Here is a 57671-nt window from a genome sequence, read left to right on the forward strand (position 1 = left end):
AACAAGCGGCAAGGTAGCTTTGGGTATTGACAGAATCTGTTCATTCACCAAAATATGCTGACCATTGGATACACTGCTTGAAATGGATTTTTCATGCCTGGTTGATGCCTGGTGATTTGTCATGTAAATCTGCCTATCAATACACCTGTGAAGTGGCAGGTTGATACGGTTCTCCATCACTTACCATTCCTAACTGAATTAATTGTCTAGCAAAGATGCTCATCTGCAACGACGGTTAATAGAGCCATCCCCTATCTCACATTTGCTTGAAATCATGGCGACCTAAAATTCCACCCAATAAATTCTTATTCTCCTAACAGGTAAGGATAAAATACAACTCAATTTGCGGCAATGATTAGCAATTAGTACCGCAGTTTGTTATGATTAAGTACGTCAAATCGGGGATAACCTTGAGCTTGGCGAAACCACAAAAAGGAGGAGCTAATGGACTAAATATTATCAGCAATTTTGTAAAGTAGGGGTCAATTTTAAACCGAATTCACCCAATTACCTGCAATAAAACCATGCCAAAAATAGCCAGCCTCTCCTGATGCTAAGCTAAGCACTTCTCCATACATCATAGATATACTGAATGAAAAACGCGATCAAAAAGTCGGATTTTGTGCTAGCTCCTTATATGAAGAGCAACAACTTGAAAGCTAGTTGCCAAATACTCAATACAGTGATTCCTTATACATTCTTATGGTTTTTAGCCTTTAAAGCTGCTGCCATTTCTGTATTTTTGCTCCCGCCGATAATGGTGTTGATGACACTTTTTTCAGGACGTTGTTTCTCTTTGATGCACGATTGCGGACACTATTCTCTTTTTAGTTCCAAAAAAGTCAATCGCATGATGGGTTTTCTGCTAGGTATTATCAATGCGATTCCTCAGTACCCCTGGTCGAGGGGACACGCTTATCACCACAAACATAATGGTAATTGGGATATGTACCGAGGCCCTTCGGCATTGATATCCACCGAAAAATTTGCGGCGCTAAGCCCCTTTAGTCAAAAGATGTATCAGTTACTCAGACACCCCTTGATGCTGTTTCCCGGTGGTTTTTTCTATCTAATTATTAAGCCAAGACTCGCGCTCCTATTGGGAATTACTGGTTTTATCCGACATATTTTTGCTTGTCTCAATCAAGATTTTGGCATGGGTTTATCTGCCATCATTGGTTCTTATAAATCCAAACATTGGTATACGACGGCTGAATTTTGGGATTTACTGTTCAACAATATTTGTGTTGTTGGTAGCTGGATTTATCTGAGCAACTTACTGGGGTTTGGCTTTTTCTGGAGTGTTTACTCAATTGTCATGACCTGTTCAGCAGCGATATTTATCTGTATTTTCTTTGTTCAGCATAATTTTGACGGTTCCTACGCTCATAAAGCCGAGGGTTGGGACTATCTTCTTGGCGCAATTGAAGGTAGTAGTTACCTAAAATTACCCAATCTTCTCAATTGGTTTTCGGCTGATATTGCTTACCACAATATTCATCATCTCTCGGAGCGAATACCTAACTATAATCTTCAGGCCTGTCACAATGCTAATATTCACCTGCTGGCCAACTCAAAATCACTGACACTTCGCGATATTCCTGACTGCTTCAAATTCATTCTTTGGGATGCTGCTTCAGATAGTCTGCAATCGATTAAATTATTGCAACAACAAGAAATCCCCTTCAGTAAGGTAGCTAATTAAAATCGGTTGCAGTAAATGTGGTTGCTTTTTTAGCACCAAAATCCTATGATTAGGAATGCAGTTAGTGGGATAAATTTCAACCCTAACTTTCCTAGTTAAGTAGGTGGTTACAAATAAACATTAGATGGATCGGGCTGGTTTAACCGAGAGCTATACTAGCAGCCCGTTTATTCTGACAAACCCCGCCCTTTTCGTCACCAGTTTATTTGCACGTACCTATTTATCTAGGGTCTAACTCTCGATAACTCAAAGTATCGGTCACTGGTCAATGCAGCAATTCCTCTAATTTTTGCTGGTTCCACAAATACTGATAAAGCCCTGTTTGCCCTACCAATTCAACGTGAGAGCCACTCTGAACTATTTCTCCTCTCTCCATCACAAAAATGCGATGGGCACTAGCGGCTGCTGACATTTGATGCGAGATAAAAATTACCGTTTTGCGATCGGTTCCCGTTGCTAAGTTTCGCAAAATGTCGGTAGCAGTTTGATTGTCAACGCTGGAAAGAGCGTCATCCAAAATTAACACCGGGGCGTCAACTAACAAAGCACGAGCAAGTGCCGTCCGCTGCCGCTGTCCGCCGGATAAAGTAATGCCACGCTCGCCGACCACTGTTTTGTACTGCTGCGGAAAGTTGAGGATTTCGGCGTGAATTTGCGCTTGTTTTGCCGCGGCTTCAATCTGCGGCTGTTCCGCTAAAGGGTTTCCGTAGCGGATGTTATTCTTGATGGTAGTACCGAACAGAAAACTTTCTTGCGGAACGTAGGCGATCGCCCCGCGCAATTCGGTCAATTTTACCTCGGTAATATCCTGCCCGTCTAAAAATAACTGACCCGGAGCGATGTCCAGCAGTCTGGGCAGCGCATTAGCTAAAGTTGATTTTCCCGAGCCTATCGCCCCAACAATTGCGACAGTTTCTCCCGGTTTTATGGTAAAATCAACATCTTTAAGCGCGGGTGTCTTAGCACCGAGATAAGTATAATTTAGATGGCGGGCGACAATTTCGCCTTTGACTGGCATTTTCAGTTCACCTGCATCGGCAGCATCCTTAATTTGCGGTTCCACAGTCAGAATTGATTCGATGCGATCGACACTCACTTCTCCCCGCTGGTAAGCAGTAATGGTGAAACCCAACAGGGCCGTCGGAAACACCAAACGCTCGACATAAATCAGCAACGCCACAAAATCGCCAATGCTAATTTGACCATTAGCAATTGCCCCGCCACCAGCAGAAAGCAGCACCAACAAACTGATACTTGCCAAACCGCCCAGCAGCGGAAAAATAAAGTTTCTAGTTTTTGCTAATTCCAAATTGGCTGATAGCAACTGCGCGTTGCAATTGCGAAAAGCTCGGCGTTCGTTCTCTTCTTGAGCGTAAATTTTAATTACGGAAATCCCGCTCATATCCTCCTGAATCAAATCGCTCATCGCCGACAATTCCTCTTGCACGGCTAACTGTTGGATGCGAAGTTTGTCGCTAAATAACTGCACCAAAACCAGCATTAAAGGATAAACGGCGATCGCAAACAACGTCAGCCTTACATTTATCCCCAACATCACCGGCAAAGTCAAAGCATAAGCAAATGCCGTATTCGCCAAACTGAGTACCGCAAACCCCACCAAGCGCCGAATATTGTCCAAATCGGAAGTAGCGCGGTTAATTAAATCTCCTACCGTATTGGCGGCAAAATAAGACGGTTCTAATGTTAATAAATGGTTAAAAATTTGCTGTTTGAGGTCAAATTCTACTTGACGCCCCACGCCAAACAGCAGAATCCGCGACACCATCCGAATGACCCACATAATTGAGGCGAGGATCAGAATTAGTGCCACGAAGTTGAAAACTTCGTCAAATTTAGTCGCAACTTGGAGAGTGTCAACTGAATTCCGAATCAGCAGGGGAATGTAAACGCCCACAGCATTGACAATTAACAGCGAAAAAATGCCCCAGAATGTTGGCTTCCAGTGCGGGCGCATATAAGAGCCGAGTTTTTGCAGTCGAGAATAACGAGCCATTTGTTAGTGCGTAATTTGAGATTGATTGAGGAAAGGAAGAAGGAAGAGGGAAGAAGGAAGAACGAAGAAGGAAGAAGGAAGAAGGAAGAAGGAAGAAGGAAGAGGGAAGAAGGAAGAAGGAAGAAGGAAGAAGGAAGAAGGAAGAAGGAAGAAGGAAGGCGCAATCTTCAGCTCACGTTTTCAGCAATTAAGAACGTCCTAATAGTCTTGGCGGTTGCTATAGAAGGTAGAAGTTTGAAAAAAGAAGAGAAGCTCTATCGAAAGGTAGATGACCGGAAACACAAGTTAAGAAAATTTTAATAAAAATTCTGCTTTGGGATAACGTGCCATCAAAATTAGGTTTTGGTATTAACTAAAACCTGATTATATCGATATGTAACAAACCACATTATATCTGTGGGAACACGAGATCTGTGGGGACACGGCAATGCCCTGTCCTTAGCCACCCGGAACGAGCTCGCCCAAATCTCCCATCCGCCCCCGCAATCCCCCCCAGCGTTGAGTCGCGCTACAATCAAAAATCGATCAACTTAGCACTCAGCCTCAGAGAGTGCTAAATTTGCTAATGTAAGCGATTGGAGACAAACATGACCAAAATAGTTGCATTTAGCGACAAATCTCGGCGGGCACTAGAACGCGGCGTCAATCAACTCGCCGATGCTGTCCGCATCACCTTGGGTCCGAAAGGCCGGAACGTCCTATTGGAAAAGAAATACGGCGCTCCCCAAATCGTTAACGACGGTATCACCGTTGCTAGGGAGATCGAACTCGAAGACCCCCTGGAAAATGCCGGCGCTCGCTTAATTCAAGAAGTCGCCTCCAAAACTAAAGATATCGCAGGCGACGGCACAACAACCGCAACGGTTCTAGCTCAATCCCTCATCCGCGAAGGTTTGAAGAATGTAGCCGCGGGCGCGAACCCAGTCGCGCTGCGCCGGGGTATTGAAAAAACGATCGCCCACTTGGTGCTGGAAATCGAGAAATTGGCGAAACCCGTCGAAGGGGCTGCAATTGCTCAAGTCGCCACTGTCTCCGCCGGTAACGACGAAGAAGTCGGCGCCATGATTGCCCAAGCCATGGAAAAAGTCACCAAAGACGGCGTAATTACTGTTGAAGAGTCGAAATCTCTGACAACAGAATTGGAAGTTGTCGAAGGGATGCAGTACGATCGCGGATATCTTTCTCCGTATTTCGTCACTAACGGCGATCGCATGGAAGTTGAGTACGAAAACGCTCGCATCCTGATTACCGACAAAAAAATTAGCTCGATTCAAGAACTAATTCCAGTTCTCGAAAAAATCGCCCGCACCGGTCAACCGCTGCTAATTATCGCCGAAGATATTGAAGGCGAAGCTTTGGCAACTCTGGTAGTCAACAAAGCCCGCGGCGTATTGAACATCGCAGCAACGAAATCTCCTGGTTTTGGGGAGCGGCGCAAAGCTATGCTTCAAGATATCGCCGTGCTCACTGGCGGTCAACTAATCTCCGAAGAAGTCGGACTCAGCATCGATACCGCAACCCTAGAAATGCTCGGTACCGCCCGCAAAATTACGATCGACAAAGAAAACACGATCATTGTTGCTGGCGAAGAACACAAAGCTGACGTGCTAAAACGGATCGAGCAAATCCGCAAGCAGCTAGAAGCGACGGATTCCGACTACGACAAGGAAAAGCTAACCGAACGCATCGCCAAACTCGCCGGCGGCATCGCTGTAATTAAAGTCGGCGCAGCTACCGAAACCGAGCTTAAAGACCGTAAACTGCGTATTGAAGACGCTTTGAACGCTACGAAAGCTGCTGTGGAAGAAGGTATCGTTGCCGGAGGTGGCACGACGCTAATTCACCTGATTACAAAAATAGATGCGATCGCACATACTTTAGACGCCGAAGAACAAGTAGGCGCTGACTTGGTGAAGAAAGCTTTGGAAGCACCATTGCGTCAAATCGCTGATAATGCCGGTGTTGAAGGTTCTATCGTCATCGAGCGAGTGCGCGCGAGCGAGTTCAACATTGGCTACAACGCACTCACCGACGTGTACGAAGATATGATTGCCGCCGGGATTATTGACCCGGCTAAGGTGGTGCGATCGGCTTTGCAAAATGCCGGTTCCATTGCTGGTATGGTGCTAACCACTGAAGCTGTGATTGTCGAAAAACCCGAGAAGAAAAAAGCCGGCGGCGACATGGGCGACATGGGCGGCATGGGCGGCATGGGCGGCATGGGCGGCATGGGTGGCATGGGCGGCATGGGCGGCATGGGCGGCATGGGCGGCATGGGCATGATGTAGTCTTCAGCCATTAGTTTGTAGTCTGTAGAGTGCGCCATAAGCACTATGGGTGCAAACAAGCGCGTCTTATGTACTACCCGTCTACTGTTTGACGATTAAGGCAGCTTCTCCCCCCGGCGTCCCCTGAGAGGCCGGGGGGACTTGAAGCTATCCAAGTCCCCTTCTTAAGAGAGATGCAATGGCGATCGGCCTTAAGCTAGAAGCGATAGTTCTCAGGGATTTTAAGCTTAAGTTGACACCTATGCAGTGCGCGCCCTCTCGGTCAACTAAAATCCTTCCCAGAAACCGCGTCTCCCCCTCTGCCCTTATCCTTTAAGACGACGGAGTTACATTGTTGCTGTGCAAGTCTTGAGGAGATTGAAACAGAGTTTCGAGATAAACTCTCGCAGCTTGGCGATAACTGCGCGAAGCTTCAGGCGTACCGCTATCGGCATTCTGCAACAAAAACAGCGACAGGGCCGCGCAAAATACTCGGTCTAGATCCCATTCGGGATGGGTTTCCAGGTAAGTTTTGAGAGAATCGTGCAGCGTTTCGGGAATTTCAGCAAAAATACTGACTGTTGGGTTCATCATTTTTTTTAGTCTCGCTAATAAATTGAAAACAGAACCCCCCCTTCGGCCGGATACAGGTGCAGGCACAGCCGAAATCAGAGCGCTTTTTTTTAGGTCGGTCGCATCATTGTGCGCTATGAGGGGGTGGGTTTGTCAATGTTGCGAAATATTACAAAGTCCTTTAGATAAAAAAAAGGTTTACCAAAGAATCAGCTTTTTAGGGCATTTTTTGTTACATATCTTTATGTGTTGGGCGGTTTATGAGGGATTGGGCAGCAAGTTAAGGAAATCCCCAATTCCGCAGCAAGATGCTACAGTGCCGTTAATTTCTGTGGAAAACTTTGTCGAATCTGTGGAAAACCTCAGACTTGCCTGGGGAAACGCTGTGGAATGTTTAGGGAAAAGTCAGGGAAAAAATAAGAATTGCAAAGGGCATGGGGCATGGGGCATGGGGCATGGGGCATGGGGCATGGGTAGCAAATAACAAATGATTAATGACTACTGACTGCTGACTGCTGACTACTGACTAATGACTTCCTAAGTGCCACTCTGCCGCTTTTTGGCGGATGGTTGGCAATTCAGCCGGCGGCCTTTTGTCGAGATTGGCTAAGATAAAGCTCATGCGACCGATCGACTGAAGTGTGTCGCGGTGGCGCGGTAGGAAATCCCAGTAGGGAAAATTTATCATCTGTGCGGTTGATAGCAGCTTGGTTCTGCCAAAGTTGATCGCCTAATATCCAAACGCCAACAGTCATTTTATTTGTTTCACCATTTCACCATAAAAGTTATCTTTTACTTTTCATGAGGGCTGGTCGTTTATTCAGAAAAATTAATTGGCTGAAAAATTACAACTCAAAACTCATAATTTCTCCGCTTGTGGCGAGAACGTACTAGAGCATAACATTGATTTCCAAAGATAGGGACACCGACCAGCAAATTTAAATTTTATGTCGGTGTATCCTTCAGATGTTAATAACTTGGTCAGCGTCTCTACGGAAAAAATTTTAATGTGACCGTTATCCCAAAGAACGGTAAAATGTTTATCTAGTTTGCCAGAAACCGCTAAAACCAGATTTTTAAAATAGCCGTGATAGGGTGTGGAAATAATTAGTCTTCCTCCCGGAGCGAGGCATCTTTTGGCAGTTTTTGCTAGTTCTTTAGGATAAAGCAAGTGTTCGATTACTTCAATAGCTAAGACAACATCAAATGAGTTCAGAATATCGGTATCTGGGAGGTCGTAAATATCTGCTTGGATAAACTGACACTCGGGGAAACTTTGACGGGAGATGGCAATTCCGGGTCCAGAAGTGTCAACGCCGACAACTTCGCAGCCGTGCTCTGCGATAACGTGACTGAGGCTGCCATTGCCGCAGCCGAGATCCAAAACTCGGAGTTTTGTCTTGCTGGTCTGCTGAAGTGTCGCCAGCATTTCTAAAAGGGGAGATATCAAATAAGCGTGATGATATCTCGGACGGTTGTTTGTGTAATAATACGTATAATTGCTAAAGTTTTTTTTCATCGATTAAGCTATGGAGATTATTGCCGAGACCGCGAATTTACAAAGCGTGGGTGCACTGTTTGGGCTAGGGTTCCCCACATTAGGGTTGTCAGAGTCGATCGGCAGCTCGATCGTCTCATTCTTTTTGTTTGACAGGTGAATTATTGTCACCGAATCAATCGGATGGCAAAAGAAATCTTTGACAGGGTGCAAAATCTTGCATCGCCCATCTTTGACCCATCTCTCGAAGGCATTCGGAAAGAAAAAGTCCGATCAAGCAGAATTCTCTCTGTGCACTAGCCGGAGACAGAACTTTTTGCCCGTTAATTTGGGTTCAAGAGTGCATCCATGCGATTCTAGCTTCAAGCAACTGCGGTATGTCCACCCGAGGCTTTTTTGCAGCCTGAAAACTTGGCCCCTGGGCGATGAGGTGCCAGTCGCTCCGAGAATTCAGAAGGGAAGTGTGACCGAAATCACAGGCAGTTGCGAAACAAATTGCTGAGCATATTTGGGTCCACACACTTAGAATCGAGATTACTACAGTGGCTTCTATAATTGTGTTTAAATGTTGTTCGGAAGCTGTGTTGTCCCGGCAGCAGAGTACCCTAGACAGATTCACACTTTCGGTCTGGTTTATTTCACTTTAATGGTCGCTGTTGGGTGTTGCACCTTAATTTAGATATGTCCTATGGTTAAGTTAGGTCAATCCTCCTTTCGCCGTATTTTACTGTCGCGGATTTTGTTGCTCAGCGTACCGGTTCTACTGGTGGGGGAGTATGTTACCTATCGCAAGGCACGCTCGACGCTTCTGGAAACTGCTCGTCTAAACTTGACAGAAAGTGCAGCCAGAAAAGCAGAAACTATTGAACAGTGGGCGAAATCGCTGAAGTCGAATCTGATCGGCGCTTCGGAAAGCTCGATGTTGCAGTCTGTAAATCCGAAGGATTATCAAAAGTTTATCGCGCAATTAGGGCAGCGGTTGCCAGCAGCGCAGGTTGATTGCTTGCAACTGACTAATTTAAAGACAAATCAAGTGATAGCAAGCACTTGCGGGCAGCAGCCGATTCAGTCGCTGCCGGCAAAATTTTGGCCGCCCGTACAGCAGCAGCAAACGCTGCTGGACGACAAGAGCGTTTACATTCGTCTGTCCTTACCTCCGCAGCGACAGGGGACAGCAAACGACCAGAAGGTGGCTTGGGGTGGTGAGGATTTTCCAGAGGCGGGTAAAGAAGGCCGCGATACCCAAGCGAGTTTGGTGTTGAGCGCTCCTGTTTACATTCGTCGGGGCAATACCCTGCAGTTGAGTTATGCTTTGAGTTTGCAGTCGGCCTTGCCTGTGCAAACCAGCGCTCCCAAGGGTTCTCTAGCCGGCTATACGGTGGCGATCGACCAAGATGGGAAGATTTTGGCGCACCCGAATATCAACCGCGTGGGCCGCAATATCGACCAAGAGGCAGATGCCGCTCGACTAAAAAGTATTGTCAGAAGGGCGATCGCAGGCGGAAAAGATTTTCTCCATCTATTTTCCTTTGAAAGAAATGGTGTAGAGTTGCTAGCAGGATACGCTGCTATCCCGAGTCCTTCAACTAAACAGGAGAACAGCAAATGGATTATTTTAGCTGTCTCTCGTTTAGATTACGCTCTGTCAGGTTTAGAAGAAATTCAGCAAGTTTTATTTAATTTAATTGTAGGTTTGGTTGCTGCTAGTATCATCGCGACTTTATATCTGTCTCGCGACTTGGCGCGTCCTGTGGAAAAACTGAGAGACTACGCGATGAAAGTAGATACGGAAGCGTCGCAGACAGTACCCCAAGATTTCCAAATTAGGGAATTTAATCAACTATCAGAAGCACTCAACAGCATGGTGCAGCGCCTCAGATCCTGGGCCAGAGAATTGGAAGTCGCAACCAAAGAAGCGCAAGTTGCCAATCAATTAAAAAATGAATTTTTGGGGAATATTTCTCACGAATTGAGAACGCCGCTTAACGGGATTATTGGTTTTATTCAAATTGTGCGGGACGGCTACTGCGATGACCGAGATGAAGAAATGGAATTTTTACAACGGGCCCACGACTCGTCCATGCAATTGCTCAATATTATTAATGATATTTTGGACATTGCTAAAATAGAATCTGGCACCTTTTCCATGATGTTAGAAGTAGTTGATATTACCCAGGTACTTGAAGACGCGATTGATTTGCAAACGACTCAAATTGAGGAAAAAGGCTTGAAGTTAAGTTTGCCAGCTCCTCACGATCCGATTATTGTTCACGCCGATCCCGAGAAGCTAAAACAGGTGTTTTTAAACGTGTTAAGCAATGCCGTTAAGTTTACAGAGTCGGGCAGCATTAATATATTTGTGCGGCTAGAATCGAGGACTAATTCTGGTAGTTTTAACGGCAGTGCTGACAGTACGACTAGCCCCAGCGGTCAAAGTGATTGGGTGGTGGTGACAATTAAAGATACGGGAATTGGTATCGATCCCGAGCACCAGCAGAAATTGTTTCAACCTTTTGTGATGGCTGATGGTTCTACAACTCGCAAGTTTGGCGGTAACGGTTTGGGCTTGGCTATCTCGCGAAGGATAATGGAATCTATGATCGGAAGCATTACCCTGCACAGTGCGGGCGTGAATCAAGGTACTACAGTGATGATTTCTTTGCCTGTCAATCAGCAGTCAAGTTTTTATTTTCAGAGCCCGGACTTAGTAACGGAAAAGGGAAATTTCAAAAGTTGAGGAGTGATTTTCTCCACCTAAACTCTAAAATGGTATTAGGGGTTGTCCGCCGAGTTCGAGGGATTTGCTCAAAGTGCTGAGAATGCGGATTAATTCGACGGAAGCCGCGCCCGAAGAGGTAAGAGAGGGGGTATTTGTTTGCACGCAGTTGAGGAAGCGATCGCACACTCGCCTCAACGGTTCTACTTGTTCTAAACTCAACACTTCGCGGTGTCTGATGCTTGTTGGCTGCGGCGCGATCCTCTTCGAGGGCTTCGCTAACGCACTTTCAAAAGAGTTATTCTCTTCGCCCCGGTAATCTGAAGGGCCGCGCTGCAAAATCAGGGGAGTTTCTGGCGACATTTCATCAAAAATCAAGGTTCCCAAACTGCCAACAACTGTTAAGCGCCGCTGTTTGTCGGGATTTAGCCAGCACAGGTGAATAAATGCTTGAAATCCGTCGGGATAGGTGAGCGTTACCCAAACTAAATCTGCTAGTTTTTCTGCAGAATTAGTAGCCAGCAGTGAAGGAGCCAATTGATTTTCAATTGCTGCTGCTTCTTTATTTATTCCTTCTTCCTTCTTCCCTTTTCCTGGTTCCTTCGGAAATACAGTGCCCATCGCCCTTACTTCAATTGGCATTTGTTCCAGCCAAGTATTGAAAATAGCGATATCGTGAATAGCCAAGTCCCAAAGGGCATCAACGTCATGGCGTACCGGTTTAAAATGGGTGCGCTGGGCGTAACCGTAGCGCAATTTTCCGAGTTGATGCTGTTGAATAATTCTTTGGCCTCGATCGACTGCTGGATGAAACAGATAAGTGTGGTCAACGAAGAGTTGTCGCTGCTGTTTTTCGGCTAATTGACAGAGTTGTATTGCTTCAGTGAGGTTGAGGGCGAGGGGTTTTTCTGCTAAGACGTGGTAACCTTCTTTCAGCGCTGCTGCGGCGAGGGTGTAGTGTGTGGAAGCTGGAGTAGCGATCGCCACAGCTTGCAGTCCCGGCAAGGCTTGCACTTGAGACCAATCGGTAGCTAGAATCACCGAGGCATCGAGATTAAACTGTTTTTGAACGGCCGCTAATGAATCTCGATTCGGGTCTACCACCGCTAAAACTTGGCTGTTGGGATGTTCGAGAAAGTTGCGAATTAGGTTAACTCCCCAGCGACCTGCACCCAATACAGCTATTCCGATTTTCATTGATAATAATTTCAAAAATCGCACAGTAATTATAGCATATTTTCTTATTATTATCTATGTTTTAATTGAAAAAAATTATTGTTGACTGTTGACTGTTGGCAGTAGTTATTGGTTATTGGTTATTGGTAGCAGCTAACAAATAACAAATAACTGATAACACCACTCAACAGTCAACAGTCAACAGTCAACAGTCAGCAGTCCACTAACTACTGACTATCAACTAATTTATTGAAAGCTACCTGAGCCGCTGCTTGTTCGGCCGCTTTGATCGATCGACCTTTTCCCTCTGCTACCAACTTTCCCTGAATGAGAACTTCTGCGGTAAAACGATCTTCCCCGCCCTGCACTGTCCCGGTTTCTTGGACGCTATATTTGGGCAAAGTTTTGTATTTGCCTTGAGTCAACTCTTGGAGAGCAGCTTTGTAGTTTTGGCGGGCAGGATCGCTGCGGATTTCCGCCGCTAGGCGTTGAAAGTGAGAATCTAGCCAAGGGCGAATTAATTCTAACGTCTGGGTACTCAAATAAAGCGCAGCCAGTACCGCTTCCAAAGCATCTGCCAGCCGGGGTTCAGCGCCTGTTTTGTCCGAGGCGGCACTGCTGGAAACAATTAAATAGCGATCGAACCCGTAACTTTCAGCGATTTTAGCAAGAATGCGATCGCTCACCAAGATCGATCGAATAGCAGCAAATTCCCCCACTGTACAGTCAGGATAAATCTCAAACAACAATTCCGACGCCGCCAGCCGCACAACTGCATCCCCGACAAACTCTAGTTGCTCGTAATTTGCCTTAGCTGACGCGCTCGCATGAGTCAAAGCTAAATCGAGGAGATGCCATTTTATCGAAGCATCCTTCGTCAGTCCCAATTTTTGAATTAATGTTTCAAGTTGCTTTTGGCGACCCGGATAAATCATACCATTTGAGATTTGAGATTTGAGATTTGAGATTTGAGAATGACGGATGACTATCCGGGTTGCGAGCTTGTCAAAAGTTGCATTATTTTTTTAAACTTGTATCAGATTCATATTAATAAATTTTTTTTACTTGAAAAAATAAATATTTCTCCGGGTGCTTATGGTGCACCTTACCCAAAATCATTCTTCGGGTGGGCAGTGCCCAGATTTCCCAACATAAAACAGGTCGAAAGGATTTGTGGACATTATTCCCAAGCGGGAATTTTAATTAAATGGGGGGGAAAAAGTCGGACATAAGCCGGGTTCTGTTCTCTCAACTGCAAGCAGTTTTCGAGGGCAGTTATCTATCTGGGACGCCTGTTACCAGACGCCTCAAGCGGTACCAAAAAACGGAACTGGTAAAAAACCAACCATAGTCCCTCCGACCTTGCTCCCAACTGGGGTTTACCGAGCCAGCACCTCTCGATGCTGCTGGTGCGCTCTTACCGCACCTTTGCACCCTTACCCCCTAACACTTTGCGATTTTCGATGCTTGATTTTTGATTCAATCTCCAATCTCCAATCTCAAATCTCAAATCGGGGGGCGGTATCTTTCTGTGGCACTATCCTCACGATCGCTCGCACTGGGCGTTACCCAGCAAGTTTGGTTTTTCGGGAGCCCGGACTTTCCTCAGACAAGCTTTCGCTAATCCGCAACCGCCTGCGCCTACTTTTTCCCCAGATTTATTGTACGCGATCGTTCGTCAATCAATTTAAGATTTGAGATTGAAGATTTTAACTTGTCGCCCACTTAATTTGGACATTTGTGTTTATTCAAACTCTTGTACGGTGGGCCCGAAAGCCCGCCCAACAATTAAATTTCCATGCAACTCCCCTTAAATTCACTCACGGATGAATCAGGGGGCTGAAAAGTTGGGAATTATCAGGCAAGGATTTATGGCACGGATTCAACTAGGGGCCGGAAACCTTTTTACCTCACATAATTTTTAATTATTCAATCTTTAATCCCAAATCTCAAATCTTTAATTCGGTTACTTTAATGAATCATCTTTCACAGTAGAAAAATTATCAAACCAGCCGCGTCGCCAGAAGAAGTAAACTAAACCAGAGGCGATCCCTAGCATAATTGCCCAACAAAGCGGATAGCCAAAATACCAGTTCAGTTCCGGCATATTCCAGGGCGATTTCTCTGTATTGAAATTCATCCCGTATACTCCCGCAACAAAAGTTAGAGGAATAAAAATACTCGAAATCACCGTCAGCAACTTCATGATTTCATTCATTTTATTACCAACAGAAGACAAGTAAACATCCATCAAACCCGAAGACAACTCTCGATAGGTTTCCACCATATCCATCACCTGCACCGTATGATCGTAACAGTCGCGCAGGTAAATTCGCACCTCGGGACTAATCAAATCACTGCTATCTCGAATTAAAACATTAATTGCATCCCGCTGCGGCCAAATGGCGCGGCGCAGAGTCAGCAATTCTCGCCGGATTTTATAGATTTTTTCCAGGGTTTTGCGGGTGGGGTTCACCACCACTTCATCCTCTAATTCTTCAATGCGCTCTCCGTAAACTTCTAATACAGGGAAGAATCCATCTATAATCGAATCTAACAGAGTATAAGCCAGATAATCAGCTCCGTGTTTGCGAATTACTCCTTGTCCTTTACGAATGCGCTCGCGCACTGGTTCAAAACAATCATAGTCCGGTTCTTCCTGAACAGTTAACAGGTAATGCTTGCCCAAAATCAAACTTACTTGCTCTTTATGAAAAGTATCTAATTCTGGATGGAGCATCACCATCCAAGCAATGATTAAAATGTGTTCTTCATAGTCTACTACTTTCGGTCGCTGGGGAACATTAACTACATCTTCCTGAGCCATTAGGTGTAAATTAAACACTTCGCCCATTTGCCGCCAAGTTTCTTTGTTTCCCAATCCCAACATATCAACCCAAGAAACAGATGCTGTATCTAAATACGCAGCAGCTTTTTGAGGATTTGCCAATTTGGCGCGACTTGCGGCTGTTTCGCAATAGTCAATTAATACAATCTCCGGAGGTGGCGCATCTGGTTCTAAGTCCAGAGTTCCCGGCGGAGCCCCCGGATCGTCATAAAAATAGTCAACATAGGAATCATCATCATCTTCTTCTTTAATTGGTTTTGCAACGGCACTAGAAGTATGTATGCTTTTGTATACCATGCTAATATTCCTGACTGTTAGAACCTTTAATTAGATTATCATTTTTCGGGTGTAACTACCAATTACCAATGACTAATTACCTCTGCCGAATGGGAATCTCGATCGCAAATTCAGTTCCCTCTCCCGGCGCGGAAATGCACCGCAGCGTTCCCCCGTGTCTTTCCACCACAATCTGATAAGATATAGACAGTCCCAAACCTGTACCTTTACCTACGGGTTTAGTAGTAAAAAACGGGTCAAATACCCGAGATTTAACAGACTCTGCCATTCCCGATCCGTTATCTGAAATTACGATCGCAACCCGATTGTTCTTCAACACCTCCGTGCGAATCCGAATCCAAGGCAATGCGTCGCAACTTAAAGGTAAAGTCGGAAAATCTTGCCCTTCCTCTTCCGAATAACTCGCCAAGTCTAACTTCCTATGCCTGACATCCGCTAAAGCATCAATAGCATTATTTAAAATATTCATAAAAACTTGATTTAACTGTCCAACGTAGCACTGTATCGGCGGCAATTTTCCATATTCTTTAACTATTTCAATCTGGCGATTCCTGCCATTTTCTTTAATTTTGTGTTGTAAAATTAACAGAGCGCTGTCTATGCCTTCGTGGATATCAACACGCTTGATATCTGATTCTTCCAGCCGGGAAAAGTTGCGTAAAGACAGAACAATTTGGCGAATGCGATCGGCTCCATTTTGAATTGAATTCAGGAGGTGCGGGAAATCCTCTTTCATAAATTCCACTTCTATTTCTTCAGCAAACTCTGCGATAACAGCAACAGGTTTCGGGTAATGTGTTTGGTACAAACTGCACAGTGCCAGCAAGTTTTTGGCATACTCACTAGCGTAAGTGATATTACCGTAAATAAAACTGACAGGATTATTGATTTCGTGAGCAATTCCCGCGACTAGCTGTCCCAAACCCGACATTTTTTCCGCTTGAATTAGTTGAGCTTGAGTCCTGCCTAATTGTTTCAATGTTTGCTCTAGCTGGCGATTTTTATGTTTTAATTGAGCTTCGGCTTGTTTGCGCTTGGTAATATTACGGGCGATAGCGATCGCTTGATTCGAGTTAAAAGGCAGCAATCTCGCTTCATAAGTTTCTTCTCCTGCCGGCATAGGTAGCGAATACTCGATATTAATTGGAGTTCGTTTTTCGGAAACTTCAAGCATTGCCATCTCGAATTCGCTGGCGGCGTTTGTCGGCAAGATATCGGTCATTCGTTTGCCCACAAAATACTCGGGACTCAGGTACAAATCCGAGGAATTTCCTGACAAGCAATCCAAAATAATGCCGTCAGCGTTGAGACGGAAATACAAATCTGGCAAGGCCAGGAAAACAGATTCCAACTCGGAAGTTTTTTGGCGCAATGCTTCTTGGGCGCAGTAGCGATCGCTAATATCAAAAATCACCCCGTCCAAATAGCAAACGTTTCCATCTGCGTCGAACACAGGAGAACCTTTATCCCACACCCATTTAACCGTGCCGTCTGCTGCTAGCAAGCGGTATTCCAAGTTATAAGACTCTTTGTTTTCTATGCCTTGCCGAATAGTTGCTTCTACTTTTGCCAAATCTTGGGGGTAAATAATGCTAGCAAAAGTCCGGCCTATCCTCTCCATAAGCCAAATAAAATCTGCCGCAGGGTAGCCGGTTAATAAGTAAACGGCATCGCTAATAAAATTAGTCGAAAAATCGCACTTCCAGCGATAAACCACTCCGGGAATATTAGCTACCAAAGACCTAAATCTTGATTCACTTCTACGCAAAGCTGCTTCCGATTCATGTCGTCCGGTAATATCGTGAGCGAAAGCTAGCACTGCAAATACATTACCTTCAGCGTCGCGCAGGGGAAGTTTTTGGGTATCAAAAATATGTACTGAACCGTCAGCAATGGTTGCCGCATCGCAGGGATTGTGGATGATGTCCCCGGCCAGTACAGCAGAGTCGTCTGTGCGGAAGCCTCGGATATTTTGGGCGGAATTCCCAAACACTATATCTTCGGAAAATCCTAATTCTAAATCGCATTTGCCAATTATTTCTTCGACTGTTTTGCCGATCGCTTGAGCGAAACTCCTGTTTGCCAAAATATAGCGAAAATTTTTGTCTTTGGCAAAAATCCAGTCGCTGGTTTTGTCTATTACTGTGCGTAGAAGTTGTTCGGAACGTTCGGTTTTTTCCAAAGATGCCTGCAGTTGTAATTCCAGGCACTTGCGAGCAGTAATGTTTTCCAAAGCAACACCGACGCAGTTGTTGGGTAATGGAAAAGCTTTAATAGAAAAAGCGCGAGTTATTCGGCCGCCTTCATCGCAGTCAATATCTTCAAGTTCTACGGCTTTCTGGGTGCGAATTACCGAAGCAAATGCTTGGGGAATGTTTTTCGAGCGCAGGTGGGGAAAAATCTCGTCGATTGTCATTCCCAGAACATCAGCCATTTCTAATCCGGTAAACAGGGTAGCCGCGGGATTCGATGCGATCGCCCTGAGAGTGCTGTCATCGTCTATATTTTCTAAATGATAGACGTACAAACCAATTTGCATATTCTCGACAATTTGGTCGTAGAGGCGGACGCTTTCGTCTACCTGCCTGCGTTCGGTAATATCTTCAGTAATCCCCAAAACGTACTGAGGACGGCCTGCGGCGTCGAGAATTGGCACTTTGCGGGTGTGCAGTATTCTCATACCTTTGTGGCGAGTTTGGATCGGCTCTTCGGCTATGTCTTTAACAGTAGGTTGGTTGTGATCGGCGGTCAATATTTCCCTGTCTTGAGCCGTGAAAACATCAGCTTGCTCTTTGGGGTAAATATCGTAGTCATTTTTGCCGATCGCCTCTTGAGAGGTAACACCTGCGATCGTTTCTCCCGCTTTATTCCACAGCACAAATTTCAGCGAAGAAGCATCTTTAGCAAAAACTCCCACCGGCAGATTTTCTACTACGGAATCGAAGAAACCTCTAGCTGATTTTAATTCAGCTTCTGCACGCTTGCGTTCGATGCCTAAAGCGATGACATCAGCAACCGATGCTAAAGTTTCCTGAAAAGGTGCTGTCAGGGGCTGGCGGCTGATAATTACCATGACTCCCACCAGCCGTTCTTCGACTATCAAAGGGTAGCCGGCGAAGGTGAGAATTTGCTTCGGTATTGGGCAATTTGTCGGCTTTTGGCTGGTGTTGATAATCGCTACTTCGGAACTGTGTACCTCTTTTGATTTCGCGGATTCTTCCTCTGGGAACCCAAAATTATTCAGTTCAAATCCGCAGTCAAATTCCGGTTTTTGCTGTTTGGCGATCGAGTTAACCTTACTTTCAATAAAGCTAGCCCGATCCTCTGTGCGACTGTATATTCCCGAGGCTGCTTGCAATTGCCAAAGATTATGTTGAGAGTTGAAAGTCCAAATTTCAGCAGAAGCGACATCAAGATTCCGCACCATTGCCTCGCAGCAGGGAAGCAGGATATCTTGAGGGTGTTTGGTGAGGGCAATACCCACATCGGCTACCATTGCTGTGAGGCGAGAAGCTTGGGCTTTTTCTGCTTCCAATCGTTTGCGATCCGTGATATCTTCCACCAAAGAAAGCACAGTAAAAGTGTCGCCGCTGCCAATAATCGAGTTGAACCAGCGACACCAAATTACCTGTCCGCTTTTAGTATAGTTGCGGTTAATTGAAGTATTGCCGTTGCCAGTGGCTAGTTCAAGCTCGATCGCGCTTATAGCCTCTCTATCTTCCTGGCAAACCAAAGCCAAATCGCCGAAGTGCTTGCCCATCATATCATCGGATGTCCAGCCAAAGATTTCCTCGGCGCGTTTCGACCACTGAACGATCCGAAAATCTTCATCCCAGCCTACCATTGCCAGCGGACTGTTAGCTGCATTTAACCACAGTAAATGGTTCGATCGGCGTAACTGTTGAGCTTTCTGCTGCTGCCAGCGGTAGTGCCTCGTGATATCTCTACCGATGCCCAAAACCCGCATCTGCTTGCTAGAGGCATCCACCGCTGGCGTGTAAGCTGTTTCGTAAATTTTAATCCCGCCGTCTGCCGCCGTCACCTCATGAATTGCCAGCCGTTTTTCCCCGGTTATAAATACTTGTTGCAGGCAAGAATCAATCTGCGAAATTATACTTTTGACAGCAGCATTATTGGGATATAATTTTAATAATTCCTGATTAGTTTGGTTGACTATTTCAGTAGGCTCCAATCCCATCCAAGCAGCAGCGACAGGATTGATCGATAGGTACTTTTGCTGTCGATCGCACTCTAGGAAAGCATCAACAGAGTTAGAGAAAAAAGACTGAAACGAGTTGATAACTTCCTGCATGGGTATTTTTTCATGAGAAAAGCTTAGTATTAGGGAAACCTCGTGTCTTTAGACTGATCGAGGAAACACTCATCAAGCAGTTTTCACCGCCTTGAATATTAATTATTGCGACAGGGGGATACTTGGTCGATTGGTACTTTTGTGATCTATTTTCAAGGGAACAATTACCGTTTCAAACATTTCACCCCCGATCGGATAGCAGCTTGGGCTTACACGCATATTTTTGATAACGTAATCAGTTAAGACGATAGCTAGTCAACTCTCTCTTTTGATTAGGGCATAAAGCCCCATCTCTTCCGAGGGGGGTGCTGACTTGCTTAAGCTCTAAAATTTTCCTAAAGTTAGTTTAACCCACTCAAATCTTTTTGGGCACTGTACTGCTGCGTTTCCGGGTGCAATTTTCGGTGCTGTTCCCTATAATACAAAAATTTTAAAGAAATAGTATTTTTGGGAATATAGCTTAATTACAGCAGATGCTCTTTTTTTAAACCAGACCCAGCGGATACAAAAGCGAGATGGAGAGACCGGGAAATGGGGAGGTGGGCAGAGGTTAATCCACAACCTGCGAGAAAAATGCTTCAGAAATGCTCGACAGCTTACCGATTCCCACTTCCCGATTCCCACTTCCCGATTGCCAATTCCCAATTCCCAATTCGGTAATCTGAAAGCGGTTTGGCAGTACGCGAAGCAAAGAACGCAAGCCGTGCAAAGCCATGTAACATAAAGATTGCGATATTTTTCTATGTAATATGGAACTATTAGATACCTTGATTGTGGGTGCGGGTATTAGCGGTTTGAGTTTGGCGCACGCACTTCACAAGGAAGCAACGAGTCCATCCTCGCTGAAGATTTTAGTCGCTGAGAGTCAAGGACGTGTGGGCGGGAACATCACCACTGTGACAGCGGAAGGGTTTCTCTGGGAGGAGGGCCCGAACAGTTTTTCGCCGACGCCAGAATTGATGAAGTTGGCTGTGGATGTGGGATTGAAGCAGGAGTTGATTTTTGCCGATCGCAAATTGCCTCGTTTTGTTTATTGGCAAAATAAGCTGCAACCGGTGCCGATGACTCCACCGGCGATGATTCAGTCTCAGTTGCTGAGTTTTCCAGGGAAACTGCGGGCGTTGTTCGGGGCTTTGGGGTTTGTCGCGCCGGCAATCGGTTCTGGACTTTCGCAGCAGGGTGACGAGGAAACTGTTTCTCAATTTTTCCGCCGTCATCTCGGTACGGAAGTGATGCAGCGGTTGGTGGAACCTTTTGTTTCGGGGGTTTATGCCGGCGATCCGCAACAACTTAGCGCGGCGGCGGCTTTCGGCCGGGTAACGAAGATGGCTGATGTTGGTGGCGGGCTGATGGCGGGGGCGCTGCTTTCTGCTAGGAAAAGACCGAAGCAAATGCCTGCAGACCCGAATGTTCCGTCTACTAGACCGGGGGAGTTGGGTTCGTTCAAACAGGGGTTGAAGGCTCTGCCAGAGGCGATCGCTGCTCAATTGGGCGATCGAGTGAAAGTCAACTGGCACTTGACTCGCCTCCAGCGTACAGAACGCGAAACTTACATTGCTGTATTCTCGACGCCCGACGGACAGCAGGAAGTTGAGGCGCGCACCGTGGTTTTGACAACGCCGGCTTACATTACAGCCGAGTTGTTACAGCCTCTGCAACCGAAAGTTAGCAGTGCTTTACAAGCTTTTACTTATCCTACGGTTGCCTGCGTTGTCTTAGCATATCCGCAGTCTGATGTCAAGGATAAATTAGTAGGTTTTGGAAATTTAATTCCGAGGGGGCAGGGAATTCGCACTCTGGGGACGATTTGGACATCGAGTTTATTTGCCGATCGCGCGCCTGCAGGGTGGCAAACTCTCAGCAGTTACATCGGCGGGGCTACTGATTCGGAAATTGGCAATCTCGACTCAGAACAAATCGTTCGCGAGGTGCACCGAGATTTGTCTCGGATTTTGCTGAAACCAGATGTGCCACAGCCAAAAGTTTTAGCGGTGAATGTGTGGAAGCGGGCGATTCCTCAGTACAATTTGGGGCATTTCGATCGCCTGCAACAAATCGATGAGGGCTTAAAGTCTTTGCCTGGGGTGTATTTGTGCAGCAACTACGTTGGCGGAGTGGCTTTGGGAGATTGCGTGCGAAGGGGTTTTGAGCGTGCACGAGAAGTGGGCGAGTATTTGCAGAACAAACAATCAGATACTCGATCGATCTGAATTATTGTGTGGGGAGGGCGGGTGTACAAATATCGAGTATGTTAATCCGAGATATTGGTGAACCCGCACCTACAACAGCCTTCTGCCTTCATATCCGCTGCCCAATGCCGAATGTTACTAGGTTGTGGGTTCAAATTTGTAACCCACCCCCCTGACGGTTTGAATCATCGAAATTTGATTGGCATCTGGTTCAATTTTGCGGCGAATTTGACCGATATGGACATCCACCACGCGATCGGCTCCTACATACTCGTAGTCCCACACTTCATGCAGCAATTCTGATCGCCTCCACACGCGACCGGGTTTGCTTGCCAAACAGTACAGCAGGTCGAATTCTAAAGCAGTCAAAGCAACTATCTGAGTGCCGAGAATTACCTCGCGGCGAACCGGATCTATTAGTAGCTCTCCAAAAGTAAGAGTTTGTTGTTCGGCGGGAGTAACAATGCGTTTGCGCTTCAAAATTGCTGCAACGCGAGCTCCAATCTCTACAAGACTAAAAGGTTTAGTAATGTAGTCGTCAGCACCTTCGGCAAACCCTTTCATTTTGTCAGCTTCATCGGTTCGGGCAGTCAGCATCAACACAAACACGCCCGTGCGTCTTTGCATTTCTTGACACAGTTTGTAGCCAGTTGTATCAGGTAAATTTACATCTAGAACTACTAAGTCAGGATTGAGTTGCTCAAATAATTCCAGACCAGTCTGACCGTCCTCGCCAGACTCAACTTGATAACCTTGCTGGCTCAAAAAACGGTGAATTAAATTTCGGATTGCCGGGTCGTCATCAACCACAAGGATTTTTACAGGGGCCATGACCACAAGTTTGCTTGAAGAATTAGGCAAGAATATTCAGCCATAATAATAGAAAACTGGATACAAATCTCGAAAAAATTGAGCTTTTAATAGTTATAGCCCTATTTATAACCTACGCAAAATTTCAGGCAATAAATCTCCAGGAACTTTGGATAAGGCTAAATTTTGGCCTGGCAGCCCACATTCACTATAGAAAGCTCTAATCGTTTTGACAATATAGCTCAATGCTGTTTGCCGGGAATCAGCAGCTTGGGAGTTTGCCGCGGCTTGCAAGTTGAGTTTATCCCCATATGTTAACCCTTTGTCATTGAGATATTGTCCCCATTCGGCACACACTTGCAACTGGTGGTGCAGTGCTGCTTCTAGATGGCTTGTCTGGGCGACTTTATTAGTGGCGAAATCGGGGTCGGTGGCTAGTTGATAGTGGGCTAGTCCGAGATTGTTGCGGGCGGCCAAGGCGTCAAAGGTGAGTTGGGTTCGATCGAGCTCTCCGGCGATATCCAGGGCGGTTTCGTAGGCGGTAATCGCCTGCTGCAATGATTCCGTCCGCGCCTGTTTCTGCTGAAACTGGTTCGCCAAATGCCAATAAGCGGTACCGAGATTATTGTAGGTGGCGGCTGCTGCTGCGGGTACTAATTCTCGGGTGCGGTATTTCAATGCTTCGCGGTAGGCGGAAATCGCCCTGACTAGCAGGGGTTCTGAGGGTTCGTGCTGGGCGAGGTTCCAGCAGGCGGTACCCAGGTTGTTTTGCACTCCGGCATAGTTGAGGGGTTCTCGTTCGGGACTGTAGCAGGAGAGGGCTTGGGTGTAAGCTGCGATCGCGCTTTTGAGATATACGATCGGCTCACCATCTTGGGCTAAATTCCAGTATGCTGTCGCCAAATTATTCTGAGCAGCAGCGTACTGCTGGGGCTCCACGGCGGGGTCTAGATCCAGCAGCGCTTGTTGGTAAGCTGCAACTGCGTGCTGCAAGTTCTCTGTCTTGTCTCGGTAGCGGGCTAAATCGGCCGAGGCGATTCCCAAATTTTTGTTTAATCTAACGCGGGTTTGGGGTACGGTTTCGCCATCTGTTCGGTTCAAACCTTCAAGGTAGAGGGCGATGCTGCGTTCAAGGCTGGATACTGGATCTGAGGCGTTGAGGGCATTGGTGCGATCGCGCGATAGCATCCAGTAGAGAGTGCCGAGATCGTTGAGCAGATCGGAAATTGGCGGTAGGCTGTTGGACTCCTGGGCGTACTGAGTTAAATTTTGTGTCAATTGGGCAATCAGCCGCGCGCATTCATCAGTTAGTGGTTGATTTGGCTGCGAGTTGGTGTCAACTTCGAGATACGCAATCACTTGTTCGATCGCGCGAATGGCGATTGTCAGGTTTTGCTCTGAAACGTCTCCGCCCAGAATGCGATCGCGGTAGTAATTCCCCAAACTGTGATAAGCCAAAGCCAAGGCTTCGCAAGAACACTGATGTTCTTGCAGCAGTTCGATGTATTGCAGAGTTTGCAGCGGCAGAAAATTGTCCTCCGATGTGGCATTATTTTCTGCTTCCAACTCCTCAGAAGCCGCTGCTAGCACCAAATCTGCCAGTTGGACGGATTTAGAATCTGGCGCTGGGGACGAGGGATGGGAAATTGGGGATTGTTCGTCCTCTGTGAGTTGGACGGATTTAGAATCTGGCGCTGGGGAAGGGGGAGAGGAAATTGGGGATTGTTGATCGGGAATTGGGGATTGTTCGTCGGGAATGGGGGATTGTCCAGACAAAGAAGGTATTAAAAGTTGGTTGCCAAAGTCTCTGTTGTCCCGTAAGTTTCGCAAGTCTCCGGAGTTCCCGAAGTCATCAAAGTGCCCGAAGTCTCCCTTAGCTGGAGTTGGTTCGCCTTCAAACTCAAATACTCCGGTTCGCCAGTGCCAAAATTCCGGGGCCGATTGCTCGATCGAACTTAGCCAGGGGCGCGACACCCACAGCAACAGAGTAGACTCGCACATTTGCAGGTTTGCTTCGATGTCTCTCAAATAGCTCAGGAACGACCACTGCACTGCTGCTGACTGCCTGGTCAGGTGTTCTGCCCCAAGAATTTGAAATCCCGGCAAAGGGCTGTAGCTGCCCCTGTTTTGCGGCGGTGGGTGTTGGGTCAGCCACGCGGCGATCGAACCCCAAGGATTTGGATCGCTCAAGTCGAGTTCCAAACTGACAAATCGGGGGTAGTTGATCGGGGAGCGAGGATCTGAGCCTGCGCTCTCTGCGGCTAATTCTGTGTGCAAGCGGGCTGCCAGACAGTCCCGCAAGCACAAGTCGTCACAGGCGGCAATAAAAATTTGACGGCGTAAATTGAGGTCGATCGCCTGTTTCAAGCGTTGGTAGATCAGCTTGTTCGAGCTAGAAACTTTTTGGGAAGGAATAGACATCAGGAGCAGCCGATTTTAGATTTTAGATTTTAGGTTTTAGGTTTTAGATTTTGGATTGTAGATTTTAGATTGTAGAGTTGAGAGTTGAAATCTCGATCGCTCATAACTCCCAACTAAGCCCCGAAGGCAGTCAATCGCACCGGTGATGACTAAAGGATTGTAGACTTTCAATTGGCAATTTTATGTGGGTGATGAACCAGTGTGATTAAGTGCAACCCAAGTCCCTGAAGCTGACAGCCGAGAGCAAAGAACCAAATTTGTGCTGGTCTTATATCGTTTCCGGTTGGATGGGAATGATCAAGTCAAGGTCAATAATTCCACATTCTGCCACTCCCCACTCCCCACTCCGCACTTTCCATCATTCCGGTGTTACCGGAATTGATATTATTTAGCTTTCCAGCTCGCTCGGCACGCTTCAGGACTGTCGCAACTACCTGCTTTGTATTGAAACACAAAAACCATGTTTCCATTGGTTGGAAAACATGGTTTGTTGAATGATTATTTAAAATTGCGATTTGAATCAGCTTTGAGTGTAAGCCCAGCTTTTAGACGGAAGCAGCCACAAACACCAAACCCGCGACCAACATGACTGCAGCAATACCCATGATGAGATAGTTCCGCTGCTGGTTCTGGTTGGGAGGTTCGGCGCCGTACATTTTCGGCTCTTTAGCAAAGTTGTTCAGGCGTCCATCGTCATCTTTGATGTAAGGCATCAGTCACAATCCTTAATATTTTTGATGTTTACAACTGTACCAAAAAAGCGCCCAGGAAAATTCGGCCATTTATTTGGAGGTAACAGTGCCTGTTTGGGGGGAAGAGGCGATCGCGTAATCTTTGATCGGCATTCTTCCTGCTAAGTACGCCAGCCGCCCCGCTTCTGCTGCCATTCCCATTGCTTTTGCCATTGCCGGGGAATTTTGGGCATTGGCGATCGCGGAATTAATCAACAGTGCATCGGCTCCCATTTCCATTGCTCGCGCCGCTTCGCTGGGAGTTCCGATACCCGCATCGACAACCACAGGAACATTTACCGTGTCAATAATTATTTGAATGTTGGCGGCATTGTTGATCCCTTGTCCTGAACCGATGGGCGAACCTAAAGGCATGACTGTCACACAACCGACTTCTTCTAGGCGTTTTGCCAGCAAGGGATCGGCATTGATGTAGGGCAAAACGGCAAAACCTTCTTTGACTAATTGTTCTGCAGCTTCCAAAGTGCCGATCGGATCTGGCAGCAAATATTTAGCATCAGGAATCACTTCTAATTTGACAAAATTATTGTCTTCTTGCCCTAAAAGCTTCGCCATTTCCCGGCCCAAACGAGCTACTCTAATCGCCTCATCGGCAGTTTGACAACCGGCAGTATTTGGCAGCATCCAAATTTTAGTCCAATCAAGAGCTTCTGCCAATCCTTCATGACCGGGAGCATTTGTTTGCACTCGCCGCACAGCTACAGTCACAATTTCGCACCTACTAGCGTTGACACTTTGCTGCATTTCTGCAATGCTGCGATATTTTCCCGTACCCGTCATCAAACGAGAATGAAAAGTTTTGCCGGCAATAACCAGAGGTTTGTCTAAAGATTTAGTGGCTGTATCTACTGGATAGCCAAAAATGCTGTTCTCAAGTGCCTCTTCCCGGTGTACTGTGCCACCCATCATCTCTTCAAGCTGCCGACCTTCTTCTATGGTTAGATCGTCGCGGGTAACAGCATATAAAATTTGCCCAACTGTCATCAATTTGGCATCTCGCGACATATTATTTTTTAAGCTGGTTTGTATAAGTTCTTCAAACTCCTTAAAAACGTCTTTCATTTTCCCATTCCTCCCTAGTAAGTTTTTGATTTTTTTCGCTTGCGAATACTAATATAATGGTTTCAATCAGTTGCATTTCGTCCCTATAAAAAGCTTTTCTGATGCCGCCGTTTATCTTCCAAAACTTGTAAGTTTTTCGAGTGACATGAATAATTACGACTGCCACACCTTGACTTTTTGCCCTGCTGATTCGTTCTTGAACTCGATATGTGATGTTTTAAGTCTCTTCTGTCAACTCCTTAAATTCGCAAATCTGACTGTCTCTCTTAGCATCGGGCGTTGTCACACCCTCTGCTGCTTGCTCGCTCAGCATTTAAACTCTCATCCCTATTTTAGCCAAAACTTCAGCAAGAAAGAATTCCGAATTATTAAGATTTTTGTGGCGTTGGATTAGCACAAATCCGCCAGCTATCTCATCACAATAATATCGCTGATATTGGAATTCTGCATTTTCGTAGATGGCTCTACTTGTCTCGATATATTCTGAATGTACCTTTATTATACTGTCAATGGGCTCCTATCGGGTAGAGTTAAATGTATGAAAGCAACTGTTGAGCAACTGGCTAAAATTGGAATATTTGCCAGCTTAAACCCAACTGAATTAGAGCGATTGCAAGAACACACAGCAATTCGGACTTACCGACAGGGAGAAGTTGTGATGTATGAGGGCGATCGCATCCCCGAAAAATTATACACTCTTTTGAGCGGTTCTCTGCGGGTTGCAAAAACAGCGGCGGCGGGCAAAGAAACAATTCTCCGCACTTTATTTCAGGGAGATATTTTTGCCGCACCTGCTTTGCTAGGCAAGGGCATTGCCCCCGCAACGGTGACAGCAGAAACTGAGGTGGAAGTTCTTACCACAGAACGGGAAGTTTTGCTAGCAGCAATTCGGGAAAATCCCGAGATTGCTTTGCGAATATTGGCGGTTTTCAACCAGCGGTTGCAGCAACTGCACGATACCGTGCACGGTTTGGTGTCGGAAAGGGCGATCGTGCGGCTGGCCCGATTTATTCATTACTTTGGCGTCGAGCAAGGTACGAAGATTGCGAATAATAGTGTATGTTTAGAAAAACATTTTCCCTACTATCAAATTGCTCGCAGTATTGGAATTACCTACGAAGAATGCGTGCGGTTGTTTAAGAAACTCAAGCCGTTTGTATCCTACAGTCGAGGCGGTAAAATTACTGTATTGGACTGGAAAAAATTGGAGGATATCGCCTCTGGAGAGGAAATAGATTAAATGTTAAAATCCCAATTCTGGTAAGGGCGGGTTTCACAAACAATATTTGATTGCCACTCACTATCTATATAAACCAGCCCCCCACAACCCGTGAATCGGGGCGGGTTTATCAGATTATTGATTTTCGGCGGCAACTATGGTTGGTAAAACCCGCTACTACCGAATAATGATGGCATTAATGAGGCTCGGAAAGTGTCAAGATAAATGCCAAATTTTGTTCAGCTTTCAAAGCGTGGAGGGCGCGGGCGGGCAGAAAAACAAACACCCCCGGTTCCAAGACAATATCTTTGCCTTCTAGAGTCAAAATCCCCTTTCCTTCGATGACATTAACTGTGGCATTGCGCGGCGAAGAGTGTTCGGAAACCTCGCTACCAGCAGCCAGACAAAGTAAATTGTACTGACAATTCTTGTCTTTGATTAAAACTTTGCTCGACACTCCCGCGGCGGGATATTCAATTGCGTCTCGGAGTTGGATAGCTGAAGATTGTAGCGCTAAAAGAGTAGTAGTCATAGTTTTTGGCAATTAATTAATTTGGTCACAAGCCCCGAATTTATCAGTGGCTTCACTTTCTTCCCTCGAAAATCGAAAATCTATTGAGTCGGTTAAGATTGTTTTTTGGCAGAGATAACGATGTAGCCTAGATCTTGTTGATAATGCTGGAAAACTCGACGCATTGCTAAGATACGATCGCGAATTTGCGATCGACTTAATATATTCCACACAATCCGCACAGTACCCACAACCCCTTCATCTTGCAGCATTCGCGGTAAGTTGAGGAGTCCCATCGCCCCGGTTTGACACTTTTCTACTTGCAAACCCGCGTTTTGGCAAACAGCAATCCAGGCAGACTCAGACAAAGGCGTTGAGTTAGCCCGAGTCACTTCTGATAAAGCTTTGTGAATTTCAGATTCTCGGTTTCTCGCTAAAAGTTCGTGAGAGAGAAACTTGCCACCTGGTTTTAAACGATCGCAAATTCCCGATACAATTTTAGCTTTCCCCGACGGCGACTGCATTGTCAGGATAGCTTCAGCCAACACCCAATCAAACTGTTGGGAAATCCGCTCCAAGTGAAAAATATCTCCTTCCACAATTTCCACTCGATCGCTCAAACCGACTGCTGCAACATTAGCACGAGCGCGAGCCACACTCTCGGGATTTTTCTCAACTCCCACTACTTTTACACCAAAACGTTTAGCAAGGGCGATCGAACTATATCCAAAACTAGCAGCCAACTCCAAAACAGTCTCGCCCGGTTGAAAATCCGCCCATTCAAATAACTGTTCCGTAGCAAGTTTCCCCCCCGGCCTCAGCATTTTCTTGCCAGCCGCCGCCAGAACTTCATGTCCGGGTGCAGTCTTAAAATTGAGAGCAGTATTGGTCATTAAATTGACCTCCTATTTAACCTTACTCTCAGTTTGCCAAATTCTCCCAAATCTTTCTATGATCTAGCTCATATTCAAATTATCGTAGGGTGCGTCAGCCTCCTCAATTTTTACAGTTTTAGATTTTAGATTTTAAATTTACTCTACAAATTTTAGATTTTAGATTTTAGATTTACTTTACAGATGAATCTGGGAGATTAAATAAGAGTCTAAAATTTGGGCTGCTCACGAGAAGAGTCGCGGGTTTGTATCCGTCGGCAGGTGCGATCAAAAACAATCAAAATCCCCGCCAGCAAGTTTTCGAGGATGTCCCGGAACTCTAAAGCAATTGCCACGCCACTAATACCCAGCAGTTGAATCAAATCCCCTGCCTTGAATGACGGAATGGCGATGAATGACGCGATCGGCAATAATTGATTTATAATCAAGATATCTACTCCACCCCAATAATACCGAATCATGCTTGCAGAAGCAAACGCGACACTTTGGCCTAGTCTAATTACTGTTTCCGCATTAATTCTCTACTTCGTTGTTACCATCAACGTCGGTAGAGCTAGATTCAAACACAAAGTTTCTCCCCCGCAGATGACAGGAAACCCAGACTTTGAGCGAGTGGTGCGAGTTCAGCAAAATACCTTAGAGCAAATGATTCTATTTTTGCCCTCGCTGTGGCTGTTCTCGCAATTTATCAGCCCAATTTGGGGCGCTGGTATCGGCGCAATTTGGATAGTTGGACGCATTTTGTTTGCTTGGGGTTACTATCAAGCTGCCGAAAAAAGAGCGGCAGGATTTGGCATTAGTACCTTAGCTACTTTAGCTTTGCTTGGGGGTTCATTAACAGGCATAATTATGTCGCTGCTGAAGGTTTGAGCCTAGCTTCCGATCCACATAATTGTTTGTTTTTCTAGTCGTTTCCAGGCTCTGCCTGGGAACCAGTTAAATGTAATAAATTTTAGGAGTCAATATGTCAGAAACCAACAAACCCGTATTTGAAATTAACCCGAAACTTTTTCACCAGCTTGTGGAGTGGCAAGAAAAACTTGAACGAGAAGATGAATTAGCAAGCGAGTCAGAAAACGAAAAACCAACTGAGGTAATAACTCTTCCCGACAGTGATGAACAGCATTCTCAAACAGATAATTTATAGCTGGTGGCTAGCAGCATCTTTTGGATTTCCGGCTGCTGTCTCGGCTCAATCGCTGACACCTAGCCAAATTCAGCAAGTCAATAGCGGTTTGTTTCGTTCTAACTCTCAAGATTTCTTTCAGCAAGGCTATCGCCAACTGGAAAGAGAAATCGCAATTTTGTTGCAAAGAAATGTCACTTCGGAAGGCAAGATTCTGGAGATTGATGAAAAATTGCTTTCTCAGCTTTGCAGGCAAGAATTTACAATATCCTCGCGCAATTTTGACACCGTAAATACTGCTCAGATTGCTAATCTTAAGGCAAAATTAACAGATATTTGCCGTCCCAATTAAAATAAAAGTGAGGTAAAAATCAAAGTTTTAGTGTTGATGGATACAGAAGCAATGACAAAATTGAAACTAGCCATGCTGGAAGCGGAAACTGCCGCTCAATTGGCGGCGATCATTATTGAGTACACTCATGAGGAAATGATGTTAGTTTTTCAGGCGCTAGAAGGGGAACAACAGGATAGGATTAAGACTGTTTGGAAGACTGGTAGTTAAAGTAGATTAGCGGAAATCAGAGGTTTTAATTTTTAACCGCAGATGTAAGCCGATAGACGCCGATAAACGCAGATTGAATTTTGTTAGTGCTCGCTGTGTATAACAATCTTACTTTGTACACAGCGAACAAAGACATATCTAAACTAGGGATTCGAGGCATAATTGGCGGAAATGATCGCCGCGTTGCTCGAAGTTTTGGTATTGATCGAAGCTAGCACAGGCTGGGGAAAGCAGCACTACTTTAGCATGATTTTGTTGGGCTAATTCTGCCGATCGCGGGATTGCTCGTTCCATTGTTTCGACAATTTCCCAAGCGTTGTAATTTGCTTGTTCGAGCCGCGAGGCAAAAAGACTCGCCGCATCCCCAATGAGCAACACCGCAGCAGCTTTCGCCTTGATTGTATCAATCCAAGCGCGATCGTCCCCTTCTTTGGCGTCGCCGCCCGCAATTAAAATCGCCGGTGCGCTGACAGAAGCCAACCCGACTTGGGCGGCGTCGTAATTAGTAGCTTTGCTGTCGTTGATGAAATCTATGCCTTCCCAAGTGCAGATGTGTTCTAGGCGGTGCGAAACTCCGGGGAATTTAGCGATCGCCCGGGCGATCGCACTTTTATCTATCCCCGCCAAATTAGCCGCCGCCACCGCCATTAACAAATTCTGCAAATTGTGTTCTCCCACCATCCGCAAAGAATCAGCAGGCAGAATTTTCTCGCTTTGAGCTATTACCCAACCATCTTGAATATAGGCTCCAAAATCTGTATTCCCCAACAGTTCTTTTTCACCTTTCACACTCGTCCAACACGCATCCGGCCAAACTTCAACTCCTTGCTGCCGCAAATAAGGATCGTCGCCATTGATTACTTGCAATTCAGACTTTTTCAGCAAATGCGCTTTAATGTTGTAGTAATTTTCCAAAGTTTTGTGGCGGCTGAGATGATCCGGCGTCAAAGTCGTCAAAACTCCGATTCGTGGCGCTACAAACGGCGAGGATTCTATCTGATAGCTGCTGATTTCTGCGATTACCCAATCCGGCGGTTTTTCGGCTAAAGCTAATTCACACGCAGCATAGCCAATATTGCCGCAAGCGGGAGCGTAAAGCCCGGCTTCTGCAAAAATAGCAGCAATTAAAGCAGTAGTAGTAGTTTTGCCGTTAGTGCCGGTAATTCCCACCCAAGGAGATTTGAGGTAACGCCACGCGAGAGCCATTTCTCCGATTGTTTCAATGCCTAACTCTCTGGCGCGCACTAATGCTGGACTGTCCCAGGGAACGCCCGGGCTTACTACTATTAATTCTATAGATTCGACTGGTTCAAAAGATTTACCTAACTCCACATGAATTCCTTCGTTAGCGAATTCCTGTTGCTGTTCAAGCAAATTTGGGGAAGATGAGCGATCGCTCAGCGTGACTTCCCATCCTTCGCGTTTTAGGAGTCTGGCGGCGGCAATTCCTGATTTTCCTAGTCCAATGATATGAGCGATCGGCATAAGTTGTGTGTGTGATGGAGCGAACTTCCCTGGTTTTATAAGTTTATATCTTAACCTTCCATTGGTTTTTGGCTATTGGCCATTCGGCTTAGTTTTAGGCGCGAAATCGATCATTCTTAGCGTCAGATGCTTATGGCGCACCTACAAATAGAATCGATGCGTCAGTCGTATAATCGTCAAGATAATACCGGGTCATTTCTAACTTTTCACGATCGCCCCAAAGTCAGCCAACACCCGCGCGTGATTCCGCAATAACCCCAGTAGATTCAACCGATTTCGCTTAATTTCCGGGTCGGGGTCCATCACCAAAACGCTTTCTGGCCCGTCGAAAAAGCCGCTGACAGCAGGAGCAATTTCAGTCAAACTATCTACCAACTGCTGGTAATTGCGAGTTTGCTTGGATAGCTGGGTTTGCGGCACTAACTGCACGACTGCATCGTAAAAAGCTTGTTCAGACGACTTTTGAAATAAATCTGGTTTCACCGCTGTTTTCGGTTCCAATTCTACTTTATCCAAATCTCCTTGAGCCGCCAAACGAGTTGAACGGTTGACTGTTTCGTAAATTAGATCCAAAGTCTGGTTATTGCGGATTTGTTGCAGAAAAAGCGCTCTTTCCAGTGCGTCCAACAAATCTCTCAATGCTCGTTCAGTATATTCTGGGTCGTTTTCTCCCAAAACTGCATTTACCAAATCGTAATCTACATTTTTTTCTTCTTGCAACAAAGTCCGAATTCTTTGCAAGAAAAACTCGTATAACTGATCCAGCAACTCCGCCGGTGTTTCCGGGCGCGCTGCGGTAAATTCGGCAACAACTTCTGTGAGCAACTGGTGCAAATTGATTGGCAACTGAGCCGCCCAAATAATGTTAATTATTGCATTAGCGGCGCGGCGCAAAGCGAAGGGGTCGGATGAACCAGTCGGCAACATTCCCAAGCCGAAGATGCTGACTAAAGTATCTAATTTGTCGGCTATTCCGACAACTTGACCAGTCAGAGTTTGGGGCAAATTGTCGCCCGCACCTTTGGGCAAATAATGTTCAAAAATTGCTGTGGCTACTTCTTCCGATTCGCCACTTGCTAAGGCGTATTTCTGCCCCATGATTCCTTGCATTTCGGGAAGTTCGTAAACCATTTGGGTTACGAGGTCGGCTTTACAAAGTAAGGCTGCTCTTGCTATATAAGCTTGTTCTTCGTCTGTGATTTGCAGTTGAGTGGCGATGAGGCTGGCAATTTTGCACAGACGATCGACTTTTGCCCGCACTGTCCCCAAATCTTCCTGGAAAGTAACTGTTGCCAACTTGGGCAAATAATCCTCTAGAGGCTTTACCAAGTCTGCTTTGTAGAAAAACTGACCGTCTGCCAATCTCGCCCGCACTACTCGCTCGTTACCTGCAGCAATAATCGCGGCTTTAGCCGGGTCGCCGTTGGAAATTGTAATGAAATAGGGCAGAAGTTCGGGATAATCTGGGCTTTTGAGAATTGGAAAATACCGCTGGTTTGTAACAATAATTGTGGTGATTACTTCCGGCGGCAATATCAAAAATTCCTCATCAAATTTGCCGACAACTGCGTTCGGCCATTCTACTAAGTCGGTGACTTCTTCTAACAAATCTTCGGTAATGTCGGCGTAACCGCCTTGTTTTGTCGCTGCGGCTTCTACTTGTGCTTTAATTTGATTTTTGCGCTGGGTTCGATCGACCTCCACGCAAGCAGCCCGCAGACACTCGACATAATCCTCGGCTTGCGGAATCGAGACCCCCCCCGTCCCCCCCTTGCCAAGGGGGGGTGTAGGAAGCGATGTCCCCCCCTCGCCAAGGGGGGGTGTAGGGGGGGTGTATAACACCCGGTGTCCTTGGGAAATTCGATCGCTCTTGACCGTATCCGAACCGCTCACCAATGTAATGGGCAGTACACTATCATCTAACAGTGCCACCATCCATCGAATCGGGCGCGGAAACTTCAAATCTCCGTCTGCCCACCGCATAAATCTTTTGCCTTCTAACTTATTAATCCACTGCGGCACAAGTTCTGTCAAAATATCCGCTGTCATCCGCCCCGGAATCTTTTTGAGCACAAACACAAAATCGCCTTTATCGGTAGCGCGAACTTCCAAAGCATCAATTTCGACACCCTGCTTTTTCGCAAAACCTTCGGCTGCTTTCGTCGGTTTGCCATCTTTAAAAGCCGAACTCGCGGGTGGCCCTTTTACCTCTTCTTCTCTATCTAATTGCTGAACTGGCAGTCCTTTCACGAGAACGGCCAAACGCCTCGGAGTAGCGTATACATTAATAGAGTCATTTGTCAAGGATTCTTCTGCCAGCGTTGCAGGTACAAGTCGCTGCCACTGCTGGGCGCTGCCTGCGACAAAAGATGCCGGCAATTCTTCTGTACCGAGTTCTAATAAAAAGTTAGGCATATCGCACCGTAATGGAATTTTGTTTAGGGTAATTTAAGGTAATTTATCCGATCGCGTGATCGTATATCTGAAAAATACTCAAAAATCCAGGATACCACGTAAAATCGGGGGTGAAAGACAATATTCTCGACAGCCCATGACCTTGGCGGAAAGACTAGGACAAGATTGGAAGTCTCGACTCGAACAAGATTGCCCGCAGGAGAGTTCTAGCACTCACGAGAGTGTTGTCCGCTGGCTGTTGGGAGACAAGCCCGAAAGATTTGACACTCTTAGCCCAACTCAATTGTCTGTCGCCTCTGGGGCGATCGACTTTTTATATCGAATTTTGCTTTCTCGGTATCTGGGAGTACCGCCTGAAAAAGCTTACCGCAACTTGATCGGCCGGCTCGGTGGCTTAGTTGTGCTCCGACAAAAAATCCAAGCGTGGGTTTCCCTGAGTCGCGACAGACAGCGGAGTGCGGTGGAGGTACTACAAGAAGTGATTCAGGAAATGCTCAATTCCGATCGCTATCTGCAGCAGCAAGTCGCCTGGATTGCCGAATGCACCTCAGACAGACGCCTGCGAAATGCTTTGCTGCTAGCGAGCACAGAAGAATACTGCTTGCGACCGATCCGCAACCAGCCCCTGCTGGTGTACCGTTTTGTCAACTACCTGCGGCGTGCCCAGCGGGGCGGGTTGACGCAAGTGCCTGCTGGAGACTGGGTGCGGCTGGTGTCGGAACAGGTTCTACCCGACGATACCGACGAACCGCTCAGCCTGCTAGACGAACAGGCAATGTCCGAGTATCGAGAAAATCAAGCTTGGGAAGAGCAGCAAACTCAGCGGCAGATTGTCCAACAAGAATTTGAGAATTACTTAGCCGCTGAAGTCGATCCGCTGGCTTCCCGGTGGCTGCAGCTTTACCTGCAAGGTCGTTCCCAAGAGGCAATTGCCGAGGATTTGAAGGTTCCGATCAAGCAAATTTACCGCTTGCGAGAAAAAGTCAGTTACCACGCGATTCGCGTTTTTGCGGTCAAACAAGCACCGGAATTAGTCGCCAACTGGCTGGAAACTTCGCTCAAAGAACACAGTTTGGGCTTGACTCCGGCTCAGTGGCAGCAATATTTACAAAACCTCACACCTGTTCAGCGGCAGTTGGTAGAATCGCTGAAAGCAGGGAAAAGTGTAGAGACGATCGCATCTGAATTAAAGTTGAAAACCAATCAAGTCATCGGCGAGTGGAGCAAACTCTATTTAGCAGCTCAATCCCTCCGCAACGAGTAGATTGGTAATGGGTGGCGGGCAATTGCTAATTGTTAATTGGCGGTAGCATTTTTCAGAATCCGCGCTACAAATCAATTCCCCAACAGCCACAGACTGCTGCGAGTTTCCCCCTGGAAAACCCCGCGATGCCCCTTGTATCAAATCAGGTTAGATCGATCGGGATGTTGTAGCGCTGCCGTGACGATCGCGCTCCGAGACGATCACAGTCAACTCTCTGAGGTAAGATACTAGCAGCACGATCGACTTTTCAGGATTTTTTAACCAATCCTAAATTCAGCGGTTGCCCGTAAATCATCGGTTGTGGTGCATCTCTAATACTTGTGCATTAAAGACATAATTCTATTGTTGCCAGCCACGGGCATCAATCTCGGGCGATCGATGATAGTGGGTCTAGACTGCGCTAGTCATCATCTAGTTCTCAATCTTTTGGTAGAATTTGAGGCTGCAATACAGAAGAAAGAAAATTCTGGGACTAAAGATTTTTCTTTAATAAAAGCTTCCGGTTGTTAAGCCAATTCCTCCGTCAGGGAAGTTGCAGCATTTAATTTTATCGCATCAGGTTGGTGCGTCGCGCTCGATCGCGCTTCCAACTACAAAGCAGCTAATGGTACATACATCTTCAACAGACTCGGCAGCTACAATGGACTCCGATCGAATATTTCACCTAATCGATACAGTTGTCCCCTTTGAAGCTTGCCTTTACTATCAAGTTTTGCCTTTATCTCTAGAAGGTAATCTGTTTAAATTGGGCGTAGTCGATGCCCAAGATGACTCCGCCTTGGACTACGTGCAGCGGATTTTAGCTTACATGAATTGCTCAGTCACAACAGAGCAAATTACCTCAGAAACTCAGCGCTCGATGCTCTCAGCTTACTTGCTGCACGGGAGCCAGCTCAAAGTACCCAGCCAGACAGAAACCGCAGCAGCCCCAACACCCAAAAATCCCACATCAGCAACTCCAGGCCCCAATGCAGAAACGCTGCTGTCTGTGCCAGAACCCTCGATGCCCGCTCCTGAGCGGTTTAAACCTGCTGGCACTGAGGTTCCCCCGACACCGACACAGCTATCGGTTTTGAATGTCGAGGCCTTGCACTTGTCAAGCCGAGTGGAAGTTTTGGCGACTTTGCCCGCGCCCCAACTCCTACAAGAATTGCTCGGTAGAGTGCTGCGAGAGGGTATCGGCCGCCTGTTTTTTGAGCGGCACCAGTCCCAAGGTCGCATTCTTTGGAGTCAAGATGGCGTTTTGAAATCGATGCTCGAAGGTATCGATATCGTCCTTTTCCAAGAGGTCATCGACGAGTTGAAGCGACTGACAGATATGCCTGTTTGCCCGGTGGAACAGCCCAAACAAGTCGAAGTTGAGCGCATATATCAAAACACTCATTTGCTGTTGCGCTTGCGGGTAATGACGGTGGGTGGCAAGGAAGAAGCCACCCTGCAAGTTTTGCGGGGGGCAGCTTTGAGGTTTTACCAGCAGCAGCAGTTGTCTAATTTGAGTCGGGACGCACTGCGGCTGGCCGAAGAATTGCAGCGGAAAGTGAATCAAATTCGCGATCGAACTCGGCTTTCTCCTGTGCATTTAGAGGGGTTGCCCGCTTTGGAACAGGTGATTAGAAATGTTGACGACCAAATTGAAGCTTTGCTGCACGAACACAATCCCGACCAGCCCTAATCAGCCATAGATCACTGTTTTGAATTTTTTTTAACTCACATCAAGTCCGGTCAAATAATAATAATTACGTTTGTAGTGAGGACTAAAGTCCGAGCGAGTTTTATGATAACTCAAGTCTTCACTACAAACCAATTTGATGGCACTTCTGCGAGGTGACATAATATTATACCGAGGCAAAAAAATGAAATTGTATGCCCGTGTTCTAAACCCTGGTAGTCATCAGTCATTCCCCATCTAAAATCTAAAATCTAAAATCTAAAATGGTATTAGCCGTGCTCGAAAACATCCTTGTACTGCAATAAATCCAAACTCACAAAAACGGGTAAACACTGAAAACATTGCTGTGCAATTTCCCAGCGTTCTTCTCGCTGCAACATAGCAGTCAACGTTTGTTTGGCGCTCAGCAAATAGCGGACATCGTTAGCAGCGTAGCTGAGTTGCTCGTCTGAAAGATGCTCAGAATTTCCCCAGTCAGAACTTTGAGAAGTTTTGTTGAGTTCTACTTTTTCCACTTCTTGGATTAAATCTTTAAGTCCGTGTTTGTTGGTGTAAGTTCTCGCAAGTTTGCTCGCTATTTTTGTGCAGAAAACAGGTGCAATGTCAATACTTAAATTGTAACGCATTGTTGCCATATCGAAGCGCGCAAAGTGAAATACCTTCTCAATATTTTCAGATTCCATTAACTTGTTTAAATTCGGTGCTGCTGTCTGGCCTTTGGCAATCCGCACCACTGCAACTTTACCTTCGGGATCGCACAACTGAACCAAACACAAGCGATCGCGCCAAGGTAGCAAACCCATTGTTTCCGTATCAACGGCGATCGCCGGCGCAGTCAAATAATAAGATAAGAGAGAATCGGGAATATCACCATCGCACACTTGAAAATCTGCAAATTCCATTATTGGTAACTGTTGACTGTTGACTGTTGACTGTTGACTGCCTTCTTCCCTCTTCCTTCTTCCTTCTTCCTTCTTCCTTCAAATTACCGACTGCGAATAAAAAGCTGAGTAAAATAATACTCGCCTTTGGCATTTTTTGCAACCCCAATACCGGTCACATTAAACTGACCTTCCATATTTTTGCGGTGGCCGTCACTTTTAATCCAACCCTCAACAGCATTGCGTACCGGGTCGTTGTAGCCAAAATTGTAAGCAAGATTTTCAGCTACACTTTTATAAGGAATCGTAATTGCTTCCGCCCGCCCTTCAAATCCATCGTGGCTGAAAGTGACTTTACCGTTAGCCATATTTTCGCTGTGAATTCTTGCTATCTGACTGATTCGCGGATCGATCCTCAGCGGTGGCAACTTTTTAGATGCTCGGTATTCATTGATCTGTTGGTTAACCGCTTTTTCTAAGTCAGTAATAGCACTCGAAGCAACATTAGTATTCATGGGAGTTTCCGGCCGCGATCGCGAAATAATGAACGTGCCACACTTCGGCAGCATGATTGTCAACAATCCCACGCACGTCAAAATTAAACCTTTGGACATGAAATCAAACGAGAAATAAAGTTAATTGTTACCCTTAGTGTCAACTTAATGCCAAAAGTAGTATGAGTATACCGTCTGACGATGAGCCTCTCGCTCTCCCTAAATCTCCCTTAATAAGGGGGACGAAAGAGCGCTTCCAGTCCCCCCCTTATTAAGGGGGGCTAGGGGGGATCTAGACTTCGATACAAACGAGAGAGACAAAGGATTTTAGTCTTAAGTTGACACCAATTAATTGTTACTAATTCCTACAGAGCGAGATCCCCACATTCCGCCCAACTAGATATTCAGAACCTTCGCCACAGTGTTCACGTCTTTGTCGCCGCGTCCCGAACAGTTAAGCACAATGCGCGGATTGCCTGTTAGCTGAGGGCACAGAGTCTCTAAATAGGCGATCGCATGAGAAGTTTCCAAAGCCGGAATAATCCCCTCCAACTGCGAAAGCCGCTGAAATGCTTCCAGCGCTTCTGCATCAGTTACGCTATAATATTCAGCTCGACCCGCATCCTTCAAATAACTGTGTTCCGGTCCCACGCCCGGATAATCCAAACCCGCACTAATCGAATGCGGCTCGATTACTTGACCTTCATTATCTTGCAGCAAATAACTCATCGCCCCGTGCAGAACTCCCACACTTCCCTTAGTCAAAGTAGCAGCGTGTTTATCAGTTTCCACACCTTCGCCCGCCGCTTCAATACCGATCAATCTGACAGTTTCTTCCCCGACAAACTCGTGGAAAAGACCCATTGCATTAGAACCGCCGCCGACGCAAGCTAATAAAATATCCGGCAAACCGCCCCACTTTTCTTGACACTGAGCGCGGGTTTCTTGACCGATTATCGCATGGAAATCGCGCACCATCATCGGGTAAGGATGGGGGCCCGCTACGGAACCGAGAATGTAATGAGTTGTCTCCACGTTTGTCACCCAGTCGCGAATCGCTTCGGAAGTCGCATCTTTCAGCGTTCCCGTACCCGCAGCCACCGGCCGCACTTCGGCTCCCATCAGCCGCATTCTAAACACATTTAAAGCCTGTCTTTCCATGTCATGAACGCCCATGTAGACAACGCATTCTATACCGAAACGAGCGCAAACTGTAGCAGTAGCAACGCCGTGTTGACCGGCACCAGTTTCAGCAATTACCCGCTTTTTGCCCATGCGTTTTGCAAGCAATGCTTGAGCTAAAGCGTTGTTGATTTTGTGAGCTCCCGTGTGGTTTAAATCTTCGCGTTTGAGGTAAATTTGCGGGCCAGTTCCGTCTGCTTTAGCGTAGTGCTCGGTGAGGCGTTCCGCGAAATACAAAGGGCTGGGGCGGCCGACATAATCTTTGAGCAATTGTTGGAGTTGCTGTTGAAATTCCGGTTCGCTGCTGTATTTGTGGAAAGCGGCTTCTAGTTCAAATAAAGCCGGCATCAGGGTTTCGGGGACGTATTTGCCGCCGAATTTGCCGAATCTGCCGAGGGAGTCGGGGCGTTGGGCGCTGGTTTCGGAAGTGAGATGCAGGGGGGTGACAGTCACAAACTTGTGGGGATAATGGGACAGATTTCATTATATCGAGTCGATGGGGCTGTGGGCGATCGGGTGCGCAAATCGCTGAAAGGTCGATTCGGTCGTTTTCGATCATCTCCAAAATTGAGTATTTGAAGAAAATTTATGCTTTATACGTGTTTATACGGAATGGGTATATTCAGGAGTGAATATATTCAGTAGTGAAGTTAAGTGCATGTTTATCTCAAACATGAAATACAACATACAACTAAGCAAGGACAAATCATGAACTCTATTTCTATTCTGCTTCAAGAAGGCTCACAAGGCACCGAAGTCACAAAGCTACAAGAAGGTTTGAAAAATTTAAATTTTTATCCAGGTATCATTGATGGTATTTTTGGGTCCAAAACTAAGCAAGCTGTCATCAATTTCCAAAAGTCCCAACAACTGGTTCCCGACGGCATTGTCGGCGATAAAACTTGGGCTAAACTAAATGCAGCGAACAATCCACGTTTTAATTTTCAGGTGGTTAACGTACAAGAATTCATCTCTTCTGAACGCATTACAGCGACTAATCCAAAAGCCGTAGCGGCACAAGTGTTTAGGGGGTTAGAAGATGAAGAAGGAAGAAGTTATGAAGAGATTTCAATTACATATTCCAGAGAAGGAACATCTGTAATTTTATACACCCGAATAGGTCTAGCTGACGATTCAGCCCGTGCACTACGACACCGCGTTGAATTAAAACGCAACCAAAATAAATGGGGAATTATTTGGGTCGGACGGCAATTTCAGTGTCAACCAGGTCGAGGAAATCAAGAGTGGTCGGGCATTATTTGCTCCTAATCGGGTTTTATTCCCTCGATATATAGAAACGCTTCAATCAGTGCCAACGTTTCTATGAAGGTATCGGGTTTATCCCCACTTACTGGTGAAATTAATTGATTAGAACCCCGACAACTTCTGCGAAGTCGGGGTTCTTTGCTTGCGCCCGATCGCACTTAACCAACTAAAATTAAATTCCCCACCCATCTCAAACCCGCGCTTCAACAGAATTATCCATCTCCCTCTTCTCTTCCTGGACGCCCTCAGCGGTTCACTCCTCCAGAAACAACAGTAAACGATATAATTCAATTGAAACCGGGGAATGTGCGATCGCCCTGATAGCCCGCCAGGGAATGAATTCCCGGTCGATAGAGCTAAAGCCAGTTAAAACTGACTGCTAACATCAAGTACAATCTATGTACAACCAACCGCAAATCTCAGAGATTATATTCCCTGAAAACTCACCTAAATCAACCATTCTCAAACACATTCTACAGTCCTCTTCAGAGGACTTTAGCTATGAGGCAGGGAATTCATTCCCTGCCGGACTGCCGGGCCCATGCGCTACCAGGCATAACTCCCAAGTACCAAACTACTATGAGTACATCAAAACCCAAAAACTCCAATACAAATAACCAATCAGGAAAACGAATTGTTTACTCCGAATTTGGCAATATTGACAACTCCGCGGCCCTCCAACGAGGAATACAAGAAATTCCCCCCAATCAACAAAACCTCAAAATCGAAGCATCCCGAAAAGGACGCGGCGGCAAAACAGTTACAGTCATCAGCGGCTTTCAGGAAAAACCCGAAACATTAGCAACTTTAGCCAAGCAGCTAAAAGCCCAATGCGGTACTGGCGGCACAGTCAAAGATAATGAAATCGAAATTCAAGGCGAACACAAGCAAAAGCTGCTAGAAATTATCACAAAATTAGGCTACAAAGCTAAAATTAGTGGAGGGTAAATTAGTCAATACTCATCAGTGTATGGGCGGGACGGGTTTATGATATACTTAGTTTTAAACATAGATGGTTGGTAAAACCCGCCCCTACATCGCGCCAATTCTACGATCGCGAATCAACCAGAAATGATATTACCAATTACCGCCAATTTTTAATGTACACTCGACCTTTAGCTCGTTTAATCGAACAATTGCAGCGCTTGCCAGGAGTCGGCCCAAAAACAGCCCAGCGGCTCGCTTTACATATTTTGAAGCGACCGGAAGAAGAAGTGCAAGCCCTAGCTAAATCTTTGATTGATGCCAAACAGCAAGTAGGTTTCTGTCAAGTATGCTTTCACTTATCTGCTGACCCTGTTTGCGAAATTTGCCGCAATACAAACCGCGACAGTCATACCCTTTGTGTAGTGTCAGAATCCCGCGACGTAATCGCTTTAGAAAAAACGCGGGAATATATGGGCAAATATCACGTTGTTGGCGGCGTTATCTCGCCGATGGATGGAATTGGCCCCGAACAATTGAACATTCAACCATTAGTCCGGCGCGTCAGCCAGCAAAAGATTAAGGAAGTAATTATTGCTATTAGTCCCAGCGTGGAAGGCGAAACTACTACTCTTTATATCGGTCACTTATTAAAACCTTTTACCCTAGTGACGCGCATAGCTTTTGGTTTGCCGATGGGGGGAGATTTGGAATATGCCGATGAGGTTACATTGGCTCGCGCTTTGGAAGGAAGGAGGGAGTTGGATTAGTTGAAAACCGGTGATGGTTGATTTAAAAGTAAGAGAAACGAACCGCTTCGAGGTACGTTAGCGAAGCGGCGCGTGAGCACTAGGACATTAAGGAAGAGAAAAGAGGTGGAAGAGTTCACCATTGATGCCACGAGTCCTATATCCCAAACTTCTGCGATTGCTTCGTTGAGGCTCGTAATGAGAGACAAATTTGTAAGATATGAAACCCGCGTCGGCGGGTTTTGTCTGTGTAGCGACAGGTTTCCATCTGTCGAGTATTTGGTATTGGGTGTTGGGTTTCGTTGTTCCCTGTCGTCACTGCCACGAAAGGGTAAACTGGACAAAGTTACCGAGAGTAGTAAAAAATCATGACCCAATTCGATCGACCTTTAAGCTACCCCACCACCCGCAAAATCGACCAAACAGACGACTACCACGGCGTCAAAGTATCCGACCCCTACAGGTGGCTGGAAAATCCCGACTCTGAGGAAACCCAAGCTTGGGTGGAAGCCCAAAACGCAGTCACTTTTGCCTACCTCAACGAAATTCCGGCGCGGGAAAAAATCAAACAGCGCCTAACTCAACTTTGGGATTACGAGAAATACGGCATACCTTTCAAAGAAGGCGATCGCTATTTCTACTACAAGAATGACGGCCTGCAAAATCAATCCGTACTCTACACTTTAACATCTCTCGACGGCGAACCCAAAGTATTAATTGACCCCAACACTCTCTCAGAAGACGGAACTGTTGCTTTGGGTGGGATAGCTATCAGCGAAGACGGCAAATACATGGCCTATGGTTTGTCAACTTCCGGTTCCGACTGGCAGGAATGGAAAGTGCGCGAGGTGGCAACCGGCGAAGATTTATCAGACCATTTAAAGTGGATTAAATTCTCAGGAGCATCCTGGACTCACGACGGCAAAGGCTTTTTTTATAGTCGCTACGACGAACCCAACGAAAAAAGCAAGCACGAAGACGTTAACTATTACCAAAAACTGTTTTACCACCAAATAGGCACGCCCCAATCTGAAGATGTATTAATCTACGAGCGAGCCGACCAAAAAGAGTGGGGATTTAGCGGCGGCGTCACCGAAGATGGCCAATACTTGATTATCTCAGTTTGGCAAGGAACTGAAACCAAAAACTTGATTTTCTACAAGGATTTAACTGCACCGGAATCAACCGTTGTAGAACTGATTAGCGAATTCGAGGCTGAGTACAGTTTCATCGACAATGAGGGCTCTATTTTCTGGTTTCAAACAAACTTGAATGCACCGTTAGGCCGCGTAATTGCGATCGACACCAACAACCCACCTCCCTCATCCCTCGCTTGTGATGAAACCCCCTCGTCGCCCAGGGAGGGGGGGTTTACAGAAATTATCCCCGAAGCAGCAGAAACTCTCGAAGGCATAGGCCTCCTGAACAATCAATTTGTCGCTTCCTACTTGAAAGACGCCTACACCCAGATTAAAATTTTCACCTTAGAGGGCTCTTTCGTGCGAGAAGTTGCCTTGCCCGGAATCGGTTCAGCGGGAGGATTCGGCGGCAAGCGGCACGACACCGAAACTTTTTATGCTTACACCAGTTTCACTGCACCAAACACCATTTATCGCTACAATATGGTGACAAATGAAAGTACGATTTATCGGCAGCCAAAGGTCGATTTTAATCCCGACGATTACGAGACAAAACAAGTATTTTACCCGAGCAAAGACGGTACGCAAGTACCCATGTTTATCACCCACAAGAAAGGCTTGCAGTTGGATGGCAATAACCCCACCTACCTTTACGGCTACGGTGGTTTTGGCATCTCGCTAACCCCGAGTTTTTCTGTTAGCAATGTCGTGTGGCTGGAGATGGGTGGAGTTTATGCGATCGCCTGTTTGCGGGGAGGCGGCGAGTACGGCGAATCCTGGCACCAAGCAGGCACAAAGTTGAATAAGCAGAACGTGTTTGACGACTTTATCAGCGCCGCTGAATGGTTGATCGAAAACAAGTACACCAAACCTGCAAAATTGGCGATCGCAGGTGGCAGCAATGGCGGTTTATTAGTGGGAGCTTGCATGACTCAGCGGCCGGAATTGTTCGGTGCAGCGCTGCCGGCAGTCGGCGTCATGGATATGTTGCGCTTCCACAAGTTTACCATTGGTTGGGCCTGGACTTCTGAATACGGTTCGCCGGAAAATCCCGAAGAATTTTCCACAATTCACGGCTATTCTCCGTTGCACAACCTCAAACCGGGAACGGCTTATCCGGCGACAATGATTACAACTGCCGATCACGACGATCGAGTAGTTCCGGCCCACAGCTTCAAGTTTGCTTCTGCCTTGCAAGAAACCCACGCGGGAGAAAAACCCGTGTTAATTCGCATTGAAACTAAAGCGGGACACGGTGCCGGCAAACCCACTGCGAAAATCATTGAAGAATTGGCAGATGAATGGGCTTTTTTAGTGCGGGAACTGGATATTAACTAACGTTTAAAAAGCGCGGAATTGGGGGTGGCTGAGTCCGAGAAAGTGCGATCGTGCCACCCTCAATTTTTCCGCGTCTCCCCTAGGGTACGCACGCAGCACAAAGCACCTCACCATAGTATTTGAAAGAATTTTTTGGGCAAATCTCGCGTTCAATTCTCAAATCCTGCGATCGCTTCACTACCTTTCGCTGCGGCTACCCGAAATTTTAAATCATAAATTAGTGCAACTTGTCAACTTTTAGCTCGTGTTAACTTGCCTTACGCTCTGTTAATTTTTGTATGCTTTAGTGGTTGTTATGATATTTTTTTATAAGTTATTAATATAACTTTATTGGGCGCCGATGTCAATGACCCACAGTAGTAAATCGAATCTAAAATTTAAAATTTTTTAATTCTCGGAAACCAATTTCTTAAGTTGACTTACGGTGAAGATTAAACAAAAAATTATACCTACAACCGTACTGAGAACCTTCGCGTTACCGCAATCATTGCCTTTTTTTCAGCAAGGCGTCAATAATGGGCGATCGAAATCTCTCTGTTGTGGCATAGCCCCTTCTCAAATAAAAAGGCTTGGCTGGCGCACTCAAATCCCTAAAACGGTTGCGTAGAAGTTGCGGTGATTTGTCGCCCTAGCCACCCGCTGCTGCCCCCGTTCCATTCTTTCCTAAAATCTCAACCCAAAAAATACGTAAGTAATAAATTATTTATATACAAATAATTTATTGAAAATTTATATTATGGTGTTTATGGAATTTTATCAAGATGGGTAAGTTAAAACTAATAACTAAATCAGGGAATAAAGAAAATGATCTCCAATCAGCGGCATTTTTCAGCCGTAAAAATACCTAAATCTACCCATTTTGCCACTAAGAACAACTTTTTTTTAAAACAAGCAAGCTCTACAGCAGCCCCCGACGCGAAAAAATCTCTAGTGATTGTTGACTCCCGAGTAGAAAACTACCAGCAATTGATCGGTGGTATTAAAGTAGGAACGGAAGTATTTGTACTCAATCCAAGTAGGGAGGCGATCGAGCAAATCACCGAAATTCTGGGTCAGCGCAGCAGCATCACCAGCCTGCACATAGTTTCTCACGGCAGAGAAGCCGCAGTAGAAATCGGCTCCACAGAACTTAATATTGATAATCTAGAAACCTACAGCAACCAATTGCAGCAGTGGGGAAAAGCCCTTAACGAATCCGGCAGCATTCTACTTTACGGCTGTAACATAGCCGTCGGCGAATCCGGCATTAAATTCATACAAAAACTCAGTGAAATAACAGGAGCAAATATTGCCGCTTCCAATAACCTAACAGGGAGTGCAGCATTAGGTGGAGACTGGGAATTAGAAATTACTACAGGACCAATAAATACCGAAATAGCCTTTGAAAAAGAAGTCCTAGAAGGCTACACATCAGTCCTGGCTACCTTAGCCGCTGAAGAATTTAAAAATTCAACCGTAATCGGGCCTTGGATATATGGAGTTGGCAACACCTCTACAACTAACCCAGGCTTAACCGCAGGTGCCGCCAATCCCAACGGCGTTATTCCCAGTTTAGGGATTGGCGATGAAGCCGGAACAGGTACTTTGAGATTAACATCAAACGCCTTTGACCAAGCAGCTTTTGTTATCTACAACAACCCCATCTCCGCCACTGATGGCCTGAGAGTTACCTTTGATTTCTTTGCCTATAACAGAGGTACTGCCATTTATCCTTCTGCACCACAGAATAGTCCTCTCCTTGGTGCCGATGGCATTAGTTTTTTCTTGATTGACGGAACAGCTACGCCAACACAAGCGGGAGGGTACGGTGGCTCTCTCGGCTATGCTCAGAATAATAGGGGGGGAGATGTACCGGGTATTGTAGGAGGTTATTTAGGTGTCGGATTAGACGAGTTTGGCAATTATTCTAGCACTATTGCTGGAAAACAGGGTGGCACGGGGCAGCTACCTGATGCAGTAGGAATTAGAGGCAGGGCAAGCACAATCTCAACCGAAAATTATAAATTTTTAGGTTCGAGTCTTTTAACTAACACTTTGACCGGGGTTTCCATTGGCATAGATAATAAAGATACAACCATTCGCGCTGAGGCTAAAAGAACCGTCCAAATAACATTATTTCCGACGACTTCAGCAACACCTAACCGTCTAACTGTTGCCTTCGACGTGAACAGGAACGGCACATTTGATGCGGGCGAAACACTGCTCGACATACCAAATTTGGCAACCATAAACGGAGCAGTGCCACGTACTTTTAAATTTGGCTTTGCTGCTTCGACAGGGGGAAATACAAACATTCACGAAGTTAACAATGTCATAGTCGAAAGTATAAATCAACCTACACTCGTAGCCGACGTTTCCATTGTAAAAAAAGGCCCGCTCTATGCCATACCCAATAGCACCATTACCTATACAATTACCTCCACAAATAACGGGCCAAACAACGCCGAAAGCGTCCTGATTCAAGATCCGCTCCCAGAGGGCTTAACTTTCGTCAGCACTGACAACAGCGGTACTTTCAATTCCACAACGAGGATGGTCATCTGGCCACCGATTCCAACTCTGGCTAACGGTGCTAGTGAAACTCGCACCATCGCCGCCACAGTTCTCGCAACCGCCGGCGCTACCTTAACTAACACTGCCTATAGCAGCTCCAGCACTTTCGACCCAGATCTAGCTAACAACAATAGTTCCCAACTGATTTCTCAAGTCTCAACTACAATTGTTGATGCTCTTGCCGACCTCGTTACCACCAAAACCGGGACTACGGCAGCAGCACCAGGTGAAGCAGTTACTTACACCATTTCGACAGTCAATAACGGCCCAAGCACAGCCGAAAACGTCACCGTTACCGACACCATCCTTCCGAATTTAACAGGAGTCATCCCCTCCAACGGCGGTGTCTACGATGCCGCTACAGGTATAGTCACCTTCGAGGCTATCAGCTTAGCCAACACAGCCACCGTCACCAACACAGTCAGCTTCATCGCACCTGCATCAGGCAGCGTCAGCAACACTGCCAGAAGTAGCTCACCTACGGTTGACCCCACTCCCGCCAACAACGAAGCTACATTCACCACACCTCTGACACCTCGTGCCGACGTTGTTACCACCAAAACCGGGACTACGGCAGCAGCACCAGGTGAAGCAGTTACTTACACAATTTCGACACTCAACAACGGCCCAAGCACAGCCGAAAACGTCACAATTACCGACACCATCATTCCCGGTTTAACAGGAGTCAACGGCGGTGTCTACGATCCCGTTACAGGTATTGTCAGCTTCGCGCCAGTTCCCAGCTTAGCCAGCGGTGTCACCGTCACCAACACAGTCAGCTTCATCGCACCCGCATCCGGCAGCGTCAGCAACACCGCCAGAAGCAGCTCAACTACCGCTGACCCCACTCCGGGCAACAACGAAGCTACATTCACCACACCTCTGACTCCGACACCAACTCCAACTCCCAACCAACCGCCAGTTGCCAACACTGCCAACTCCAGCCTAGGGCCCAACAGCAGCCAGTTAGTCACAGGATTGGGAGGAAGCGACCCCGACCCCGACGGGTCGATCGCATCCTACACCATCAACACCCTGCCCCCAGCAGACCAAGCAGTCCTGTTTTTAGGAGATCCAGCCAACGGCGGTGTACCAGTGACACTAGGTCAAGTCCTGACGCCAGAACAGTTACAGCAACTATTTTTCTTCACGACAGGTAACTTTACAGGAGCCAATTTCACCTACAGCGCTACAGACAACAGTGGTGCTATCAGTCCACCCGCTACCGCTACAGTGGCTGGACTGATAGCGCCCACACCAACACCAACTCCAACACCGACTCCCACACCAACACCAACTCCCACACCAACACCCACAAGTCCAACTCCCACACCGACTCCCACAAGTCCAACTCCCACACCAACACCCACAAGTCCAACTCCCACACCAACACCCACAAGTCCAACTCCCACACCAACTCCCACAAGTCCAACTCCCACACCAACTCCCACAAGTCCAACTCCCACACCAACTCCCACAAGTCCAACTCCCACTCCAACTCCCACAAGTCCAACTCCCACTCCAACACCCACAAGTCCAACTCCCACTCCAACACCCAACCAACCGCCAGTTGCCAACAATGCCAACTCCAGCCTAGGGCCCAACAGCAGCCAGTTAGTCACGGGATTGGGAGGCAGCGACCCCGACGGGTCGATCGTCTCTTACACCATCAACACCCTGCCCCCAGCAGACCAAGCAGTCCTGTTTTTAGGAGATCCAGCCAACGGTGGTGTACCAGTGACACCAGGTCAAGTCCTGACTCCAGAACAGTTGCAGCAACTATTTTTCCAAGCCACAGGCAACTTTACAGGAGCCAATTTCACCTACAGCGCCACAGACAACAGCGGCGCCACCAGTCCCGCTGTCGCTACTGTCGCGGCCACACTTTCAACTCCCAACCAACCACCAGTTGCCAACAATGCCAACTCCAGCCTAGAACCCAACAGCAGCCAGTTAGTCACGGGATTGGGAGGCAGCGATCCCGACGGGTCGATCGTCTCTTACACCATCAACACTCTGCCCTCACCAGACCAAGCAGTCCTGTTTTTAGGAGATCCAGCCAACGGTGGTGTACCAGTGACACCAGGTCAAGTCCTGACTCCTCAACAGTTGCAGCAACTATTTTTCCAAGCCACAGGCAACTTTACAGGAGCCAATTTCACCTACAGCGCCACAGACAACAGCGGCGCCTCCAGTCCCGCAGCCGCTACTGTGGCGGCTATCTTGCGGCCGGTTGCGCCAAGTCCCACACCAACGCCAACTCCAACTGACAACCAACCGCCATTGGCTAACAATGCGAACTCCAGCCTAGGGCCCAACAGCAGCCAGTTAGTCACGGGATTGGGAGGCAGCGACCCCGACGGGTCGATCGTCTCTTACACCATCAACACCCTGCCCCCAGCAAACCAAGCAGTCCTGTTTTTAGGAGATCCCGCCAACGGTGGTGTACCAGTGACACCAGGTCAAGTCCTGACTCCTCAACAGTTACAGCAACTATTTTTCTTCACGACAGGCAACTTTACAGGAACCAATTTCACCTACAGCGCCACAGACAACAGCGGGGCTATCAGTCCACCCGCTACCGCTACTGTGAATGGACTGATAGTGGTAACTCCAACTCCCACACCAACACCCACAAGTCCAACTCCCACACCAACACCCACAAGTCCAACTCCCACACCAACTCCCACAACTCCAACTCTCACACCAACTCCCAACCAACCACCAGTTGCCAACAATGCCAACTCCAGCCTAGGGCCCAACAGCAGCCAGTTAGTCACAGGATTGGGAGGCAGCGACCCCGACGGGTCGATCGTCTCTTACACCATCAACACCCTGCCCCCAGCAGACCAAGCCGTCCTGTTTTTAGGAGATCCCGCCAACGGCGGCGTACCAGTGACACCAGGCCAAGTCCTGACTCCAGAACAGTTACAGCAACTATTTTTCCAAGCCACAGGCAACTTTACAGGAGCCAATTTCACCTACAGCGCCACAGACAACAGCGGCGCCACCAGTCCCGCTGTCGCTACTGTTGCGGCCATACTTCCAACTGACAACCAACCGCCATTGGCTAACAATGCGAACTCCAGCCTAGGGCCCAACAGCAGCCAGTTAGTCACAGGATTGGGAGGCAGCGATCCCGACGGGTCGATCGTCTCTTACACCATCAACACCCGGCCCTCAGCAGACCAAGCAGTCCTGTTTTTAGGAGATCCAGCCAACGGTGGTTTACCAGTGACACCAGCCCAAGTCCTGACTCCTCAACAGTTGCAGCAACTATTTTTCTTCACGACAGGTAACTTTACAGGAGCCAATTTCACCTACAGTGCCACAGACAACAGCGGCGCCACCAGTCCCGCACCCGCTACTGTTGTCGCTATCTTGCGGCCGGTTGCGCCAACGCCCACACCAACGCCGACATCGCCGATCATCTCAAATCCGATCGGAGAACCAGATACCGACTGTTTGTGTCAGCCCATTATTGAAAAACCGGGAATTAACTTTGCGCCCCCGCAGCAACCACCCGCAGTTGGATTTGTCCGGCCTATTTCACAATTTTCAGAGGGACAAACCACCAAAGGAACCGACGGCGATGACTTCATCGTAGACACCAAAGGCAACCAAAAAATTGTCGGTTTTGAAGGCAATGACCTGCTTTTAGGTGAAGACGGCGCGGACGAAATTTACGGCAACGAAGACAATGACACGATTTTTGGGGGCATTGACACCGATATTGTTTACGGAGACGAGGGCAACGATATCGTATTTGCAGGCAAACAGAATGACTGGATTGCCGGCGACTTAGGCTCTGACACCCTGTTTGGAGATCGAGGTGCGGATACGATTCTCGGAGACACCGGGCAGAACAACTCCCAGAACCCTGACGATGCTCGCGATTTGATTTTTGGAGGCGAGGGTGCAGACCTCATTAACGGCAACGAGGGCGACGATACCATCCATACCGGCAAAGGTGACGATATTGCCCTTGGAGGTAAAGAAAATGACCTGATTTGGGGCGAACTCGGCTCCGATACCTTGTTTGGTGGCATCGGCTCCGACAGCTTGTTTGGGGGCATCGCCGACCAAAAGGCCAGCGACTCCCAGGGACTCGACTTGCTTTACGGAGGCTTCGGTAACGACTTCCTCAACGGCCAACAAGGCAACGATACGCTGGTTGCAGGCAAAGATAACGATCGCGCTTACGGAGGTAAAGGCAATGACATCATCTACGGTCAATTAGGCTCCGATACCCTCTACGGCGGCGAAGGAGCCGATACTCTGCTCGGGGACAGTGGCGGTTCCCAGTCAATCGGGGATATAGGCGAACAAGACTTAATCTTTGGGGACAGCGGCAACGACATCATCGGCGGCGGGCATGGTAATGATACCGTGCAAGCAGGTAAAGACAATGATTGTGTTTGGGGTGGCAAAGATAATGACCTGATTTGGGGCGAACTCGGCTCTGATACCCTTGTCGGCGACAGCGGCGACGACACCATGTACGGCGGTGCTCGAAGTCGAGCTAATGATGTTGGCGGTCAGGACTTGCTCTTTGGGGGCATCGGTGCTGATGTGCTGTTCGGCGATGAGGGTGACGATACTATCAGTGGTGGTCAAGACAACGACTTGATTTACGGCGGTAAAGCTAACGACCTCATACACGGAGATCAGGGCGACGACTTGATTTACGGCGGTGACGGCAGCGATGAACTCTGCGGTGGCGAGGGCAACGATACCATCTATGGCGATCGTGCTGATAACCGGGGTGTCTCGGTGGGCGCAAACGACCAGCAAGACTGCATCAACGGCGGTGATGGCGATGACTTGCTTTACGGCAACGAAGGCCAAGATACTATCAACGGAGATGCTGGCAGCGATACTCTGATTGGGGGTAAAGATAACGACCTGCTCAATGGGGGCGCTGGAGACGATTGGTTGTTTGGCGACTTGGGCGACGATACTTTAATTGGAGGTATTGGGAGCGATCAATTTGTGTTGAATGGTGAGGGCGGCACTGATACTGTGATTAACTTCGAGGTAGGCGTTGATAAGTTTGTTTTGAGCGGTGGGGTGAGTTTCCAGCAGTTGCAATTTAGCGCCACTCCCAACGGTACGTTGCTGCGAGTAGCAGGAACCGATCGGGTTTTAGCGAATCTGGTGGGGATTAACGGGGCGATCGGCTCCTCGGATTTCCTACCAAATCTCTCTGAGCTCTAGAATTGGCGGCGAAAGTCTCCTGTTCGGGCGAACAAAACGCCGCAGCAGATCAGAACTTCTGTGGCGTTCCTCACAATACTCAATCTGGGTTAGAAACTTTATAGCACTCGACGCTTGAAACCGCTCTTACACTTGCCTTTCGTCCCTCTCTAAGAGACTAAAGAATCAAGGCGTATTAAAGTCGCATTTTGTCTAACATTTTATAGCGGTTTTCAGGTGACCCAAGGTACACAAGGGCTGGTAGCTCAAGTTTTTACTACAAACCAATTTTATTGGGGTTGTGCGATCGGACTTAATAGGAAACTAACACTCATCACTAATTCCCTATTCCCCATTGCCTTGATTCACGATCCGGAAGTCAAGGATACACAGATAGCTGTTTTTTTCCTAATCTCCTAGATAATTAAAGGACTTACGCAGGCACGCTATATATAGCGTGCCTGTGCTTGTGCGATCGCTACTAATTAATCTATTACTCAAAATTTGTTCGGGATCGATAGAGAGGTGCCCTCGCACAAGCACAAATTAACATTGAGCGAGCCCCGGAGCATGAAAGGCTGACGAAAAGGCCGATCGTATTGCACAACTGACTCGTTAGAAGGCGATTCCTGCTAAAATACTTGCTCGACATCCGCTCTCCGGTCTAAATATCATTTAGCTATGTAGATTCTTGCCAATAATTACTGACAGTCAAACCAACTACGCTTTAACAAATTTAGCCGAACATTGAGAATAGTTTAGCCATGATACTATCAACCGTTACTTATAAAAATATAAATTAACACCCAACGTATTGTGGCATAACCTGAAAGGATAAATCAAAGAATATGCTGAAGTTTCCCTAGTTTTTGATGACGAGCGTATTAGACAAAATATACGATCAAAATACCGAATTAGTCTGCCGTCAATCTAATGGAATAGAACACAGGCTGTTGCCAAAAATAGCATTGATTAATTGTATATATTAACCCAGAAAGCGGTGGCTTTTGGGTAATAACTTACCGGATTTACTACCCTTGTGATGACGGTAAAAACCAGCTATAACACGTTGCCGATATGCTAGATGATTTGGTCAAAAGCAAACATATCTCTTTCGCCCAAGTGGTTAGGGATAGCTGGTATACCTCCGGTAAAACTGATGGCAAAAATTGACATTTTGCGAAATATTTACTATTTTATATTGTAAAATAATCGTTTAGTATATGACACATGAGGAGTATCCAAGTCTAAATAAATCACTTGAAAAAAGGGAGTGGGTATCACTAGAAATCCTGTCAGGAAAACTCATAAAAATTCGCAGCTTCCCGGCAGAGAAAAAAGTCAAGCTTTTTGGTGTTACTCTTTCTACCAACAGCACGGAATATATAGCAACCAAGGACTTAAATTAAGGGGACACAACCGATATAAAAAAAGTTGTCTGAACTTTTTAAAGTTGAATAATTGCATCGCTATCTCAAATAATTCATCGGCATATAAGCTGGTCAAGAGCGCAAAGCCGTGAAGCAAATAAATCCTATTATCTGGGCAATCGTAGTGTGAATTTTTCACAAAAACCGCACATTTCATAGCACCACAAAGTTTACACTTTAAAGTAGTAATGACTGTTATGTCCCCTCAAATAAAAACTTAAAAACTACTATATGTTTCCTCCTCCTTTAACAGGAAAATCGGTATTTTTTTGAAAATTAAAGTTTTTATTTTCATGACGGTCGCTCACATATTTTTCCGAGCCTTCGGAAGTTTTAGTACCCTATATTATATAGCGTGGATACGTAAGTTCTGAGGGACTCACGATCGCCGAGCGCGACAGTTTATACAGCAACAAAGCCCGTGTCCGATAATTGTCGAGACCGTGAGCGAGCACGCTCGCGAGCAAGAGTTCGTTTATGTTTGCAGTCGCTCACGCTCGCGTCGAACTTACGTTAATCAAGTTAATTGTTGATAGGCGATCTGATCGGGTGCTGCTCACATGGTGGGTGAAGTGGCGGTAGAGATTATTAAATGTCTGGCTTTAGCCCCCCGCTTAAGGGCAACCAAGAAACATTTCGATGAAGCAATCGGCTTCATCCTTTAGTTGTCGAAGAGTTTGTCACTCTGCGTTAATTTTACCGCTCTAATTCTTCCTTTTGATAGAGTAAACGGGCTAAAATATGGCTTTAATAGAAAGTATTATTGCACTGCTTCTAGGAGTTCCTCAAATGAAGAGTGGGGAGTAGGTGAAGAATAGGGATAGATAATCTGACGGTACTTGTGGGGTATATCTCGCGTCAGCTTACCCCATAGTATTTCTTTCTATTCTTTAGGGAACTCCATTGAAGTGAAAATAAAAGCGAGAAGAACACCCTTCAAGAAGATTTGAAAAAATGAGGGAATAAAAAGATGGACAACATGAACAGGGAAAATATGGGACAGCGTTACTGTGCCCTGATTATCGGAATCCTCTTCGCGGTTATAGGTTTGGCTGGATTTGTACCAGGTCTTGTTTCACTGCCACCTACAGGTGCGGCTATCCCGGTTGATACATCTCCTAACATCTATTCGGCGGGATTTGGCTATCTATTCGGGCTATTCCCAACCAATCTCTTGCATAACATCGTACACATAGTAGTTGGCAGCGTGGGGATTGTTGCGTATACCAGTTCGGGTGGTGCGCGTCTATACAATCGGGGTTTTGCGATCGCCTATGCCTTAATCGCAATCATGGGATTGCTGCCTGTGGCTCAGACAACGTTCGGCTTAATGCCGATTTTCGGGAACAATGTTTGGTTCAACGCCCTAACAGCCACCGTCGCTGGCTACTTTGGGTTTGTCCAACCGACACAAACAATGCCACAGATGAACACGTCGCCCAGATCTTAAGAGAGGACTGATAGCGTCTTACTGCGGGATGAGTGTATGCTCATTCCCGTAGCGGGATGGTTTTTGGATTGAAAAAATGCGGTACAGTTTCCTGAATTTATTCGTGGAGTTCTTTTAAGAAGAGGTTAGAAAAAATTCTCTTCCAATCTATAACTCTAGGTAGAAAGCCAGGGAAACTGTAGCCGTTACTTTGTTTAATTATAGGAAGCAAATAAATCTACAATAATAGTCTCTCTAAAGCTCTGTTTGTTTAACAAGTTTTTGAGTTGATTCAAGCTTTTATCCCGCTCTATAGCAGATCGAAGCACAGCAATATTAGGTAAGAAATCCAGATATTTTATCACGTCAAAGAGCTGGAGTTCCATGCGCGGGTGTTCGAGGCCGATCCACGCTTTGCGAGCTTGTTGCTAGAACAGTTCGGTGAAGCTAATAGCGAACTCAAAGTGGCAATGCAGTATTTTACTCAGGCATTGGCCGCCCGCAAGCCGTACCTCGACAAGTACGACATGGTGATAGAGATTGCGACTGTAGTTTACCATTTAGTCCACTCCTTTAGGTAGAAGCATAGGTTAATCAATAGGGAATGGGTTGGAAAAAAAGTCGGCAAATTCTAGTAATGGAAGACTTTATAGTAAGATGCTTAAAAGGACTATGTTTCTCTCCAGAGATGGGGCGGATTGAGCAGGAAAATCTATAAATGTAAGGCGAGTGTTTTTTAAATTGACGATTAAGATTTAGTATGTCTCTATTAGAACCTTCAAAGGATTCTAATCGTCTGTTCTCAGAAAGAGCAAGTTGTCGCTTCATACCCTAGTTATTCCCCAGGAAAGATTGGCTCAAAAAGGAATACGAATAACATATAGAAACATATAGAGTCAACGGGTTCAGACGCAAGTTTTCTGAAGAATATGAGCGAGAATATTTACGGCAATCTTAAAGGATTACAACCGAGTCACATCAAACAATTACAGCAGCTTTCCGAGCAGCGGCAGCCAAGCGATCGCCCGATCGCCCCCGAATTTGCTCAGAAGCTAGCAGCCATTAGTACAGAAATTCATCAGCCAGTATGCAGCTACATTAATCGACGCGGGCAGGTAGTCCGAGTCGGGGTAGGTACGCCACAACAGACTCAAATTCCGCCGCAAGAGCTGCCTCAACAGGGCGCTGGGCTCTTGAGTGGAATTCGTTGCGTTGCCACTCAACTCAAAGGAGAGGCACCTGATCCTGCAGCACTGATGGTCATGGCACGGCAACGCTTAGATGCTTTGGTGGTGTTAATCCCCAA

42 protein-coding genes, 1 other RNA gene and 1 pseudogene (2 of these 44 running past the window's edge) are annotated in these 57671 nt (G+C 46.6%); 23 read left to right on the forward strand and 21 right to left on the reverse strand.

Going from position 1 to position 57671, the window contains the following annotated elements:
- Together D0A34_05435 and D0A34_05440 are read left to right on the forward strand one after the other, a co-directional pair.
- Positions 1–61, forward strand: partial view of a hypothetical protein gene (locus tag D0A34_05435; GenBank protein UNU18389.1) — the final stretch only. It extends 191 nt beyond the left edge of the window; only the last 61 of its 252 coding nucleotides appear in the window; its start codon lies off the left edge, out of view; its stop codon occupies positions 59–61.
- A gap of 531 nt (positions 62–592) precedes the next feature.
- Positions 593–1705 (forward strand): fatty acid desaturase, encoded by a 1113-nt coding sequence (locus D0A34_05440; GenBank protein ID UNU18390.1) that lies wholly within the window; start codon positions 593–595, stop codon positions 1703–1705.
- A 265-nt stretch (positions 1706–1970) separates the two neighbouring features.
- On the opposite strand, the gene D0A34_05445 is transcribed toward D0A34_05440, so the two are convergent.
- Positions 1971–3719, reverse strand: coding sequence for an ABC transporter ATP-binding protein (locus D0A34_05445; GenBank protein ID UNU18391.1), 1749 nt, complete (start codon positions 3717–3719; stop codon positions 1971–1973).
- Between the two features lie 21 nt (positions 3720–3740).
- Between D0A34_05445 and D0A34_05450 the strand changes: the two genes are divergently transcribed.
- Both D0A34_05450 and groL read left to right on the forward strand, forming a co-directional pair.
- Positions 3741–4019 carry a hypothetical protein gene (locus D0A34_05450; protein UNU18392.1) on the forward strand — a complete coding sequence of 93 codons (279 nt, stop codon included), beginning with the start codon at positions 3741–3743 and terminating at the stop codon, positions 4017–4019.
- 287 nt (positions 4020–4306) lie between these two features.
- Positions 4307–6007, forward strand: coding sequence for a chaperonin GroEL (gene groL / locus D0A34_05455; GenBank protein UNU18393.1), 1701 nt, complete (start codon positions 4307–4309; stop codon positions 6005–6007).
- 312 nt (positions 6008–6319) lie between these two features.
- Here the strand turns inward: groL and D0A34_05460 are convergent, their stop codons facing one another.
- The gene (locus tag D0A34_05460; GenBank protein ID UNU18394.1) at positions 6320–6577 is read right to left on the reverse strand and encodes a DUF2811 domain-containing protein; all 258 of its coding nucleotides are present in this window, start codon (positions 6575–6577) and stop codon (positions 6320–6322) included.
- A gap of 226 nt (positions 6578–6803) precedes the next feature.
- Between D0A34_05460 and D0A34_05465 the strand changes: the two genes are divergently transcribed.
- Positions 6804–7043 (forward strand): hypothetical protein, encoded by a 240-nt coding sequence (locus D0A34_05465; protein UNU18395.1) that lies wholly within the window; start codon positions 6804–6806, stop codon positions 7041–7043.
- Between the two features lie 375 nt (positions 7044–7418).
- Here the strand turns inward: D0A34_05465 and D0A34_05470 are convergent, their stop codons facing one another.
- Positions 7419–8078 (reverse strand): class I SAM-dependent methyltransferase, encoded by a 660-nt coding sequence (locus D0A34_05470; protein ID UNU18396.1) that lies wholly within the window; start codon positions 8076–8078, stop codon positions 7419–7421.
- A gap of 667 nt (positions 8079–8745) precedes the next feature.
- Between D0A34_05470 and D0A34_05475 the strand changes: the two genes are divergently transcribed.
- Positions 8746–10794, forward strand: a complete 2049-nt coding sequence (locus D0A34_05475) for a HAMP domain-containing protein (GenBank protein ID UNU18397.1) — start codon at positions 8746–8748, stop codon at positions 10792–10794.
- A gap of 24 nt (positions 10795–10818) precedes the next feature.
- Here the strand turns inward: D0A34_05475 and D0A34_05480 are convergent, their stop codons facing one another.
- From D0A34_05480 to D0A34_05500, 5 genes are all read right to left on the reverse strand, one after another.
- A complete protein-coding gene (locus D0A34_05480; protein UNU18398.1) occupies positions 10819–11970 on the reverse strand; it encodes a gfo/Idh/MocA family oxidoreductase in 1152 nt (383 codons plus the stop codon).
- Positions 11971–12176: 206 nt separating this feature from the next.
- Positions 12177–12884, reverse strand: coding sequence for a ribonuclease III (gene rnc / locus D0A34_05485; protein UNU18399.1), 708 nt, complete (start codon positions 12882–12884; stop codon positions 12177–12179).
- 278 nt (positions 12885–13162) lie between these two features.
- An RNA gene (gene rnpB / locus D0A34_05490) (RNase P RNA component class A) lies at positions 13163–13598 on the reverse strand.
- Positions 13599–13915: 317 nt separating this feature from the next.
- Positions 13916–15094: a magnesium and cobalt transport protein CorA gene (gene corA, locus D0A34_05495; protein UNU18400.1), complete on the reverse strand. Its 1179-nt coding sequence runs from the start codon at positions 15092–15094 to the stop codon at positions 13916–13918.
- 76 nt (positions 15095–15170) lie between these two features.
- Complete coding sequence (locus tag D0A34_05500; protein ID UNU18401.1) at positions 15171–19406, reverse strand: PAS domain S-box protein; 4236 nt, start codon at positions 19404–19406, stop codon at positions 15171–15173.
- A gap of 749 nt (positions 19407–20155) precedes the next feature.
- Between D0A34_05500 and hemG the strand changes: the two genes are divergently transcribed.
- Positions 20156–21616, forward strand: a complete 1461-nt coding sequence (gene hemG, locus D0A34_05505; protein ID UNU18402.1) for a protoporphyrinogen oxidase — start codon at positions 20156–20158, stop codon at positions 21614–21616.
- Between the two features lie 117 nt (positions 21617–21733).
- Here the strand turns inward: hemG and D0A34_05510 are convergent, their stop codons facing one another.
- From D0A34_05510 to D0A34_05530, 5 genes and pseudogenes are all read right to left on the reverse strand, one after another.
- Positions 21734–22426, reverse strand: coding sequence for a DNA-binding response regulator (locus tag D0A34_05510; protein ID UNU18403.1), 693 nt, complete (start codon positions 22424–22426; stop codon positions 21734–21736).
- A 105-nt stretch (positions 22427–22531) separates the two neighbouring features.
- Positions 22532–24826: a tetratricopeptide repeat protein gene (locus D0A34_05515; protein ID UNU18404.1), complete on the reverse strand. Its 2295-nt coding sequence runs from the start codon at positions 24824–24826 to the stop codon at positions 22532–22534.
- Between the two features lie 545 nt (positions 24827–25371).
- Entirely contained in the window at positions 25372–25539 is a 168-nt protein-coding gene (locus D0A34_05520; GenBank protein UNU18405.1) for a ssl1498 family light-harvesting-like protein, read from the reverse strand.
- A 69-nt stretch (positions 25540–25608) separates the two neighbouring features.
- Entirely contained in the window at positions 25609–26442 is an 834-nt protein-coding gene (locus tag D0A34_05525) for a thiazole synthase (protein UNU22182.1), read from the reverse strand.
- Positions 26443–26623: 181 nt separating this feature from the next.
- A pseudogene (locus tag D0A34_05530) lies at positions 26624–27139 on the reverse strand (hypothetical protein).
- A 39-nt stretch (positions 27140–27178) separates the two neighbouring features.
- Between D0A34_05530 and D0A34_05535 the strand changes: the two are divergent.
- Complete coding sequence (locus D0A34_05535; protein UNU18406.1) at positions 27179–27880, forward strand: Crp/Fnr family transcriptional regulator; 702 nt, start codon at positions 27179–27181, stop codon at positions 27878–27880.
- A 175-nt stretch (positions 27881–28055) separates the two neighbouring features.
- Here the strand turns inward: D0A34_05535 and D0A34_05540 are convergent, their stop codons facing one another.
- The 3 genes from D0A34_05540 to D0A34_05550 form a co-directional block, all read right to left on the reverse strand.
- Positions 28056–28391 (reverse strand): cupin domain-containing protein, encoded by a 336-nt coding sequence (locus D0A34_05540; protein UNU18407.1) that lies wholly within the window; start codon positions 28389–28391, stop codon positions 28056–28058.
- A 92-nt stretch (positions 28392–28483) separates the two neighbouring features.
- On the reverse strand, positions 28484–29263 hold the full coding sequence (locus D0A34_05545) for a class I SAM-dependent methyltransferase (GenBank protein UNU18408.1): 780 nt from the start codon (positions 29261–29263) through the stop codon (positions 28484–28486).
- A gap of 209 nt (positions 29264–29472) precedes the next feature.
- Complete coding sequence (locus D0A34_05550; protein ID UNU18409.1) at positions 29473–29724, reverse strand: hypothetical protein; 252 nt, start codon at positions 29722–29724, stop codon at positions 29473–29475.
- Here D0A34_05550 and D0A34_05555 point away from each other — a divergent pair.
- From D0A34_05555 to D0A34_05570, 4 genes are all read left to right on the forward strand, one after another.
- Positions 29723–30133, forward strand: a complete 411-nt coding sequence (locus tag D0A34_05555; GenBank protein UNU18410.1) for an MAPEG family protein — start codon at positions 29723–29725, stop codon at positions 30131–30133. The genes D0A34_05550 and D0A34_05555 overlap by 2 nt on opposite strands.
- A 94-nt stretch (positions 30134–30227) precedes the next feature.
- Positions 30228–30410, forward strand: a complete 183-nt coding sequence (locus D0A34_05560) for a hypothetical protein (GenBank protein UNU18411.1) — start codon at positions 30228–30230, stop codon at positions 30408–30410.
- Positions 30379–30741: a hypothetical protein gene (locus tag D0A34_05565; protein ID UNU18412.1), complete on the forward strand. Its 363-nt coding sequence runs from the start codon at positions 30379–30381 to the stop codon at positions 30739–30741. Before D0A34_05560 ends, D0A34_05565 begins: the two co-directional genes overlap by 32 nt.
- 30 nt (positions 30742–30771) lie before the next feature.
- Positions 30772–30951 (forward strand): hypothetical protein, encoded by a 180-nt coding sequence (locus D0A34_05570; GenBank protein ID UNU18413.1) that lies wholly within the window; start codon positions 30772–30774, stop codon positions 30949–30951.
- Between the two features lie 138 nt (positions 30952–31089).
- Here D0A34_05570 and D0A34_05575 read toward each other — a convergent pair whose 3' ends face one another.
- Together D0A34_05575 and D0A34_05580 are read right to left on the reverse strand one after the other, a co-directional pair.
- Entirely contained in the window at positions 31090–32436 is a 1347-nt protein-coding gene (locus D0A34_05575; GenBank protein ID UNU18414.1) for a UDP-N-acetylmuramoyl-L-alanine--D-glutamate ligase, read from the reverse strand.
- A 198-nt stretch (positions 32437–32634) separates the two neighbouring features.
- A complete protein-coding gene (locus D0A34_05580) occupies positions 32635–34851 on the reverse strand; it encodes a glycine--tRNA ligase subunit beta (GenBank protein ID UNU18415.1) in 2217 nt (738 codons plus the stop codon).
- A 136-nt stretch (positions 34852–34987) separates the two neighbouring features.
- Here D0A34_05580 and D0A34_05585 point away from each other — a divergent pair, with 136 nt between their 5' ends.
- Together D0A34_05585 and D0A34_05590 are read left to right on the forward strand one after the other, a co-directional pair.
- Entirely contained in the window at positions 34988–36115 is a 1128-nt protein-coding gene (locus D0A34_05585) for a hypothetical protein (GenBank protein ID UNU18416.1), read from the forward strand.
- 640 nt (positions 36116–36755) lie between these two features.
- Entirely contained in the window at positions 36756–37787 is a 1032-nt protein-coding gene (locus D0A34_05590) for a hypothetical protein (GenBank protein ID UNU18417.1), read from the forward strand.
- Positions 37788–38053: 266 nt separating this feature from the next.
- On the opposite strand, the gene D0A34_05595 is transcribed toward D0A34_05590, so the two are convergent.
- The 3 genes from D0A34_05595 to trpB form a co-directional block, all read right to left on the reverse strand.
- Positions 38054–38686, reverse strand: a complete 633-nt coding sequence (locus tag D0A34_05595; protein ID UNU18418.1) for a ribonuclease D — start codon at positions 38684–38686, stop codon at positions 38054–38056.
- Positions 38687–38769: 83 nt separating this feature from the next.
- Positions 38770–39279 carry a CAP domain-containing protein gene (locus D0A34_05600; protein UNU18419.1) on the reverse strand — a complete coding sequence of 170 codons (510 nt, stop codon included), beginning with the start codon at positions 39277–39279 and terminating at the stop codon, positions 38770–38772.
- Between the two features lie 276 nt (positions 39280–39555).
- Entirely contained in the window at positions 39556–40794 is a 1239-nt protein-coding gene (trpB, locus tag D0A34_05605) for a tryptophan synthase subunit beta (protein ID UNU18420.1), read from the reverse strand.
- Positions 40795–41049: 255 nt separating this feature from the next.
- Here trpB and D0A34_05610 point away from each other — a divergent pair, with 255 nt between their 5' ends.
- The 9 genes from D0A34_05610 to hflX all read left to right on the forward strand — a co-directional run.
- Positions 41050–41610, forward strand: coding sequence for a peptidoglycan-binding protein (locus D0A34_05610; protein ID UNU18421.1), 561 nt, complete (start codon positions 41050–41052; stop codon positions 41608–41610).
- 576 nt (positions 41611–42186) lie between these two features.
- Entirely contained in the window at positions 42187–42555 is a 369-nt protein-coding gene (locus D0A34_05615; GenBank protein UNU18422.1) for a translation initiation factor, read from the forward strand.
- 152 nt (positions 42556–42707) lie between these two features.
- Entirely contained in the window at positions 42708–43301 is a 594-nt protein-coding gene (recR, locus tag D0A34_05620; GenBank protein UNU18423.1) for a recombination protein RecR, read from the forward strand.
- 347 nt (positions 43302–43648) lie between these two features.
- Positions 43649–45757, forward strand: coding sequence for a S9 family peptidase (locus tag D0A34_05625; GenBank protein UNU18424.1), 2109 nt, complete (start codon positions 43649–43651; stop codon positions 45755–45757).
- Between the two features lie 804 nt (positions 45758–46561).
- On the forward strand, positions 46562–53527 hold the full coding sequence (locus D0A34_05630; protein ID UNU18425.1) for a DUF4347 domain-containing protein: 6966 nt from the start codon (positions 46562–46564) through the stop codon (positions 53525–53527).
- 1202 nt (positions 53528–54729) lie between these two features.
- The gene (locus tag D0A34_05635; protein UNU18426.1) at positions 54730–54915 is read left to right on the forward strand and encodes a hypothetical protein; all 186 of its coding nucleotides are present in this window, start codon (positions 54730–54732) and stop codon (positions 54913–54915) included.
- A 991-nt stretch (positions 54916–55906) separates the two neighbouring features.
- Complete coding sequence (locus D0A34_05640) at positions 55907–56386, forward strand: DUF4383 domain-containing protein (protein ID UNU18427.1); 480 nt, start codon at positions 55907–55909, stop codon at positions 56384–56386.
- Positions 56387–56718: 332 nt separating this feature from the next.
- Complete coding sequence (locus D0A34_05645) at positions 56719–56946, forward strand: hypothetical protein (protein UNU18428.1); 228 nt, start codon at positions 56719–56721, stop codon at positions 56944–56946.
- 348 nt (positions 56947–57294) lie between these two features.
- On the forward strand, positions 57295–57671 hold the 5' portion of the coding sequence (hflX, locus tag D0A34_05650; GenBank protein UNU18429.1) for a GTPase HflX. The gene runs 1342 nt beyond the window's last position; 377 of the gene's 1719 nt are visible here — the first part of the coding sequence; the start codon lies at positions 57295–57297; its stop codon lies off the right edge, out of view.

The sequence above is a fragment of the Microcoleus vaginatus PCC 9802 genome (assembly GCA_022701275.1).
Classification (GTDB): domain Bacteria; phylum Cyanobacteriota; class Cyanobacteriia; order Cyanobacteriales; family Microcoleaceae; genus Microcoleus; species Microcoleus vaginatus_A.

Coding starts and splice junctions, on each gene's coding strand:
- D0A34_05475 (UNU18397.1), top strand. CDS start 8,746: ATGGTTAAGTTAGGTCAATCCTCCTTTCGCCGTATTTTACTGTCGCGG.
- D0A34_05500 (UNU18401.1), bottom strand. CDS start 19,406: ATGCAGGAAGTTATCAACTCGTTTCAGTCTTTTTTCTCTAACTCTGTT.
- D0A34_05470 (UNU18396.1), bottom strand. CDS start 8,078: ATGAAAAAAAACTTTAGCAATTATACGTATTATTACACAAACAACCGT.
- D0A34_05560 (UNU18411.1), top strand. CDS start 30,228: ATGTCAGAAACCAACAAACCCGTATTTGAAATTAACCCGAAACTTTTT.
- D0A34_05580 (UNU18415.1), bottom strand. CDS start 34,851: ATGCCTAACTTTTTATTAGAACTCGGTACAGAAGAATTGCCGGCATCT.
- D0A34_05640 (UNU18427.1), top strand. CDS start 55,907: ATGGACAACATGAACAGGGAAAATATGGGACAGCGTTACTGTGCCCTG.
- D0A34_05625 (UNU18424.1), top strand. CDS start 43,649: ATGACCCAATTCGATCGACCTTTAAGCTACCCCACCACCCGCAAAATC.
- D0A34_05595 (UNU18418.1), bottom strand. CDS start 38,686: ATGGAATTTGCAGATTTTCAAGTGTGCGATGGTGATATTCCCGATTCT.
- D0A34_05515 (UNU18404.1), bottom strand. CDS start 24,826: ATGTCTATTCCTTCCCAAAAAGTTTCTAGCTCGAACAAGCTGATCTAC.
- D0A34_05630 (UNU18425.1), top strand. CDS start 46,562: ATGATCTCCAATCAGCGGCATTTTTCAGCCGTAAAAATACCTAAATCT.
- recR (UNU18423.1), top strand. CDS start 42,708: ATGTACACTCGACCTTTAGCTCGTTTAATCGAACAATTGCAGCGCTTG.
- D0A34_05610 (UNU18421.1), top strand. CDS start 41,050: ATGAACTCTATTTCTATTCTGCTTCAAGAAGGCTCACAAGGCACCGAA.
- D0A34_05540 (UNU18407.1), bottom strand. CDS start 28,391: ATGACTACTACTCTTTTAGCGCTACAATCTTCAGCTATCCAACTCCGA.
- D0A34_05510 (UNU18403.1), bottom strand. CDS start 22,426: ATGGCCCCTGTAAAAATCCTTGTGGTTGATGACGACCCGGCAATCCGA.
- D0A34_05480 (UNU18398.1), bottom strand. CDS start 11,970: ATGAAAATCGGAATAGCTGTATTGGGTGCAGGTCGCTGGGGAGTTAAC.
- D0A34_05635 (UNU18426.1), top strand. CDS start 54,730: ATGACACATGAGGAGTATCCAAGTCTAAATAAATCACTTGAAAAAAGG.
- D0A34_05440 (UNU18390.1), top strand. CDS start 593: ATGAAAAACGCGATCAAAAAGTCGGATTTTGTGCTAGCTCCTTATATG.
- D0A34_05520 (UNU18405.1), bottom strand. CDS start 25,539: ATGCCTTACATCAAAGATGACGATGGACGCCTGAACAACTTTGCTAAA.
- D0A34_05590 (UNU18417.1), top strand. CDS start 36,756: ATGGACTCCGATCGAATATTTCACCTAATCGATACAGTTGTCCCCTTT.
- D0A34_05445 (UNU18391.1), bottom strand. CDS start 3,719: ATGGCTCGTTATTCTCGACTGCAAAAACTCGGCTCTTATATGCGCCCG.
- D0A34_05585 (UNU18416.1), top strand. CDS start 34,988: ATGACCTTGGCGGAAAGACTAGGACAAGATTGGAAGTCTCGACTCGAA.
- rnc (UNU18399.1), bottom strand. CDS start 12,884: ATGATTTATCCGGGTCGCCAAAAGCAACTTGAAACATTAATTCAAAAA.
- D0A34_05550 (UNU18409.1), bottom strand. CDS start 29,724: ATGATTCGGTATTATTGGGGTGGAGTAGATATCTTGATTATAAATCAA.
- corA (UNU18400.1), bottom strand. CDS start 15,094: ATGGTATACAAAAGCATACATACTTCTAGTGCCGTTGCAAAACCAATT.
- D0A34_05460 (UNU18394.1), bottom strand. CDS start 6,577: ATGAACCCAACAGTCAGTATTTTTGCTGAAATTCCCGAAACGCTGCAC.
- hemG (UNU18402.1), top strand. CDS start 20,156: ATGGAACTATTAGATACCTTGATTGTGGGTGCGGGTATTAGCGGTTTG.
- D0A34_05575 (UNU18414.1), bottom strand. CDS start 32,436: ATGCCGATCGCTCATATCATTGGACTAGGAAAATCAGGAATTGCCGCC.
- D0A34_05545 (UNU18408.1), bottom strand. CDS start 29,263: ATGACCAATACTGCTCTCAATTTTAAGACTGCACCCGGACATGAAGTT.
- D0A34_05555 (UNU18410.1), top strand. CDS start 29,723: ATGCTTGCAGAAGCAAACGCGACACTTTGGCCTAGTCTAATTACTGTT.
- groL (UNU18393.1), top strand. CDS start 4,307: ATGACCAAAATAGTTGCATTTAGCGACAAATCTCGGCGGGCACTAGAA.
- D0A34_05565 (UNU18412.1), top strand. CDS start 30,379: ATGAACAGCATTCTCAAACAGATAATTTATAGCTGGTGGCTAGCAGCA.
- D0A34_05465 (UNU18395.1), top strand. CDS start 6,804: ATGTGTTGGGCGGTTTATGAGGGATTGGGCAGCAAGTTAAGGAAATCC.
- D0A34_05615 (UNU18422.1), top strand. CDS start 42,187: ATGAGTACATCAAAACCCAAAAACTCCAATACAAATAACCAATCAGGA.
- D0A34_05600 (UNU18419.1), bottom strand. CDS start 39,279: ATGTCCAAAGGTTTAATTTTGACGTGCGTGGGATTGTTGACAATCATG.
- D0A34_05535 (UNU18406.1), top strand. CDS start 27,179: ATGAAAGCAACTGTTGAGCAACTGGCTAAAATTGGAATATTTGCCAGC.